Source organism: Paenibacillus sp. FSL R10-2796 (genome assembly GCF_037965315.1).
GTDB classification, from domain to species: Bacteria; Bacillota; Bacilli; order Paenibacillales; family Paenibacillaceae; genus Paenibacillus_AQ; species Paenibacillus_AQ odorifer.
Genome location: NZ_CP150178.1, coordinates 749,729 through 807,399, shown reverse-complemented (window position 1 = coordinate 807,399; position 57,671 = coordinate 749,729). Strand labels below are relative to the sequence as shown.

General features: G+C 46.8%; 41 protein-coding genes, 3 rRNA genes and 3 riboswitches (2 of these 47 running past the window's edge). Of the genes, 9 read left to right on the top strand and 35 right to left on the bottom strand.

From position 1 onward, the window contains the following. Together NST58_RS03720 and NST58_RS03715 are read right to left on the bottom strand one after the other, a co-directional pair. A protein-coding gene (locus NST58_RS03720) for an MFS transporter (RefSeq protein ID WP_081393633.1) crosses the window boundary here: on the bottom strand, window positions 1-502 show its start. It extends 722 nt beyond the left edge of the window; 502 of the gene's 1,224 nt are visible here — the first part of the coding sequence; it begins with the start codon at window positions 500-502; its stop codon lies off the left edge, out of view. Between the two features lie 161 nt (window positions 503-663). After that, on the bottom strand, window positions 664-2,799 hold the full coding sequence (locus tag NST58_RS03715) for a DNA topoisomerase 3 (protein ID WP_339246282.1): 2,136 nt from the start codon (window positions 2,797-2,799) through the stop codon (window positions 664-666). A 127-nt stretch (window positions 2,800-2,926) separates the two neighbouring features. Here NST58_RS03715 and tsaA point away from each other — a divergent pair, with 127 nt between their 5' ends. Then, entirely contained in the window at window positions 2,927-3,373 is a 447-nt protein-coding gene (gene tsaA / locus NST58_RS03710) for a tRNA (N6-threonylcarbamoyladenosine(37)-N6)-methyltransferase TrmO (protein WP_076148050.1), read from the top strand. Between the two features lie 50 nt (window positions 3,374-3,423). Beyond that, window positions 3,424-4,341, top strand: coding sequence for an AraC family transcriptional regulator (locus NST58_RS03705; protein WP_339246281.1), 918 nt, complete (start codon window positions 3,424-3,426; stop codon window positions 4,339-4,341). A 106-nt stretch (window positions 4,342-4,447) separates the two neighbouring features. On the opposite strand, the gene NST58_RS03700 is transcribed toward NST58_RS03705, so the two are convergent. The 18 genes from NST58_RS03700 to NST58_RS03615 form a co-directional block, all read right to left on the bottom strand. Further along, window positions 4,448-5,635 (bottom strand): DUF4179 domain-containing protein, encoded by a 1,188-nt coding sequence (locus NST58_RS03700; protein ID WP_339246279.1) that lies wholly within the window; start codon window positions 5,633-5,635, stop codon window positions 4,448-4,450. After that, a complete protein-coding gene (locus tag NST58_RS03695) occupies window positions 5,610-6,197 on the bottom strand; it encodes an RNA polymerase sigma factor (protein ID WP_076128449.1) in 588 nt (195 codons plus the stop codon). The genes NST58_RS03700 and NST58_RS03695 overlap by 26 nt, the downstream gene beginning before the upstream one ends. Before the next feature lie 196 nt (window positions 6,198-6,393). Then, on the bottom strand, window positions 6,394-7,146 hold the full coding sequence (locus NST58_RS03690; protein WP_339246276.1) for an acyl-ACP thioesterase domain-containing protein: 753 nt from the start codon (window positions 7,144-7,146) through the stop codon (window positions 6,394-6,396). Between the two features lie 238 nt (window positions 7,147-7,384). Continuing rightward, window positions 7,385-7,501, bottom strand: a 5S ribosomal RNA gene (gene rrf / locus NST58_RS03685). A 127-nt stretch (window positions 7,502-7,628) separates the two neighbouring features. Continuing rightward, window positions 7,629-10,555 (bottom strand): 23S ribosomal RNA (locus NST58_RS03680). Between the two features lie 262 nt (window positions 10,556-10,817). After that, window positions 10,818-12,375 (bottom strand): 16S ribosomal RNA (locus tag NST58_RS03675). The 16S, 23S and 5S rRNA genes sit together here, the layout of an rRNA operon. A 367-nt stretch (window positions 12,376-12,742) precedes the next feature. Then, a complete protein-coding gene (locus NST58_RS03670) occupies window positions 12,743-13,552 on the bottom strand; it encodes a transglutaminase-like domain-containing protein (protein ID WP_038568647.1) in 810 nt (269 codons plus the stop codon). Window positions 13,553-13,565: 13 nt separating this feature from the next. Further along, window positions 13,566-13,646: riboswitch (cyclic di-GMP riboswitch) on the bottom strand. Between the two features lie 74 nt (window positions 13,647-13,720). Next, window positions 13,721-13,803, bottom strand: a riboswitch (cyclic di-GMP riboswitch). 113 nt (window positions 13,804-13,916) lie between these two features. Continuing rightward, entirely contained in the window at window positions 13,917-14,582 is a 666-nt protein-coding gene (locus NST58_RS03665; RefSeq protein WP_254848855.1) for a class D sortase, read from the bottom strand. 102 nt (window positions 14,583-14,684) lie between these two features. Then, a complete protein-coding gene (locus tag NST58_RS03660; RefSeq protein WP_076130538.1) occupies window positions 14,685-15,092 on the bottom strand; it encodes a GtrA family protein in 408 nt (135 codons plus the stop codon). After that, entirely contained in the window at window positions 15,079-16,059 is a 981-nt protein-coding gene (locus tag NST58_RS03655) for a glycosyltransferase family 2 protein (protein ID WP_038568643.1), read from the bottom strand. Before NST58_RS03655 ends, NST58_RS03660 begins: the two co-directional genes overlap by 14 nt. A 97-nt stretch (window positions 16,060-16,156) precedes the next feature. Continuing rightward, window positions 16,157-17,935: a phospholipid carrier-dependent glycosyltransferase gene (locus tag NST58_RS03650; RefSeq protein WP_076195064.1), complete on the bottom strand. Its 1,779-nt coding sequence runs from the start codon at window positions 17,933-17,935 to the stop codon at window positions 16,157-16,159. Continuing rightward, the gene (locus tag NST58_RS03645) at window positions 17,925-20,180 is read right to left on the bottom strand and encodes a glycosyltransferase 87 family protein (RefSeq protein WP_339246273.1); all 2,256 of its coding nucleotides are present in this window, start codon (window positions 20,178-20,180) and stop codon (window positions 17,925-17,927) included. Before NST58_RS03645 ends, NST58_RS03650 begins: the two co-directional genes overlap by 11 nt. Before the next feature lie 399 nt (window positions 20,181-20,579). Continuing rightward, window positions 20,580-21,980 carry an NCS2 family permease gene (locus tag NST58_RS03640; protein ID WP_036679893.1) on the bottom strand — a complete coding sequence of 467 codons (1,401 nt, stop codon included), beginning with the start codon at window positions 21,978-21,980 and terminating at the stop codon, window positions 20,580-20,582. Window positions 21,981-22,102: 122 nt separating this feature from the next. Continuing rightward, window positions 22,103-22,202, bottom strand: a riboswitch (purine riboswitch). A gap of 201 nt (window positions 22,203-22,403) precedes the next feature. Beyond that, window positions 22,404-22,868 (bottom strand): hypothetical protein, encoded by a 465-nt coding sequence (locus NST58_RS03635; RefSeq protein ID WP_076106071.1) that lies wholly within the window; start codon window positions 22,866-22,868, stop codon window positions 22,404-22,406. A 144-nt stretch (window positions 22,869-23,012) separates the two neighbouring features. Continuing rightward, window positions 23,013-24,551, bottom strand: a complete 1,539-nt coding sequence (gene guaA, locus NST58_RS03630; protein ID WP_036679874.1) for a glutamine-hydrolyzing GMP synthase — start codon at window positions 24,549-24,551, stop codon at window positions 23,013-23,015. Between the two features lie 162 nt (window positions 24,552-24,713). Beyond that, the gene (locus NST58_RS03625) at window positions 24,714-27,053 is read right to left on the bottom strand and encodes a transglutaminase domain-containing protein (protein WP_339246271.1); all 2,340 of its coding nucleotides are present in this window, start codon (window positions 27,051-27,053) and stop codon (window positions 24,714-24,716) included. Continuing rightward, the gene (locus NST58_RS03620) at window positions 27,022-28,380 is read right to left on the bottom strand and encodes a DUF58 domain-containing protein (protein WP_312151174.1); all 1,359 of its coding nucleotides are present in this window, start codon (window positions 28,378-28,380) and stop codon (window positions 27,022-27,024) included. Before NST58_RS03620 ends, NST58_RS03625 begins: the two co-directional genes overlap by 32 nt. A gap of 132 nt (window positions 28,381-28,512) precedes the next feature. Then, complete coding sequence (locus NST58_RS03615) at window positions 28,513-29,886, bottom strand: polysaccharide deacetylase family protein (protein WP_339246268.1); 1,374 nt, start codon at window positions 29,884-29,886, stop codon at window positions 28,513-28,515. 107 nt (window positions 29,887-29,993) lie between these two features. Here NST58_RS03615 and NST58_RS03610 point away from each other — a divergent pair, with 107 nt between their 5' ends. Next, complete coding sequence (locus NST58_RS03610) at window positions 29,994-30,662, top strand: DedA family protein (RefSeq protein WP_076106058.1); 669 nt, start codon at window positions 29,994-29,996, stop codon at window positions 30,660-30,662. Between the two features lie 14 nt (window positions 30,663-30,676). Here NST58_RS03610 and NST58_RS03605 read toward each other — a convergent pair whose 3' ends face one another. After that, window positions 30,677-31,939, bottom strand: a complete 1,263-nt coding sequence (locus NST58_RS03605) for an MFS transporter (protein ID WP_339246265.1) — start codon at window positions 31,937-31,939, stop codon at window positions 30,677-30,679. A gap of 150 nt (window positions 31,940-32,089) precedes the next feature. On the opposite strand from NST58_RS03605, the gene NST58_RS03600 reads away from it, so the two are divergent. Together NST58_RS03600 and NST58_RS03595 are read left to right on the top strand one after the other, a co-directional pair. Then, window positions 32,090-33,031 carry a YafY family protein gene (locus NST58_RS03600; RefSeq protein WP_076130530.1) on the top strand — a complete coding sequence of 314 codons (942 nt, stop codon included), beginning with the start codon at window positions 32,090-32,092 and terminating at the stop codon, window positions 33,029-33,031. A 95-nt stretch (window positions 33,032-33,126) separates the two neighbouring features. Beyond that, window positions 33,127-33,432, top strand: coding sequence for a zinc ribbon domain-containing protein (locus NST58_RS03595; RefSeq protein ID WP_052096752.1), 306 nt, complete (start codon window positions 33,127-33,129; stop codon window positions 33,430-33,432). 84 nt (window positions 33,433-33,516) lie between these two features. Here the strand turns inward: NST58_RS03595 and NST58_RS03590 are convergent, their stop codons facing one another. From NST58_RS03590 to bcp, 4 genes are all read right to left on the bottom strand, one after another. Further along, on the bottom strand, window positions 33,517-35,028 hold the full coding sequence (locus tag NST58_RS03590) for a DHA2 family efflux MFS transporter permease subunit (protein ID WP_076106051.1): 1,512 nt from the start codon (window positions 35,026-35,028) through the stop codon (window positions 33,517-33,519). Continuing rightward, window positions 35,025-35,477: a MarR family transcriptional regulator gene (locus tag NST58_RS03585; protein WP_076130529.1), complete on the bottom strand. Its 453-nt coding sequence runs from the start codon at window positions 35,475-35,477 to the stop codon at window positions 35,025-35,027. The genes NST58_RS03590 and NST58_RS03585 overlap by 4 nt, the downstream gene beginning before the upstream one ends. Before the next feature lie 216 nt (window positions 35,478-35,693). Next, the gene (locus NST58_RS03580) at window positions 35,694-39,977 is read right to left on the bottom strand and encodes a 2-hydroxyacyl-CoA dehydratase (RefSeq protein WP_081387328.1); all 4,284 of its coding nucleotides are present in this window, start codon (window positions 39,975-39,977) and stop codon (window positions 35,694-35,696) included. 123 nt (window positions 39,978-40,100) lie between these two features. Then, window positions 40,101-40,568 (bottom strand): thioredoxin-dependent thiol peroxidase, encoded by a 468-nt coding sequence (bcp, locus tag NST58_RS03575; protein ID WP_076130528.1) that lies wholly within the window; start codon window positions 40,566-40,568, stop codon window positions 40,101-40,103. Between the two features lie 105 nt (window positions 40,569-40,673). Here bcp and NST58_RS03570 point away from each other — a divergent pair, with 105 nt between their 5' ends. Both NST58_RS03570 and NST58_RS03565 read left to right on the top strand, forming a co-directional pair. Continuing rightward, entirely contained in the window at window positions 40,674-41,720 is a 1,047-nt protein-coding gene (locus NST58_RS03570; protein ID WP_076307387.1) for an LCP family protein, read from the top strand. A gap of 124 nt (window positions 41,721-41,844) precedes the next feature. Further along, entirely contained in the window at window positions 41,845-43,161 is a 1,317-nt protein-coding gene (locus NST58_RS03565; RefSeq protein WP_076277875.1) for a glutamate-1-semialdehyde 2,1-aminomutase, read from the top strand. A 570-nt stretch (window positions 43,162-43,731) separates the two neighbouring features. On the opposite strand, the gene NST58_RS03560 is transcribed toward NST58_RS03565, so the two are convergent. The 9 genes from NST58_RS03560 to NST58_RS03520 form a co-directional block, all read right to left on the bottom strand. Continuing rightward, a complete protein-coding gene (locus NST58_RS03560; RefSeq protein WP_076220196.1) occupies window positions 43,732-44,352 on the bottom strand; it encodes a hypothetical protein in 621 nt (206 codons plus the stop codon). Window positions 44,353-44,519: 167 nt separating this feature from the next. Further along, on the bottom strand, window positions 44,520-45,071 hold the full coding sequence (gene def / locus NST58_RS03555; RefSeq protein WP_076282520.1) for a peptide deformylase: 552 nt from the start codon (window positions 45,069-45,071) through the stop codon (window positions 44,520-44,522). 101 nt (window positions 45,072-45,172) lie between these two features. Beyond that, the gene (locus NST58_RS03550; RefSeq protein ID WP_280753250.1) at window positions 45,173-46,465 is read right to left on the bottom strand and encodes a stalk domain-containing protein; all 1,293 of its coding nucleotides are present in this window, start codon (window positions 46,463-46,465) and stop codon (window positions 45,173-45,175) included. Window positions 46,466-46,570: 105 nt separating this feature from the next. Beyond that, on the bottom strand, window positions 46,571-46,828 hold the full coding sequence (locus NST58_RS03545) for a hypothetical protein (protein WP_076303431.1): 258 nt from the start codon (window positions 46,826-46,828) through the stop codon (window positions 46,571-46,573). A gap of 15 nt (window positions 46,829-46,843) precedes the next feature. Next, a complete protein-coding gene (locus tag NST58_RS03540) occupies window positions 46,844-47,728 on the bottom strand; it encodes an inositol monophosphatase family protein (RefSeq protein WP_036679857.1) in 885 nt (294 codons plus the stop codon). Window positions 47,729-47,996: 268 nt separating this feature from the next. After that, on the bottom strand, window positions 47,997-49,004 hold the full coding sequence (uvsE, locus tag NST58_RS03535) for a UV DNA damage repair endonuclease UvsE (protein ID WP_339246253.1): 1,008 nt from the start codon (window positions 49,002-49,004) through the stop codon (window positions 47,997-47,999). Continuing rightward, window positions 49,001-49,318: a hypothetical protein gene (locus NST58_RS03530; RefSeq protein ID WP_036679853.1), complete on the bottom strand. Its 318-nt coding sequence runs from the start codon at window positions 49,316-49,318 to the stop codon at window positions 49,001-49,003. Before NST58_RS03530 ends, uvsE begins: the two co-directional genes overlap by 4 nt. 45 nt (window positions 49,319-49,363) lie before the next feature. Then, the gene (locus tag NST58_RS03525; RefSeq protein WP_076130522.1) at window positions 49,364-50,455 is read right to left on the bottom strand and encodes a D-alanine--D-alanine ligase; all 1,092 of its coding nucleotides are present in this window, start codon (window positions 50,453-50,455) and stop codon (window positions 49,364-49,366) included. 20 nt (window positions 50,456-50,475) lie between these two features. Beyond that, on the bottom strand, window positions 50,476-51,510 hold the full coding sequence (locus NST58_RS03520; RefSeq protein ID WP_036679850.1) for an amidase domain-containing protein: 1,035 nt from the start codon (window positions 51,508-51,510) through the stop codon (window positions 50,476-50,478). A gap of 449 nt (window positions 51,511-51,959) precedes the next feature. On the opposite strand from NST58_RS03520, the gene acnA reads away from it, so the two are divergent. After that, entirely contained in the window at window positions 51,960-54,701 is a 2,742-nt protein-coding gene (gene acnA, locus NST58_RS03515) for an aconitate hydratase AcnA (RefSeq protein WP_038568617.1), read from the top strand. Window positions 54,702-56,193: 1,492 nt separating this feature from the next. Here the strand turns inward: acnA and NST58_RS03510 are convergent. Next, window positions 56,194-56,937 (bottom strand): IclR family transcriptional regulator, encoded by a 744-nt coding sequence (locus NST58_RS03510; RefSeq protein ID WP_339246251.1) that lies wholly within the window; start codon window positions 56,935-56,937, stop codon window positions 56,194-56,196. 296 nt (window positions 56,938-57,233) lie between these two features. On the opposite strand from NST58_RS03510, the gene NST58_RS03505 reads away from it, so the two are divergent. Further along, on the top strand, window positions 57,234-57,671 hold the 5' end (the start) of the coding sequence (locus tag NST58_RS03505; RefSeq protein WP_139329954.1) for an alpha/beta hydrolase. The gene runs 603 nt beyond the window's last position; only the first 438 of its 1,041 coding nucleotides appear in the window; the start codon lies at window positions 57,234-57,236; its stop codon lies beyond the right edge, outside the window.

Below are 57,671 nucleotides of genomic sequence, written 5' to 3'. Positions count from 1 at the left end.
TATAGCCGCTGATCATCATGCTGGTCAATTGGGCGATTACTGTAGTGAATTGCAGCATGCCCATCGCTTTTCCAGCTTCCTCTTTTGGAAAATATCCTGCGAACATTACAGAGTACACAACCCATGCCGATGCTGCTATCCCGGATACCGCACGTGCTGCCAACGCCCAACCCGGCTGTGCTCCCCACATAAAAAGAAAACAGCTGACTCCACTCGCAATTAATCCCAGATAGATAAACGGCCGCCGCCTATTTAAATAATCTGAACCGATGCCAATGGGTATACGGAATAGAATCTGCATTAACCCATATATCCCAAGCACCATGCCCACCATAAAATACGATGCTCCCAAATGCTCAACATATGGTGAAAGCACCGGCACATAAATATAAGAAGAGAACCAAAACATAAATACAATAACCAAAAAGAAAAACCTGCTGCTTCCTTGCCCCTGTGGGCGATCTGCCGCTTTCAACGGATTCGCCTGCTGCTCAGCTGCCACCTAATCACCTGCTCCACTCATTTGCTTTCCATTCTAATTCAAAGCCTATCCGTAGACCACATAAACTTACTAGGATAGAAAAAAGACTACTGAGCACACTCAGCAGCCTTCATTATTCTAATCATTCGTTTTAATTGAAGCTAACCATCCGATGATTCCTACTACTTATCCTTCTTTTGTCCTTCAAGCGCTGCTTTCAGCAGTTCCCCAAGGTTAGAACCAATGCTTTCCTGCTTGCTGTATTGCTGCACCAGCTTTTGCTGTTCACGTTTATTAACATGCTTGTGATCCTTATCTAAGGTCTCTGTGATTCCACAGCCTAGACATTGTACGAACATGCCTGCTTTACCCTCTTTAAGCTCCATTTTCTTATGGCACTGTGGGCAGCGGCGATTCGATAGTCTTTTCTCACCTGCACGGGTGTAGCCACAGTTATCTGCAGGACACACCAGCAGCTTCCCTCGTTTGCTCTTCTTCTCGAGTAGTCTTGTACCGCATTCCGGACAATGACTGTTAGAGACATTATGCGGCTTATATTCTGCTCCGCTAGTTTTCACACCTGTTACCAATTCCTGTGCCATACCGCGGATACCTTGTAAAAAGAGCTCCGGTTTGCCTTGACCACGCGCTATTTTCTCCAGCTCAGCTTCCCAACGTGCGGTTAGATCCGGGGTTCGTAGCTGAGTGGATACCAGCTCGATTAACTGCTTGCCTTTTCCTGTCGGATGCAGGAGATTACCTTGCCGCTCAATCGTATCGGAGCTTACCAGCTTCTCAATAATATCCGCGCGTGTAGCCGGGGTTCCGAGGCCGTGCTTCTCCATTTGCGTCAACAGCGAAGCTTCATTATAACGCTTCGGTGGCTGCGTTCGGCCAGCACGCAACATACAGCGGCCAATCGTGACAGCAGCCCCTTCGCGCAGCTCAGGCAGCTTTACACTGCCCGCTGCCGGCTCGTCCGCAGATTCCTCCTCGTCATCACTACTCATATCTCCGCCGTATACTTCGCGCCAGCCGGCATCTTTTACTGTCGTCCCTTTGACATGGAAGCTTTCGCCTTCCACATTGACGGTTACAGCTACCGCATCATAACGAGCTGGCGGATAGAACAAGCTTATAAAACGCCGCACAATCAGATCATACAACTTACGTTCTTCAGTACTCAGACCATTTAACAATACGGTCTGTTCTGTAGGAATAATAGCGTGGTGATCACTGACTTTACTGTCATCCACGATTCGCTTCGTAATCGGCAGCTGCTTGCGCAGCAATGGACGTGCTAACGCTGCATATGGACCGACCGCAACACTATCCAGTCTTTCCTTGAGTGTGCCCGTCATATCTGAAGTTAAGTAACGACTGTCCGTACGCGGGTATGTGACAAGTTTATGCTGCTCATATAACCGCTGCAGCACACTGGAGGTCTGCTTCGCGGAGAAGCCGAACTTCCGGTTCGCATCACGCTGCAGTTCAGTCAGATCATAAGCCAGTGGATGAGGTTCACTTTTCTCACTCTTCTGTACCTTAATAATACGGCCGCTGCGTCCTGTAAGCTTATCCTTTAAGCTGGCTGTCTTATCTTTTTCGAATATTCGACCATCACCGTTACTGGCCCGCCATGCCGCTTGGAAATCCCCAAAATCAGCAGTCAGCGTCTCAAAATCGACGGAACGGAAACCCGTAATCTCCTGTTCACGATCCATGATCATCCCTAATGTCGGCGTTTGTACCCGTCCTGCTGAGAGCGGCGAACCGAACTTACAGGTCAAAGCTCTTGTGACATTCAGTCCAATCATCCAATCCGCCTCTGCGCGGCACCGTGCAGATTCATACAACCGATCAAATTCCCGGCCCGGACGGAGTTTTGCAAATCCCTCTTTAATTGCCTTATCAGTCTGCGAGGATATCCATAACCGCCGGAATGGCTTTTTCCACCCTGCCATATTCATAATCCAACGAGCCAGCAGCTCCCCTTCACGGGCAGCATCTGTAGCAACAATAAGCTCCTCAATGTCCTGACGCTTCATTAGATGCTGGACAGCTTTGTATTGCTGATTGGTCTCCCGCAGCACCTTCAGCTTAGTCTTCTCCGGCAAAATCGGCAGATCCTCCAAGGCCCAAGTTGCAAACTTTTTATTATAATCCTCTGGCTCTGCCAGGCCGACCAAATGACCCAGCGCCCAGGTAACCACATATTTTGGACCTTCAATATAACTCTTCTGTTTATTATTACATCCCATGACCCGTGCAATCTCGCGTGCAACAGACGGCTTCTCCGCCAATACTAATGTCTTCATAATGCTCCCCTTTCCACATCAAATTTCATTATAGCATTAAATGAATGTTAGCAAATATCGTCAGGCTTTACCGTATGCCTCTGTTATACACTAGATCATATCTGATACCCGAAAGGAGTCATAGTCAATGAATGAACAAGAAAGCTATAATATATTATCTATAGGATCGGTTAGAGGTACAGCACATAATTTGCGGCTTGAAATCAACCCGGAATTCAGACCAGCGCTTAAAGGTTTATCTCAGTTTAGTCATTGCCAAGTGCTTTGGTGGCTGCATGAGTTTGCAGAGGATCATTTCCGGCAGACTACACAGATTCAGCCTCCTTATGATGCGACCTTAACTGGAGTATTCGCTTCCCGTTCCCCTATTCGCCCTAATCCGATTGGGCTAAGTGTAGCAGCAATCCTGTCTGTCGATGTAGACTCTGGAATAGTAGAGGTGGCCGGGCTTGATGCCTATCCGGGCACACCGGTTCTCGACATCAAAGCCTATTTTCCTAGTGCAGATCGCGTAATGGAAGTGACAGTTCCCGATTGGGCTGCTGTTTGGGGCGACTGGACAGCAAATCATTGAAGTAATCGTGCTAGACACCATTTCTATTAACTGTTATGGGAGGACATCTCTTGAACAATCGCCAACTAATCATTCAAGCCTTAGATCTCATTGAGGATCGCTTAACCACGTTTCTTCCTGTAGCTGTCCTCTCCAAAGAAATGGGATACTCCCTTTATCATTTCACCCGTCTATTTCAAGCAGTCACTGGGATAGCACCCGGCGACTATATAGCCAGACGCAAAATCACTGAAGCAGCCTTAGACATTCATCGAATGCCAGAACGTTCACTCCAGGACATCTCATTAGACTATAACTTTAGTAACTATGAGACCTTTACCCGTGCCTTCAAAAGAATGCTGCACACGACTCCCTCTCTTGTTCGAAAAAGACTTACTGAAACGAAACTCCCTTTGCTCCCTAGACTATATGAACAGGATCTACTTCAAGTCCTTTCTGATAGTGATCTCTCCCCCCAGCTCGTTGATTTCGGAGAAATTATACTTCAAGGACCCGTAGTTAAAGTAGACCTAGATTTCTCCGTCATTTCTGATACTTGGCCTTTGCTTTTCAATAAGGTAGCCACTATATCGGATAGAATACAGCCTGAAAAATATTATCAGCTTGGCTTCTGGCCAGATGACTATGAGAGTAATGGGTTTTCGATCATGTGTGCCTGCGAGCTTAGTCCTATAAAAGCAGACCACAATCAGACTTTCCCCCTTCAGATCTTACCACCCATACGTTATCTGAAATTCATCCATAAAGGCCGCTCTTGTGATATCCCTTCTACCTATAAATATATCTACGGAATCTGGCTGCCGAAAACAGAATACAGGATGTCCATTCCATTTGAATTAGAATATTATGGTGAATTGTACCATGGACCAGATAACGAAAACTCGGTGAGTGAAATCTACATTCCGTTAGAATTTTTACAAATAGAGACTACATTGTCGTCTTTTATAGATGACAACCGTTACTCTTAGAAATATAAAGATATTATAGTTGTGTAGCTTATAAATTCTTATCTTTTAATAAAAAGCCCGTATCTGCTATGCAGACACGGGCTTTTTTTGCTTATGGGATTAATAGTTACTTTTGCTCCACCTGAATCGTTTGTTCAAGCTCCGGATAATAATGTTTTACTTGTTTTCCTTCTTCATCCCTTAATGCTTTATGATTTTCATCAATGGAGTAAGTAAACGGCTTAACTGTAATTGTCTTTGGTGTTTGCGCGAACGGTATGAAATCTTTATCTACCAAAGGATAGACTATAGCTGGCAAGTTAAATGACCCACCCGATGAGAACGCATTACCTAGTTCATCAACAATTTCATAGAACATTTCAGAGGTTGTGTATCCATCCTTTTCTTTCACAGTTGGCGCTTTACCTTCTTCGCTGAGCTGTAATCTGCTTGTGGCTGGAGTTAATTCCAGCTTGGTAATCGTATAACTGAATTCTTCTGCCTCTTTTGTTTGGTTCAGATCAAGCTTGATAATTCCTTCCGTTACTTTTTTCACCGGCACCTTGATTACAAAAGGCTCTGCAATTTGTGTAACCGGCACACTGATGCTTAATTCAAATTCATCCCCCAAAGCCTCTATATTATTTAGATTTCTGTAATCGTATAAAATAGCATTCTTTTTTCCCTCAACATCACCAAAAGATGACATTTGGCTCTCCAGTTTTTTCCCATTCGGCAATTTCACTTCTGCTGAACCCAACAACCCTTTTTCGGACTGGTTCATTGTCACTTTCGCATGTTGTTCTGTTAGCGATGGATCGAACTCAATCGGTTCAATAATCATCTCAGCCATCATCTTATCATTATCAATGCCTTCCCGTTCAATCGCAAAAGCCAACCGCGAGCCGTCATAATAGGCATCGGTAACCTTTAAGGTCACTCCATCATGGGTAACGCTTTGGTTAGGGGTAGTAGATAATCCTTTTTCCTCAGCAGCATTTAGACCTTTATCGTCAATCCCCTTAAAAATACTTCCTACAACAGGAATCTGCTTCAATGTTTCAGCCATGACCGGGGATACAAATCCGCTACCGATTATCCCCGCACCCAAAACTGCTGCTGCCGAGGCAGCCACCAATGATTTTTTCAGAAACTTATTTCCATTCTTTCTTGATGCTCGTTTTTCCATTCCCTCGTCTCCTATTCGCTTCATAATTGAATCGCTGAAACTGTCTACCGGCATTTCATGATTTTGGAATGTTTGACGAATGTGCTCCATCTTCTGACTTTCAGTTGGATCTTGCCATTTCTCCATGAGGGCTGCCTCCTTCATTCATTCTTTGCCGGACTAATTTTTTGCGTAGACGTTCAAATTTCTTGCGTAAAGTAGCTGAATTACAATCCATAATCTGACCCATTTCTTCAAAGCTGTACTGCTCAACCACCTTAAGAATCAGGAGATTGCTCTCTTCGGCTGTCAGGTCATCCATAAATAACTTCTGCAATGGCTCCTCATCGTTAGGATTATAATAGGCTTTGGGCTGCTGCTCTTTATATAGCGACAACAGACGGTTTCTTCGCTTGCGTTTGCGAACCTGATCCAGACAATGATGATAGGCCACTTTATACAGCCATGCACTAAAAGAGACTCGTTTCTCATAACGTCTGAGTTCCTGATACACTTTTACAAATATATCTTGCACAGCATCCTCTGCTTCTTCATGACTTCTCAAAATATAATAGCAATACGTATAAATCTTTCTTTCATAGGCTTGTATTATAGTTCTATAGGCTTCGCGGTTACCCGCAAGTACCTGATCGATAGCCTCTTCAATTATTGTTTGATTCACTTGGACCCCGGGGCTGCGACGTTCCAAAGAATCACCTCCTTGTTATTGACTACAACTATATAACGAATGTGATCCCTTTAATTGTGACAGGCTCAAAAAAATTTTCCAAATATGTTAGAAACATCATCCGTTTTCAATAAAAAAAGCGATTGCCCCGATTGATGTTCGGAGAAATCGCTTTTATAATAATATTCCATATTTATAAATTACTTACTTTTTCGTACTATTGGACACTTTTTAACGCTATACATGCTTCATAATATACAGTATCACTATTCTGACCGCGTACATATATACCATCATCCGTTACAGCTGAACGTAAAATAGTCAGTTCATCCCCAAACTTAGCTTCTTGTAGATAAGTAATCCGGAAGCGTGTGAACTCTGCATTATCCCATTCCGCTAAAGTGAGCGCATCACAACATAAATCCCCGTATCGGGCATTATTCAAATGTCCGTTGCTGTCAAGCCCACTATATCTTACCTGATACCGATAAGCTTCTTCCATAGTAATATCAGAAGGGATCGTTACCTTAACAGGCATATCGCCTACTAAATCGCCATTATAGTGCTTAACCTGAACTGGAAGGGCATTCGGTCTGAGTATCCTTCTCTTCTCAATATCTACTAAAGCCCATATGGATCGTGCTGTGGCGATTTCTATATGATCTGCATCGAAAATACGATAATCCCGTTGCCACAGTGCCCCTTTAGTGCCTTTACTCCAGGTATGTACGCTAAGCACATCATTAGGGCGGGGAATACGCTTAAAATCAAGATCTAACGTAATCATCATCCAGCCCATTCCTGCATTCAGAATCTCTTCCACACTTATCCCCAAATTACCCACTGCGAAGTCTGCCGCACATTGCATGATATCCAGAATAAAGGATAACTTACCCTGCGAACGATAATCCGTGTCGCTCGCATGTACAGAAAAATCTTCTATCCACACAAGATTGCTACTGTTGTCCATTGTTTATCCTCCTGCCATGCAAAATATCCTTGCATTTACTTGAAGTATCCACATATACCACTGCTCTATCCACATAAATTGGGGACTACTTTCATTTTTGAATATATTTTATTATTTCATCCACATGTTAGTAACTTTTATAATTTCGTTAATTCCCCATAACTTATCCACATTATTTAAATTAAGCGATAAAGGGAACAAAAAAGCCATTGTTGATAAATCAACAATGGCTTCGTGTGCTTGGCAACGTCCTACTCTCCCAGGACCCTTCGGTCCAAGTACCATCGGCGCTGGAGGGCTTAACGGTCGTGTTCGGGATGGGTACGCGTGGAACCCCTCCGCTATCGCCACCAAACATGCATCTGTGAAACAGACGCTGCCGCGTGAAATTCAGTTCATCACAGAAGTGACAATGAATTTCTAAGCGTATTTCAGGCTTGATGCCTGAAAACTGAATCCGAAACGAATCTGCATTCTACGTATAGGATAAGCCCTCGACCGATTAGTATTGGTCAGCTCCATGCATTACTGCACTTCCACCTCCAACCTATCTACCTCGTCGTCTTCAAGGGGTCTTACTAATTGGGAAATCTCATCTTGAGGGGGGCTTCACGCTTAGATGCTTTCAGCGCTTATCCCGTCCGTACGTAGCTACCCAGCCATGCTCCTGGCGGAACAACTGGTGCACCAGCGGTACGTCCATCCCGGTCCTCTCGTACTAAGGACAGCTCCTCTCAAATTTCCTGCGCCCACGACAGATAGGGACCGAACTGTCTCACGACGTTCTGAACCCAGCTCGCGTACCGCTTTAATGGGCGAACAGCCCAACCCTTGGGACCTACTTCAGCCCCAGGATGCGATGAGCCGACATCGAGGTGCCAAACCTCCCCGTCGATGTGGACTCTTGGGGGAGATAAGCCTGTTATCCCCAGGGTAGCTTTTATCCGTTGAGCGATGGCCCTTCCATGCGGTACCACCGGATCACTAAGTCCGACTTTCGTCCCTGCTCGACTTGTAGGTCTCGCAGTCAAGCTCCCTTATGCCTTTGCACTCTGCGAATGATTTCCAACCATTCTGAGGGAACCTTGGAACGCCTCCGTTACTCTTTAGGAGGCGACCGCCCCAGTCAAACTGCCCGCCTGACACGGTCCCCGTACCCGATAAGGGTACTAGGTTAGAACCTAGATACGATCAGGGTGGTATCCCAACGGCGCCTCCACCGAAGCTTGCGCTCCGATTTCTACGGCTCCCACCTATCCTGTACAGATCGTACCCAAATTCAATATCAAGCTGCAGTAAAGCTCCATGGGGTCTTTCCGTCTTGTCGCGGGTAACCTGCATCTTCACAGGTATTAAAATTTCACCGGATCTCTCGTTGAGACAGCGCCCAAGTCGTTACGCCATTCGTGCGGGTCAGAATTTACCTGACAAGGAATTTCGCTACCTTAGGACCGTTATAGTTACGGCCGCCGTTTACTGGGGCTTCGGTTCATAGCTTCGGGTTACCCCTAACCACTCCCCTTAACCTTCCAGCACCGGGCAGGCGTCAGCCCGTATACTTCGCCTTGCGGCTTCGCACAGACCTGTGTTTTTGCTAAACAGTCGCTTGGGCCTTTTCACTGCGGCCCCCTCGTGCTATTCACACTACCGGGGCACCCCTTCTCCCGAAGTTACGGGGTCATTTTGCCGAGTTCCTTAACGAGAGTTCTTCCGCGCGCCTTAGAATTCTCTTCTCGCCTACCTGTGTCGGTTTGCGGTACGGGCACCTTCTCCTGGCTAGAGGCTTTTCTTGGCAGTGTGAGATCATGACCTTCGCTACTATAATTTTCGCTCCCCATCACAGCCCAGCCTTAATGATGTGCGGATTTGCCTACACATCAGCCTCACTGCTTAGACGGACATCCATCAGTCCGCGTCACTACCCTCCTGCGTCACCCCATCGCTCATAGCGGATTACGGTGGTACAGTAATTTCAAACTGTTGTCCTTCGACTACGCCTTTCGGCCTCGCCTTAGGTCCCGACTTACCCTGAGCGGACGAGCCTTCCTCAGGAAACCTTGGGCTTTCGGCGGATCAGATTCTCACTGATCTTTTCGTTACTCATACCGGCATTCTCACTTGTGTAGTGTCCAGCGCTCTTTTCAGTACACCTTCAACCCCTACACAACGCTCCCCTACCCCAGATACATACGTATCTAGCCATAGCTTCGGTGGTGTGTTTAGCCCCGTTACATTTTCGGCGCAGAGTCACTCGACCAGTGAGCTATTACGCACTCTTTCAATGGTGGCTGCTTCTAAGCCAACATCCTGGTTGTCTGTGCAACTCCACATCCTTTCCCACTTAACACACACTTGGGGACCTTAGCTGATGGTCTGGGCTGTTTCCCTTTTGACAATGGATCTTAGCACTCACTGTCTGACTCCCGGCAATAAGTATATGGCATTCGGAGTTTGACTGAGCTTGGTAATCCTTGCGGACCCCGCACCCAATCAGTGCTCTACCTCCACTACTCTTATACCGAGGCTAGCCCTAAAGCTATTTCGGGGAGAACCAGCTATCTCCGAGTTCGATTGGAATTTCTCCGCTACCCCCACCTCATCCCCGCACTTTTCAACGTACGTGGGTTCGGGCCTCCAGTGCGTGTTACCGCACCTTCACCCTGGACAGGGGTAGATCACACGGTTTCGGGTCTACGTCCACATACTAATTCGCCCTATTCAGACTCGCTTTCGCTGCGGCTCCACCTTCTCGGCTTAACCTTGCATGTTAAACGTAACTCGCCGGTTCATTCTACAAAAGGCACGCCATCACCCATTAATAGGGCTCTGACTTTTTGTAAGCACACGGTTTCAGGTTCTATTTCACTCCCCTTCCGGGGTGCTTTTCACCTTTCCCTCACGGTACTGTTTCACTATCGGTCGCCAGGTAGTATTTAGCCTTAGCAGATGGTCCTGCTGGATTCATACGGGGTTTCACGTGCCCCGCACTACTCGGGATCCGTCTCGGAGAGAATACAGTTTAGGCTACAGGGCTTTTACCTCTATCGCGGGCCTTTCCAGACCTCTTCACCTACCATATTCCTTTGTAACTCCATGTGAGACGTCCCACAACCCCTAAGAGCAAGCTCTTAGGTTTAGGCTGTTCCGCGTTCGCTCGCCGCTACTGACGGAATCACTATTGTTTTCTCTTCCTCAGGGTACTTAGATGTTTCAGTTCCCCTGGTCTGCCTCTACACACCCTATGTATTCAGGTATGAGTAACTGCGAATTACCACAGCTGGGTTTCCCCATTCGGACACCCCCGGATCAAAGCTTGCTTACAGCTCCCCGAGGCAGTTTCGTTGTTCGCCACGTCCTTCGTCGGCTCCTGGCGCCTAGGCATCCTCCGTGTGCTCTTATTAGCTTAACCTTGATTCTTCCGCAGGAAAATATCATACGATGACATTCTCTTTGGAATCATCTCACTAATAACATTTACTTGTTTGCACAAGTTGCTAAAAGATGTTCTAAAACGCAAATTCGTTTCGGTATCCAGTTTTCAAGGATCAAGTCTTACTTGAGAGCTTAAACTCTCAAAACTGAGCAACGAGTGAGTAACAGGCCTAAACCTGAGTTTTGGAAGCTGAGCTTCCGATTTGAATGTCCTCATTGCAGAGAACGATTCTCCATAGAAAGGAGGTGATCCAGCCGCACCTTCCGATACGGCTACCTTGTTACGACTTCACCCCAATCATCTACCCCACCTTCGGCGGCTGGCTCCCTTGCGGGTTACCCCACCGACTTCGGGTGTTGTAAACTCTCGTGGTGTGACGGGCGGTGTGTACAAGACCCGGGAACGTATTCACCGCGGCATGCTGATCCGCGATTACTAGCAATTCCGACTTCATGCAGGCGAGTTGCAGCCTGCAATCCGAACTGAGACCGGCTTTGATGGGATTGGCTCCACCTCGCGGCTTCGCTTCCCGTTGTACCGGCCATTGTAGTACGTGTGTAGCCCAGGTCATAAGGGGCATGATGATTTGACGTCATCCCCACCTTCCTCCGGTTTGTCACCGGCAGTCACTCTAGAGTGCCCAACATTACTTGCTGGCAACTAAAGTTAAGGGTTGCGCTCGTTGCGGGACTTAACCCAACATCTCACGACACGAGCTGACGACAACCATGCACCACCTGTCTCCTCTGTCCCGAAGGCCGCCACTATCTCTAGTGGATTCAGAGGGATGTCAAGACCTGGTAAGGTTCTTCGCGTTGCTTCGAATTAAACCACATACTCCACTGCTTGTGCGGGTCCCCGTCAATTCCTTTGAGTTTCAGTCTTGCGACCGTACTCCCCAGGCGGAGTGCTTACTGTGTTAACTTCGGCACCAAGGGTATCGAAACCCCTAACACCTAGCACTCATCGTTTACGGCGTGGACTACCAGGGTATCTAATCCTGTTTGCTCCCCACGCTTTCGCGCCTCAGCGTCAGTTACAGCCCAGAAAGTCGCCTTCGCCACTGGTGTTCCTCCACATATCTACGCATTTCACCGCTACACGTGGAATTCCACTTTCCTCTTCTGTACTCAAGCCACCCAGTTTCCAGTGCGACCTCAGGTTGAGCCCAAGGTTTAAACACCAGACTTAAATAGCCGCCTGCGCGCGCTTTACGCCCAATAATTCCGGACAACGCTTGCCCCCTACGTATTACCGCGGCTGCTGGCACGTAGTTAGCCGGGGCTTTCTTCTCAGGTACCGTCACTCCGGTAGCAGTTACTCTACCGGACGTTCTTCCCTGGCAACAGAGCTTTACGATCCGAAAACCTTCATCACTCACGCGGCGTTGCTCCGTCAGGCTTTCGCCCATTGCGGAAGATTCCCTACTGCTGCCTCCCGTAGGAGTCTGGGCCGTGTCTCAGTCCCAGTGTGGCCGTTCACCCTCTCAGGTCGGCTACGCATCGTCGCCTTGGTGGGCCGTTACCCCACCAACTAGCTAATGCGCCGCAGGCCCATCCCTCAGTGACAGATTGCTCCGTCTTTCATTCTTCTCTCAGGAGAAAAAAGAAATTATCCGGTATTAGCTACCGTTTCCGGTAGTTATCCCAGTCTGAAGGGCAGGTTGCCTACGTGTTACTCACCCGTCCGCCGCTAAGTTACTTTGAAAGCAAGCTTTCAAAGTAACTCCGCTCGACTTGCATGTATTAGGCACGCCGCCAGCGTTCGTCCTGAGCCAGGATCAAACTCTCCAATTAGTATTGAAAAGAGCGATATGCTCATTTTGAAACATCTGACGAGAAAATTAATTCTCTAATTTTGGATTTCACTTACGTGATTTCCTACTCACTCGTTGTTCAGTTTTCAAAGATCAAGTTCTTGTTGGCGCCGTTTAATGTCTCAGCAGCAACTCTTATAATATATCATGTTGTCTTCAGAAATGCAAGCTTTATTTTTCGAAGCTTTTTATCAGCCTCGTCTGTATCGCCTGTACGCTGTCTAACAACGCTTACCTATAATACCCCAACTATTAATAGAAAAGCAACCCCTAATATAAAAATAAACAACTAGCTTAATAATTAAGCTAGTTGTTTATTTAATAGAGTTATGTTTCTAGCGACGAACTTAATAGTATTTTGCCGCAGTATATTTGCTTGAGGCTTTAATTAAATCGGTTTTCTTATCACTCTTTGCAAGTCCTGCATCCACTGTAGTATCAATGGTAACCCACTTCCCATTAAGCAACACTTCGTTCCAGGCATGATATTGCGTAACGTAGCTTGTATTCCCCATTACCAACTTAGCAGGAACATCTACACTCCGCAGCATTGCGGCAAAAAGAGAAGCGTAATCATAGCAAATCCCTTTTTTAGTAGTCAATGTCTTATCGATGCTTGGAATATAATCAGTAGTTACACTATTAGCAAGAGAGTAATCATATTGTACATTCGCAACTACATAGTTATAGATCGCTTTAACTTTCTCTTCGTCTGTTGTTTTGCCTTGTACTAATTGTTTAGCTTTGACAATCGCTTTATCAGAAGAACTCCATTTCACATTCTGTACGGAGCCCAAATATACGGAATTCGAGTCACTCATGGTTACGTCTACTACTTCGGAATATAACGCTTTGTATTTATTGCCGGTTGTATTCTCCAGAACAGAAACCTTATAAGTCCCATTTCCTTGTTGCAAAGGGAAGTCCTCAGCTTGTCCAGAAGCATACAAGTTATATGTATAGCTGCTGTTATCTTTGGTGATCATGAGTTTGATTCTTTTATCTTTCGGAATATCATAGTTAATACCAATAACACCTTGAGCCACTTTGGATGTAATCAACCAACTGGCATCTGCACTTGCAGCTTGAGCTGTACTTACCGGAACTGAAGTCATTAGGACGAACAACGCCACCAGCATAAAATAAACCTTTTTCACGGATAAAACTCCTTTCGGTAGCTGGCTGCCATCCTTTCGGGAAGGCCCTTTAGCTTTGCGTCCCTACCTTTCGATAGGTTTGCCGTTATCGTATAAGCTCTATCTGTTCTAGCTTTACTAGATATAATTGATAGAATCCATTTGAAACAAACAAAAAAAGCCTCTTCATTCGGTAGCTGGCTGCCATCCTTTTGGGAAAAGGCCCTTTAGCTTTGCGTCCCTACCTTTCGGAAGGTTTGCCGTTATCGTGTTTAGCTTTCATAGTATAATACTATCATATTTATAGTTGTGAACAAGACCTAATTTACTAGATTACCCATTATTTTATAAATATCTCCCGGTATTTGTGTTTTCTTGTCATTCACTATTCTCCTTTTGTTAATTTGGCATGAACAATCAGCCGATGCGTTGGATTCACTAGCGGATCACATGTAATCAGAGTAAGAATCTTATCCTTGTCATTCCCGTCAAGAACGGAGACATCACTCGGATCTACAACAGAAATATCGTATACCTCATAGTTAAACACCTGATCACTAGTCTTTACCGTGATAACATCCCCCACAACAACCTCATTCAATCTGTTAAACAAACGCCCCGTAGTTCTAGCCCGATGCGCCGCGATTGCAGCATTCCCGATCTCTCCAAGGGGTGCCGTTTCTTTCATATGGGCTGCAGCATGTTTCATATTAGCTTTTGTAGCCCCTTCTAATACAGGCAGCTTCAAATCAATCTTATCGATTTCAATTAGTGCGATTACTTTGCCACCGACTGCAATCTCCGGTTCAGGCTTTTCTGTCTCTTGGGGTTGGGGCTGTGCCTGGGCATCCAGAACCGATTCCTCTGCTAACAGCTGAGTAACTTCAGCATACCTGCTCTTCAGATCTGGCTGGGGAGTACTATCGGCAGTGCTTAGTTCAGCCGTTTCTAATAACTTCTCCTGCTGCCTGTCGTTGTACCACTCGTTAGCTGTCGGATATAACATGATAAGTATCCCAGCCAGTATGAGTAGATAGGAGAATTTACGCAATGTTATTCACCTCCGTATATTGTTTCTATGGTTATATACAAATCAAGCAGAAACAGCTACTTGCCTTTAAGCATAGCAACTCCTTCTGCCTGAAATTAATGTTTAAAATACCCATTTACGACTTCCAAAGAAATTGATGATCACCGTGATAAAGGTAACCAGCACCTTGGAGATCAAGACTTGAATACCTAGTTTGTCTGTCAACAGATGCATTAACAACAGTGATATTCCGAGCACTACCAGATTCAGCACGATAAACTTGACCAGCTGTACGCGGTCGAAGCCTTCTTTATTCCCCCGGTTGCGATCACGAAAGGTAACTTTTTTATTCAAAATAAAGCTATTCGCCGTGCCTGCACTATAGGAGATCACCTGCGCCAATGCGTATACCATCCCTAGTGAATTCAACAATGTGAAAATCACAAAATCAATAAGCGTATTGAGCAAACCTACGGCATTAAATTTGAGGAACTGTATGAATGCAGCGCGCAAGTTCTTATCTGACATCATTGTGGTCCTTCCGGCGGTCCAGTTGTTCTTCGTTCTGGTAGCCTTTAGTCTCACTAACAATATATAGCGGTCTATCTTTAGACTCGTCATAAATCCGTCCGATATACTCCCCAATCACACCCAACAGCATCAGAACGATACCGTTAAAGAGCAGATTAACGCCTACAATGGAAGCCCAGCCCGGAACCGTCCAGGAGGTAAAAAATATCTTTTGAAACAAGACGAAAAATAAATAGAGAAAGCTAGAGAATGAAAGGAAGAATCCAATATACGTAGCAATCTTAAGCGGCTTATGTGAAAAAGAGGTGATGCCATCTAACGCAAAACGAATCATTTTCTTCAGCGGATATTTGGTTTCTCCGGCAAAACGTTCTTCCCGTTCATATTCCACCATAGTCTGCTTGAAGCCAACCCAGCTCACCAAACCTCTGACATAGCGGTTCTTTTCTTTAAGTCCCCGCAGGACATCACATACCTTACGGTCAATAAGACGGAAATCGCCTGTATCCGTAGGAATATCCACACTTGTCATACTGCTGAGCAGGCGGTAAAAAAGCTTCGCGGTGACCTTTTTGAACATCGTTTCTCCGTGGCGCTTCAGGCGTTTCGCATATACAACGTCGTAGCCCTCTTTCCACTTCTCGATCATTTGCAAAATGACCTCCGGAGGATCCTGAAGATCAGCGTCAATAACAACAACCGCTTGACCTTCGGCATAGTCCATGCCAGCTGTAATCGCTACCTGATGTCCGAAATTACGCGAGAAGTCAATCAGCTTGACATGCTCGTCTCGTTCACAGATCTCCCGAATCATCTGGGCGGAACGATCACGACTGCCGTCATTGACGAAGACCAGCTCATAAGTATCGCCGCACTCGTCCATTACTTTTTTCAAACGTTCATAAGTATGGCTAATTACTTGCTCCTCATTGAACATGGGTACAATCACACTATATCTGGCTTTCACCTTTATTCCTCCTACAAGCTTTTTGGAGCGTTACATCCATCTACACTTCATAATAACGCTGCATTCATAAACTTATTTTATAGATTTTTATTAAATCCTAGAAAACCCAAGTTGGGAACCAACGCAGCATATCTTTCACGTAATCTCCACTGACCTGCATCCCTGACAGTACCGGGTAGAAAGCGATAAAGAGCAGCAAAGCAACGGCTACATAGACATACTGTACGTAACGGGCCTCAGGGAATTTACTATCCAGCAACTTCATTATATATACAATACCAAGAATCATAAATGGTACCATAGCAAAATAATGGTAAATAAATGTTTCTCTTGGGACAAGCATCCACGGAACATATTGCGAGAAGAAGGCGATCCAGATCATGTAGAGGTTCTTATCTTTACGTTTCAGCGTAATCCACAGCGTTGCCAGCATCGCAAAAATACCCGTCCACCAGATAAGAGGATTCCCCATAGTCACTATACTGCTGACCTGACCTTCCGGCAAACCTTCACCGCCGCTAAAGAACCAGACCGGTCTCTTCATAAACGGCCATTGCCACCATGAGGAAGCAAAAGGATGTGTAGCTACAAGCTGGCTGTGGTAGTTGTACATATTCTTTTGGGAATCAATCAAACCTTTTATAGTGAAGCCCTCTGCTGATGCAGATAACCCCGGCACAAAAGATAAGCTATAAATAATTACTGGAATAATTACAAAGAACCCGATACAACTAGCCAACGTAATAATAGTCTTTTTCCAAAAAGAATCTACTGCTTCACGACAGGTGCCCAGCAATTCCTTATCTTTAATCTTCCCCTCTGCCAGCAGGCGTCCGGAGGCTTGGTATTCTCTGTAGCGTTCAAAAAGGGAGATAGCCAGCATAATGGCCAGCCCTGCTCCTCCATAGAGCACAATCCATTTCGAAGCTACGCCGATTCCGAAGAATAAGCCAGACCAGAATAACGGAATTAATGTTTTTCTTAAAGGCTGCTTGTAGAAATTCATTGTGTAATACCGCTGCATAAAATAGAACATCAACATAATGAAGAATACTCCGTATACGTCAATCGTGGAGATTCTTGTCTGTGTGAAATGCATGAAATCCAGCGCAAACAATCCTGCCGCGAGGGCGGCGTATTTGCTTTTCTTAAACAAACGCAGCGCCATTACATATATAAGAGGTAACATGGCAACTCCGAACAAGGTTCCGATAATACGCCAGCCGAATGGATTGACTCCGAACAGCTCCATACCTATGGCAATCAACAGCTTGCCAAGCGGTGGATGCGTATTCTCGTAAGGCACTATCCCGTGTGTATATTCATAAGCTGTTCGCGCATGATAGATCTCGTCAAAATAAGTGCTATTCATAAAGTTAGAATATTCCGGAATGAGCGCCTGCTCGTCAAAAAGATTGGCCGCTGCTCCTCTTTTAGGTACTGCGTTAGCATCTGGTGTCACACCGGCAATAGGAAGGGGGATTCTTTCTCCCCCCTGCTCATAAAAGGCCATTTCGTTCAAAGTGAACCCTGGAGAGGTAACTGTTAACTTCACATATCTCGCTGTAACGTTCAGGGGTTGGCTTTTCCAGATGAAGACATTCCCGACATCCTCACTGACATCCATCGGACTGCTCCAGACCTCAGGATTGTCGCTGAATTCCAGCTTGAACTTACCCGTTCCCACGCCACCAAAGATATTGACCCGTTCCAATGGTTTACTCTGCCCCAAATCTACATAGAAGCTTTCACCACTGGCAGCAGGCTCCCATAAGGTCTCTGGAGATTTAGTAGAGCCAAGATTATATAAAGCAAGCGCTGCGTAAACGGCCGTGATAGCTATTATGCATATCCAATCTATACGCTTAAACTTCATCGTTAAATCGCCCTCCCTTCTGATGCGGTTTAATTTGCCCGACAACTCTCAAATCTTCTTCATACTGTTCTTCCGGTGTAATTGGCGCTGGAAGAGGTTTTATTCCCTTGCGGACATACACATCGTATCCGATATTCAGCATATAAAGCAGCAATGCTAGATTAGCTATAGCAGTCACTAATACGATTCCGTCTGCACCCGGGCTAACATCTGCATTCAGGTGGGATAAGGTGTACGCCACATTGATGTATTGCGTTAAGCTGAATCCGAGAAATAGCGATAAAAAGCGGCGGTCCCGACTTTCTATATAAGTAAACAAACAAAGAATAAGAGCAGGGAACATATAACGTTCATGCATTTTGGTGCCAAGCACAAAGACCACTACTATAAGCACCATCCCGATAAAATAGGATTTGGTCAGATCCAAGCGATCCTTTTTAAAGGAATAAAATGCCGCAACAGCTATAGCCACTAAAATAAATATGAAGCCCCATACACGGTATGGAATGCCAAGCCAGGTTAGATCAAGGGATGACCACATCGGATCAGTCAGTGCATACAGATTAAATGCATTCACTGAAGAATACGGATAGGAAGATAACGTACTCTTGTAAAGATCAATAATCCCTACCAGACCTCCGTTATTCCAGAAAAACGGTGCCGCAAGCAATCCGAAGATCCCTAATCCATACAAAGCTCCGAATCCAAGCTGCTTCCAAGCGCGGTGATGATAAAAAGCAAACAACAATACCGGCGTGAATATCAACGCTTGCGGTTTAATTAGCGTCGCTAAAGCAAACAAAATTGCGGAGCGAACAAACTTTTTGTTCGCAGCGCCATGGATACTGAGCAGCAGGAAGATCAAAAAGAATGAATCTGCTTGTCCCCAAGCCGCTGAATTAATAAGTACCGCTGGATTAAACAGAAACAACAACATTAAGCCGAAAGCTATTCCTGTGCCGAGTTTTTTGCGTGACATTTGATAAATGAAGTAGCCGAGCACCAAATCAGAAAGGATCGCAGGGAGCTTGAAGAGCAAATTCTCTCCACCTGAGCCCTGAGTGAATCCTAAAACGCCACGAATGGCGCTAAGCACGTACAATATGTACAAATAGCCAGGAGGATAATCGGCAAAATAACCTTCTTCATAAAATTTGCCTGGACCTAAATCCACCATACGCTGTCCCCAAGAAATAAAGGTATTCATATCATTCTGATATCCTTGCGCGGTAAGACCAATCCACACTCTCAGAATAAAAGCAATTCCGATGGCAATGCTCAGCCATTTGGAATAAATATTCTCAGGCTGCTTCATAAGCTTCTCACTACGGAATGCCTTAGTATAAAGCACTGCAAAAAACACGCTAAACAGCGCTGAGATCAGCAACATCTTAGTTGGAGATACTTTATGTGGAGTGTCTGCCTTTTTGTCGCCGGCATCTGGACTAACCGCTGAACTATCCAGCGAAATGACGTTAGCCCCTTCAGGAGCCGCGTCTAATTTTTCTACAGCAAAATCATCAAAATAAGCCTTACCTTGAATCAAGCTAGAGTAGCCGCCCAGACTTGCGCCTATGCCAAATGACTTCTGCTCCGGTCCTGTCTGGCCGATATATTCAAGATACTGCCATTCACCTGCCGTATCAGTTACGCTGGGATACCCCCCGCCTACTCCAACGGCAAGAATGTTGGCGCCCATTCCCTCTCCTGCTGTACTTCCTACTTTGATCCATCCAGAGATTTTATAATAACTATTCGGCGTAGCCTCAATCGTCTGCACCCATTTCGAATGATTGGGCTCGATATTCTCAATGACTGCCGCCTTGCTGCCGGAATGAACTTCCTCCGATTGGATTGAAAGTAGGCCTGAATTATCTCCTGAAATCCACATATCCTTAGTCCAGTTAGAAGGCGCATCATCTCCCCCCTCCTCAAAGCTAGGGTTCTGCAATAGATTCCCCTCTGCATAAATGCTTGTTACAGGAAGCACAAACAATAACAGCATCAATACAGTCATTACGGCCGCACGTGTACTCTTGATCATCGTCCCAACCTCACCTCGTCCTATATTCATCTTAGTCCAGCCAAAAGCATATCCCTTCTGAAAAACAGCTCCCGAATTAGTGTATTTCACCGTTGCTAAGAAATCATTTGGATTGATTTTCTCATAAAAGAGCATATAAATATAGGGTATGTTAACCTTATCTGGATCGCAGACCCTTCCATCCACAATATTCCATTCCATAGGATCGCCCTAAGCTTCAAGGCTCTTATATAGACTCTTATATAGAATAGAAGAATCGCAGTGGCTAAAGCAAATACCGGAGCAAAAAAACAGGCCATTCTATCAGCATAAAGCGAGAGAACTAACAAAATGGTAAGACCATAGGACCACCTAGGGTTTGAAGTATTTTCAGTACAAAATAAACAGAGATCACGATCAAGGAGGGAACAAATTGGACTCTAATGCCAAGGCTGCCTCGTCCTGAACATCACCTCTTCAACAATATAATCTAAATCATAGATGATGAAAAGCTAGAAACATAGACTAGGCTGAATGGTTGAGTGCCAACAAAAATATAAAAAAAGGGCCCCCTCAGTTATGAAGGAGCCGTTGAATGCACATCTGTATGCTATATATGAGTTAGCCCGCACTACCAAGAAATACATAACGGAGAATAATCAGAATAGCAAGTACCCACATCATCCAGTGAATATCGTATTTTTTCTTGCCAGCAAGGTTAGCTACACAAGCAAGGATTACATAAGTTACGATACCAAAGGAAATACCATTAGCAATATTATAAGTGAAAGGCATGATTACTAGAGTAAGGAACGCTGGAATCGCAACAACCATATCTTGAAAATCAATTTCGCGAATCGATTGTGCCATGAGCACGCCTACGACAATCAATGCTGCGGCTGTAGCAGATCCAGGGATCAGAGCAACTATTGGTGCAAGGAACAACGCAAGCAAGAAGCACACACCCGTTGTTACAGCTGTAAGACCTGTACGTCCACCTTCAGCAACACCTGCCGCGCTTTCTACAAAAGCAGTAGTAGTGGAAGTACCCAATGCCGCACCACCAGCAACAGCAATGGCATCGACAAACATTGCATTACCTACACGTTTGTTACCTTCTTCAGGGTTGTCCATAATACCAGCGCGTTGAGCAGTACCTACAAGTGTACCAAATGTATCGAACAATTCTACAAAAGTGAATGTTGCGATTGCTGAAACAATACCGGTGTGCAGGATACCATCCCAGTCAAATTCGAAAAAGTTCAATTGCGTCAGGTCAGGCACCCAAGGGGTTGTCGGACTGGACAAAGAGCCAAAATCAACTACACCCATCAGTATACCCGCGAGGGTTGTACCCAAGATACCGAATAAAATCGCACCTTTAACTTGCAGTACCATCAGGATGGAAATAAGAAGCAATCCAATAATTACCAATTGTACATCAGTGTTCTCTAGGCTACCCATATGAATAATTGTTTCAAAGGATAGGACATCTGTGAATGTATTGGCGGAAATATCTTTACCAGCTTCGACACCAATCGTCATCAAACCACTGTTCTTAAGCCCAAGGATTGTAATGAACATCCCGATACCTACGGTAATGGCATGCTTCAAGCTGTCAGGAATGGCTGTCAGTAAGATCTGCCGCACTCGGGTAACCGTGAGCAGGATGAAGATCAAACCGGAAATAAATACTGCGGTCAGACCCATTTGCCAAGTGAATGGATGTTCTGAGGTTGCAGAAGACAAAATTACGGAAGCAAAGTATGCATTAAGTCCCATACCTGGTGCCAATGCTACTGGAAAGTTTATAAACACGCCCATTGCAATGGTGAAAATACCTGCTGCCAGCGCAGTCGCTAGAAATACAGAGTACCAGCCCATATCGATGCGGCCAAATGCTGTTAATGTGCTCGGATTAACCGACAGGATGTAAGCCATAGCCATGAACGTAGTCAAGCCGGCCATTATCTCTGTACGTACTGTAGTGCCGTTCTCTTTCAACTTGAAAAACCGATTCAAATTGTTCTCCCCCTAAGGTATGTTGTGGCTGACAGCAACAAAAAGCCGGTATCTGATCGACACCGGCTCGAAAAAAAGAGTAGCACCCATGACTATAGCCCTAGATTCAGGACAATACGGGTTGCTCAGCTCTTCTTAATCGTAGCCAGGTCATTACGGTGACCTCGTAGAAACTTCCAGGCCTATTCCCGGAAATATACGAAAGAATTATGTTGTTGTGCTTTATCATTTTAGGTGGATATCACATAAGTTGTCAATGAAAAAAGCGAACATTTTCGACTTTATTTTTTCTATTGTTCGTAATTCATACATTTTTATCTTTAACTTCAACCCCAAAATCCTTTAAATCATGCAGCTTATTAACTATCAAAGGCCTTTTCAAATGGGTATTTTTCCCTATAAACAATTTCGATGTTCCCTAGCTTATTGGCCTTTGGAATACTGATAGCTATGCCAAGAATTAGCAAAATGCCCTATAGCTAAACAAATCACTGCAATACCCAACCAGAAAGATCTACCCCATATAGCCGCAAATCCAAATGCACAAACAGGGAGAACTGCCATGGGAATCGGAAGAAACAATAATGGAGCCCATAATAATCTGAATTGCTGTCCCTTAACCATATAACGAATCCATAAACCGTAATAAATCGTGATAAACACAAAGATAAGTGCAGCCCAGATCCCGAATTCTACATTTTCAAAGTTATCCTTTGAAATCGCAAGAATGGCTATACACCCCAACTGCCCTACTCTCTCCAAAAGAGTGTAGACGATGCCGGCATCTTTTAAACCGCTGGGAACATGATCGGGCGGAAACTTAATCATCAGTAAACTTGGGGCAAGAATAACCATAGCTATCAGTGTTCCAATAAGTGAGAATCCCATTCTAATGGCTCCTATAAGTATATTTTTCCCAGTTTATCACATTCTCTAAAGTTGCTATATAGGGTCCGTCACAAGCTTCACGGTTAATAAAAAACCTGCAGTCCCTTAATAAATAAGGAGCTGCAGGTTTCTTATTGCTATATGCTATTCCCACTCAATCGTTGCAGGTGGTTTCGAAGTAATGTCATACACTACGCGGTTTACATTCTCAACTTCGTTGACAATACGTACAGAGATTTTTTCAAGAACATCCCATGGGATACGTGCCCAGTCAGCGGTCATGCCATCGATGGAAGTTACTGCACGAACACCTACTGTGTAGGAATACGTACGAGCATCACCCATAACTCCGACACTCTTCATGTTAGGCAGGGCAGTGAAGTATTGCCAAATTTCACGGTCTAATCCCGCTTTAGCAATTTCTTCTTGCAGAATGTAGTCAGAATCACGAACGATGGTAAGCTTGTCCTCTGTTACTTCACCCAAGACACGAATAGCAAGACCTGGACCTGGGAAAGGCTGACGCCATACGATCGCACGTGGCATGCCAAGCTCTTCACCGAGTTTACGAACTTCGTCCTTAAACAAGGTGTTTAGCGGCTCGATCAAGCTGAATTTCATATCTTCTGGCAGGCCGCCCACATTGTGGTGGGATTTAATGGTTTGCGCTGTAGCTGTTCCACTCTCAACGATATCCGTATAAAGCGTACCTTGTGCAAGGAATGAAAAATCTCCGAGCTTAGCTGACTCTTCGTCGAAGCAGTAGATAAACTCGTTACCAATGATTTTACGTTTTTGCTCAGGGTCTTCAACACCTGCAAGTTTGCTCATGAAGCGATCGCGTGCATCGATTTTCACTACATGAATATCGAATTTGCCTACGAAAGTCTCCATAACGCTTTCTGCTTCACCTTTACGCAGAAGGCCGTGGTCAATAAACATACAGGTCAATTGATCTCCGATTGCACGGTGGATAAGCATAGCCACAACGGAAGAATCCACTCCGCCACTAAGAGCGCAGAGTACTTTTTTATCTCCGACTTGATTGCGAATATCTTGAACGGCTTCATCGATAAACGATTCCATTGTCCATTTGCCGTCGCAACCACAAACTTGGTATAAGAAGTTCGAGATCATCTCGTTACCTTGAACGGAGTGACGTACTTCTGGGTGGAATTGCACAGCGAACAGTTTGCGCTCCGCGTTGCTCATTGCTGCAATTGGAGCACTTTCTGTACCTGCATCCAGCTTGAAGCCTGTTGGAAGCTCAACTACATGGTCACCGTGGCTCATCCATACAGTCTGGCGGTTCTCCAATCCTGCAACTAAAGCAGTTCCTTCTGCAAAGTCAACATCAGCTTTACCATATTCCCGTTTAGCCGAACGTTCTACTTTACCATCAAGCTGATGAGCCATCAGCTGCATACCATAACAAATACCGAAGATCGGCACTCCTAGATCATAAATAGCCGGATCTACGTGTGGTGCATCTTCAGCGTATACACTGCTAGGTCCGCCGGAGAAGACAATTCCTTTAGGCGAAAGTGCTTTAATCTTGTCAACTGGCGTATTGTACGGCAAAAGTTCGCTGTATACTCCCAGGTCCCGAATTCTGCGCGCGATAAGTTGGTTGTATTGTCCCCCAAAATCGAGAACGACGATAATTTCATTTGGCTTGTTCATTACGTGCCTCCCTTGATTATTGGATTCATTATACTCATGGTTAATTCTCATCGTCAAGGAAAGGAGGACACGCCTCTCATAATCAGAGAGTGATAAAACTTCATGCAGAACCTTCCTTGCTATGGCATAAATTAGATAGCGGATCTAAGCGTTATTAGCCGTTTATGTTAAACGGAAGGTAATGAGCAGACATTCGCGAATAAACGCGGCCGCATCAGAAGCCGCAGGTTCGCCGCCAAGGGCGGGAGCGGAGTCTACGGGATTGTCGCGGGCAGAGATCACGGCTGTGGAGGCCGAAGCTGGCGCGTACGCCAGAGTCTCCCACTGGCGGACAAACTGCCGGACGGCTACATCTAGTCCGGCATCGTAAATCCGCAGGGAGTCCACATACTCCCTGCCAGTAACGCCGGGCGGCGGCGGTCCAAACCGCTCCGCCAGCCCGTGCCAAGCCAGAGAGGCCGCGCGCAGCTGCCTCTCCCGGCTCAAGCTGCTGCCGCGACGCGCGGCCAGCAGCAGAGCCAGGCTGCGCCGCCAGCGCCAAGCGGCGGCGGGAAGCAGCGCCGCGGCAGCGAGCGGCGCTGAAAAGGGCCCGCCCGCCAGCGGCAGGGCGGGCAGTTCCGCGCTGCGCGTTGTTTGCGGCGCGACTGCTGCGGCCGCAGGCCGTGCCGGCGCAGGGAAGCCAGCCGCAAGCGCAGGACCCGGCGTCGGATCGAAAGGAACCCAACCTGCGCCGGCAAAATAAACCTCTACCCAAGCATGCGCATCCCCTTGGGTGACTAAATACTTCGCCGGCATGGCTTCCTCCTGCTGGGTTCCAGGTCCGTAGCCTTGAACATACCGCGCTGGAATACCTGTGCTTCGCAGCAATACGGTCATCGCTGTGGCAAAATGCACACAGTAACCCTGTTTGGTCTCAAACAGGAAATGATCCACAAAATCAGCCCCAGCTGGCGGAACCATGGTATCCAGCGTGTAAGAATACCCGTTTTGCAAATAATCCCGAATGGCGGTTGCGGAATCATATCGGTTACCCGAGGAAGCTGTGAGCTTCTCTGCCAGAGCTTTCACTCGCTCAGGTAATAAATCAGGCAGCTGCAAGTATTTATTCTTTATTTCTTGTGGATCAGCGTCACCCAAACCGCGCAGTAGTACTGGATTACTCTCGGGAAGTATAGAATCAACTATATACTCAGTGATCCGAGTTGACCCCACCGAATCTGGCAGACGAAAGGTATCCCTGTCCTTATTCGCCAGAACATAACCAAGCTGGCTGCCATTGGATAGTTGAACTGTCTCAACATCTGTTAGGGTGCCCGCATTGAATACAGGAATTCCGCCGGAAGAGGGGCTGGCAAATTGTATCCGCTGTTGCAAAGTCCGCCCCCCATTAGTGGTGGTTACCGTCGCCGGAATCTGAGGCAGGCTGGACAAGTTAAGCGGAGTAAACTCCTCACCCCCTCTGATCCAACGGCGACCGTCATAATAGGCAATGCTCTCCCCGCGCCAATAGGTACGCTGGCTGGTCAATGCTGTGAAGACTGGCTCGGTATTGCGTGATAATGGAGCACCCAGTTCTCCATCATTTGTACTATACCCTGTTGTTCCTGCAGGTATAGCCTCATTATCTTCCGGCATATGGCCCGAAGCCCATTCCTGCAGCTTTTCAAAGGTTGACTGGAGTGTAGTTTGGTTAGGCGGTCGTACTTCATATACCTGCCCACCAAACCATGCTGTCATCATGACGAATATAGCAGTTGCTAATGCCAAAACTCCCCATCGGGCATACGGCAGGTGAATGCTGCCCACCCGTTCCCGCAGACGGAGCAAACCACTCATTGCTTGCATCCATACAATAAGCCCGACTGATATTACAACATCCGTTGTCGTATTAACGCCAAAGCCAATATCCAGAACTAATAGATAAATGAGGGTCACCGCTGTAAACAGCAGCGTACTACCTCTGAAAAGTGCAAGCTGCTGCACCGAAGATACCAGCAGCCCCCAGCCAACAATCAAAATCAAAAGTCTGCTGATCTCGCTTAGCTGAGAAACATGCCCGGAAAAGAGCAAAATCAGATCATTTGGAATTTCTACTGCATAAATGCCCAGCCATCCTGTCCCTACGCTCTCGCTGCATAGATATAGCCAAGCTGTGCCGATCATCAAACATTGGATACTTAGCAATAGCCACCCGGGAATCTGAAGGATTCCCCACATCAACAGCACGGCAGCAGAAATCATCAGAATCTGCAGCAATCTAGCAGTATCTTCCAATGAAGTCGTTCTATATAAAGGGAGCAGCCATTCTAAAAACAGCCCCAAAATAGCCAAAGAGAACAGCATGCGATAATACAGAGGTATCTTTCTCTGTTTACCGGCATGACTGTTCTCCAGTTTTTCCAAATGGAGCTGCTTTGGTTCCTTCCCACTGTGCTCATTCATAGAGAAGCTTGTGTCACCCGGTATCCGCTTACCGTAGCGTTGGTTTTCCGGATGATTCATGGTACTCTACCTCCCTGAGCCTGTAAGCTGGCAATGCATCATCCAGACAAAACATCCGTGCTCCCAGACGACCCAGACTATCCCCGACCGTTCCCCGCACAGGCTGGCGGATCTCCTGCAGCATTACCTCAGCAGGCAGCGGAGCTGGCTGATCCCAAGCATAATAGAGCTCAACTTTTACACCTTGCACTAAGAATTTAGCGATAACCTTAGCGGATTGTTCCTCTAATCTTCCGGTCACTATAGCAACGGTCATTCCCGGAATCCAGCCTCTAGAAGCATCCTCCAACAGCTCGGACAGGGTTCTTGTTCCATTCGGAGAAATATCAGTTAGAATATCCAGCACTCTCCCTGGGATTTTACCCAGTCCTTCATGCCTAGCCATTCCTTCCGGCCAGCCTCCGCTAAATAACTGGACATAAGCACCTGACTGCTCAGCAAAGAGCATCAGCCCCATCGCCGTTGACACCGCCTTCTCAAATACCGGAGGCTGCTCCTCCCGACTGCCACGAGGTGTAAGTGCATTGGCTGGAATCTCATAGCTTTTGGGATCATTAGCCAACACGATACAGCTCATTCTTGCCTTTTCACGCTCTGGAACTTTGCTCTGCAGATTTCCTAGCCGGGCGCTGTTCTTCCAATGAATTCGGCTAAGCGGATCACCGGGCTCATATTCCCGCGATTCCATGGTCTCATCATTGCTGCTTCTTCCCCTTCTGGAATAGAGCGAATTACCGCTAATAAAGCCGCTATCCGGGACTGCTCCGCCATAATATAGGGGGGCTGGCAGCACTTTAACGCTATGCTCTTCAGCAGGCTCAGATCGGCCTGTGAACCAGCCGGGCAAATCTCCCCAAGTTACTCTACAGCCCTGCAAATGATGATGTCCCCGCGGCATATTCTCAAGAAGGTAGGTGTATTCAAAAGAGCGTCTGAATCCCGGAAACAGTAGCTTGTGATGTCCTCTATCCCTCCAAAAATCAGCGATAGTCAGCCATGGCAGTGGAAGCCGGGCAGAGAAATTCACCCGTACCTTCACAAGCAGTGTACTTCCAGCTATCGGTTTTACTGGAGTGATTGTCCGTTCAATCTTTATCGCCCGTGGACCTGAAAGTTGAACAATCAGTCCGCCAACCATGATAACGCCTACAGCGATCAGCAGAAATAAGAGTGATGCGCCTCCGCGCCATGCATATAAAACACCTATAATTCCAGCCACAGTCAGCATCCGCAGCCATTCAGCCAACGCACTACGGCTACGCGGATAGCTTCTAACTCTTTCAGTCTTGTTATTTAATTTGTGTTCTACTTTTTTTGAAGAGGACAATGGAACGAACACCCTTCCTTTGGGTCTAGACTTGTTCCCAGCTGAGGAACTTATTACTATCTATTCTTCCCATGAAAAAGGGTGCCCAGACATTGTTTTTTTCTTTTAAAAAAACTGCCTGAGCGCTAAATCTCAGAAGGCTATTACCCGGCGCTCACCTTCCGTCACGCTTATATTTAAAGGAGGATGATCGGCTGTCTCCAGCAGCTCACGCAGCGATACCCAGATAGAACCGCCAATCATCTCCACACTGGCACCGTTTATCTTTTGAACATGATCAGGAAGATTTAACAGGAGTTCCTTGTTCGCCACATCCGCGATGATATCTTTGCCGTTCCAGGCCATCTTCCCACTGCGACTGCCCGCATCCCAATTAATCTGCCCTCCCAGCCGTTCGATCACAGCGCGAAGTGGCACCATATATTTCCCTTTTTGCAGAGCATATTCACCTGGCGCCAGCTTCGTCTCCAGCTTTCCAACCTCCAGCACCAAAGGTTTGCCGGGCGCAAACAGCTCTGCATTCGGTATGATATTTGAGGTGATCCAAGCTTCCGAAGGTTTCACTCTGCCCAAGCTATTTGCTTTTGAGGAGACTCTGAATTGTACAGGCTCCACCGTCTCATCTAAAAGGCCAAAGCTGTACCCAGCAGCCTTATAACGCGCAATAATATCAGGCAGTGCTTTAACACTCTCCTGATGGCCGCCGCCATCATGCAGCAGCAGAATAACCCGAGAGGACTTCAGATCTGCAGTTGACTCTTTTAAGATTTCTGACGCCGGTACCCCTTTGCGTTTGGAATCCCCGCTGTCCACCGTCCAATCCGTAACGATATAACCGGCTTGCTTCAACAAATTGAAGTAGGTATTATCAAAGTGATCAAAGGTTCCGCCCGGGGCGCGGATAAGTTGTGGGCGAACCCCTGTAATGCCCCGAACAATTTCTTCGGTCTTTTTAATCTGGCTCCAAAATTCAGTGAATCCACTATATAAATCATGGTAATTATGATTATAGGTATGATTGCCAATAGCATGTCCTTGTTCCCATATGGCATTAATTAGCTCTGGATGGCTTTTCGCTTGATTACCAAGGACAAAAAAGGTCGCCTTCACACCTTGCTGCTGTAAAATTTTTAGAACGTTGAAGGTATTGTCACTCGGTCCGTCGTCAAATGTAATATAGACCGTTTTTGAAGCTTTCTTTGCGGCCGCAATTGCTGAATATGTTGTCGACACCTTGGATACTTGTGCCGTACTGGAATTCAATTTAACTTCTGGAGAAGCAGTCACAATGGACTCTGCTTTAGGAGGCAATTCTTGCATCGCCACTAACGGGAGATTATTCTTAACAGAGACAGACTCCGCACTTGCGGACTGTAATGAACGATTCATCCAAGAATCTACACTCTCCCCTGCGTTCCATCCCAGCATTACGATGACGATTACAACCATAACAAGCAATCCGCTTATCAAGTTTCGGCGGCCGTGAGTGTTTTTGTTACCTTTCATCTTCTCTACCTCCAGCATTCTATTGGCTCAAAAGCCATTTGGTAGATTGTATGAAGACAAGCTTCAAAATAGAATAAGGCAACTGCCCCTTGGAGAGTGAGAATCTTATGGAAATGCTGAACTTTATACAAGAATTATTCAGCAAATATGGATATAGCGTATTGTTTTTTGGATTGCTGCTCGAATTCGTTGCCTTGCCGTTTCCCGGAGAAACTACCATGGCTTTTGCAGGTTTTCTTTCCTATACGGGAAGACTTGATTTCATAACGTTGATTCTAGTGGCGTTTGCTGGGACCACAGCCGGGATGACCCTCACCTATTTTGTCGGCTTAAAAGCCGGAATGCCCTTCATCCAGCGATACGGAAAGTGGTTGCTGTTCTCCCCTGCCAAGCTGGATAAAACGCAAAAATGGTTCGAGAAATACGGCAGTATCCTTATTTCCATCGGATATTTTATTCCAGGCGTTCGTCACTTTACCGGCTATTTTGCTGGTATAGTTGCGCTGCCCTTCCGTAAATTCGCCCTCTACGCTTATAGTGGAGCGTTATTCTGGGTAGTGCTGTTTCTTGGCATAGGACGGGTATTTGGTCCGCAGTGGATGGGTATTTTCCATTTATTCGAGTTATATGCACTATGGATTATCTCTGGCGGTGTAGCTATAGCTGCCCTTGTAATCCTGTATCGCTACCGCAAAAAGATAAGCATCCGCCTGTTCCCGCGCAAAGCTGCCATTAAGCTACAGACTCAGGTTAAAAAAACTTCCAAGGGACGGTGAAGCCACCGCCCTTTTTAAGTACGTTTTTTCTTGCTGCGTACCCCCGCGTATCCTGCGAGTAAAAGCGCAACTATGGCAAATCCCGCTCCCCCAGCAAACCCTACCATTCTTGGTTCTACCCCTTCTAATAGCCACCCGGCGAACAGCATAGATAATCCCAGCAGCGTATTTCCTACTGCAGACAGGAGTCCAAACACAAAGGGCTGCATAGCAGATGGGGTTTCCTGCATAACGAGCGTATCCAGACAGGCATTCCCCGTCCCCCCGGCAAATGACAGCAGGATGTATAACATAAATGCTGCCGCAAAATGATTGCTGACACTGATGCCCATCAATAATACTCCTTCTAGTAAAAGCCCTCCGATGGCTACAATCAGCAGCCCCTTTTTTAAATAACGTGAGGTAAAAAAACTAAGGCTAAGACCGATGCCAAGCGCCGCATAAAATGCCCCCACTCCAATATCCCCCGCGTGAAATACCTGTATCGCATAGACACTGATCAGTACATTATCCAGACCATTTAGCAACGGCACCAACAGCTCATAACCGAAAATGACCTGCAACGTTAAGCTTCCGCCAATTACCATTCCCAGAGCACGCAGCCGACCGTATTGTGCTTCTTTATCGGATTTTTCTAAGTCCCCCTCAGGAGAATATGTAGCCTTCTTAGCCACCGTCACCATTTCCGTATGTTGTGGAAAATCGATACCGTAAATTAACATCGCTGCGATTAAAAAAGACACTGCATTCATAATGAACGCTGCCTCCGGACCAAACCACATCGACACCACCCCTCCACTGAACGCTCCAAGGATCAGCACGCAGCCGCTCATTAACTGCTCTAGTCCGTTGACGGTCAGCAGAGAATCTTTGGTGACGAGCAAGGGGATAGTGGACCTACGAACAGGGCTGTAAATGGCTTCACCCGCTGCCAGCAAAAAACTTGCCATATATAACAACCACAGCTTCTCCTCCCCATCCACCCATAAAAAGGCTAAGGCTACTGGGACCCTCAGCATATCTGTAGCTATCATGATATATTTGCGTGGAATTTTGCTGCTAAGTATGCCTCCAAGCGGGGCCAGAAATAAATAAGGAAACAGTCTCACACCTAACGAAATCCCTACCGCCATACCTGATCCCGTCAACTGCAGAACCAGCGCCAGTACTGCAACGCTAGTAAAACGATCACCAATTCCATTGATCAAGCCGGCTGTGAACAATCGTGAATATCCCTTATGACTCCTAAACATCGCAACAGCTGAGTAATTATTCATAAAATAAACCTCATTTCATCTATTTATACACATATCTAATTAGATATTAATCGAATCATTAATTTATGACAATGCTTTATTTTCAAGGATTTGCTAAGATGAAATACAGCATTACTTCACGGAAATCTCCGGGAAAGAAGGAATTGTCTTTTGAAAATAGATCGATTGCTCTCTATCGTTATCCTGCTAATGAACCGCCGCCTAATTCAGGCGAAGGAGCTAGCCGATATGTTCGAGGTATCTGTGCGCACGATTTATCGTGATATTGAAAGCATTAATGGAGCCGGAATTCCTATCGTCACCTATCAGGGAGCGAACGGTGGGATCGGGCTTATGGAAGGATACCGGCTGGACCGCAATGTTTTGACGGATCGTGAGCTGGCGGATATTTTCACGGCTCTGCAGAGCGTCTCGTCTTATGGAGGAAATGAACATACTCTGCTCATGGAAAAAATCAGCAGCGTAATCCCGCCCTCCCAATCCGCCGCCTTCCGCAGCAAAACGACTCAGCTCATCATCGACTTCTCCCCATGGGGTCTTCAACGTATTCTGGAAGAAAAGCTTGCCACTCTAAAAGAAGCACTTGAGGAAAGCGTGACCGTAAACTTTGATTATGTGGATGCTGCGGGTCAGACAAGCCAGCGTTCGGTAGAGCCCTATACTTTAGTGCTAAAGGGGCAAGCATGGTACTTATATGGATTTTGTCTCAATCGTCAGGATTTCCGTCTATTTAAGCTGTTGCGCATGAAAGAGCTCGTTAAGAATACCCAAGTTTTTATTGCAAAAGATGTGGATGCAAGCGAGCTGCCTTGGAGCAACGAGTATCAGAGATCAACCGTAACAACAGCAACACCCATCGTTTTGCAGTTTAAAGCTGAAAGCAAACATCTAGCGGAAGAGCGGTTTGATTCTACCGAGCTACTGCCCGACGGTAATGGAGGTTACAAGGTTACCATCAACTATCCTGAGGATGGATGGCTGTATGGTTTCCTGCTAAGCTTCGGGATGCATGTAGAAATCTTAGAGCCACCGCATATTCGGCAAAAGCTGGGGCAGCTTGCAGCAGGCATAGCAGCAAAATATACAACCTAACAATAAACCTGACGGAATGTCGTCAGGTTTATTGTTCTATACTGAACTTAAAGCGGGCGCTCGAGAGCTTGCATACCTTTAAAGGAGTGTTAAATATGGGACATGAACATGTAGAGCAAGGAGATCTTAAAATTTGTCAAAGCTGTGGGATGCCAATGCCTACGGCGGAATTGCTTGGAACGGACCAGAATGGCAACAAGATCGAAGATTACTGCGTGTACTGCTATGAGAATGGCGCATTCAAACAGCCTAACATCACGTTGCAAGAAATGGCTGACATTTGTACAGGCTATATGGTCGAAGAAGGAATGGATGAGAATGTTGCCCGTAAACTTCTCGCGGAGCAGCTGCCACATCTGAAACGTTGGAGCGATCCTGCAGCTGTGTCTCCAGCTAACTAATAGCATCACAACAAAAGAAGCGCCCTACGGAACCATAACAGTTCGTAGGACGCTCCTTTTTCCATTCTTTGTTAACCCAGTTTTTTATTGATTGTCCTGCTGTGGCTGCACTTCTTCCGTCTTCAGGAAGTCTGGCTGCGGTGAAGTCTTTTTAATAAAGAAAGCCAATACCAAAGCAACTACAGTGATCCAGGTAGCAATGTTAAAGGCATGCGTAACCCCGCTAATTGTAGCCTCTTGCGTAAGCTTAAGCATCGCTGCTTTATCGTTTAACGAAACCGTTCCGCTCATAAGCGTATCAGTGATTGTGCTCTTCGTCTTATTGGTCATTAGACTGACGAACAACGCCATTCCCAGCGCGCCTCCGACCGTCCGCAACGTATTCGACATTGCTGTACCATGCGAGCTTAAACGCTGTGGAAGCTGGTTAAGTCCAGCCGTTACAATCGGCATCGATAACATCGACATGCCTAACATCCGAACCGTGTAAGTAATAATCATATGCGTATACGTCGTACTGTCTGTAAGCTGGCTGAATTGCCAGGTCGTAATTACTGTAATAATCAGGCCTACCACAGACAGCCATCTTGCCCCGATTTTATCAAATATAATCCCCGTGATTGGAGACATAATTCCCATTAGAATGGCTCCCGGCAACAGCATAAGACCAGACTCCATTGGCGTAAAGCCACGGATCGTCTGCAAATAAATCGGCAGCAAAATCATACCCGAATATAAAGCCATCGTAATGATGATATTGATTAATGTCGTGAGTGAATACATATTGTATCTGAAAATCCGGAACTCAAGCAGTGGTGTCTCAGCCTTAAGCTCTCTCCATACGAATAAAGCCAGTGCAATCACACCCACAATGAGGCAGGTAATGACTGTTGCACTTCCCCAACCATCGGTTCCAGCATCACTGAAGCCGTACAACAATCCCCCAAAACCAATGGTAGACAGGATAACACCCGTTTTATCCAGCTTCGGAGAGGTTGTTTGCCCTACATTTTGCATTGTTTTCATACCTAGCAAGGTAGAAAGAATAGCCAGCGGAAGAACGATAAAGAACAATACACGCCAAGAATAGTTCTGAACTACCCACCCTGACAACGTTGGACCTACAGCTGGAGCAAAAATCATGGCTACCGCCATTAGCCCCATCGCTTTCCCCCGCTCTTCAATTGGGAAGATGCGAAGAAACACAATATTCATTAACGGCATCAAAATCCCTGCGCCAACCGCCTGAATGACTCTGCCGACCATGATCATTTCAAAGCCTGTTCCGATTCCACAGACAAGTGTACCTAACGAAAAAAGTGACATCGCGGTGATGAATAGCTGGCGGGTCGTAAACTTTTCCACCAGAAACGCACTAATCGGTATCAGCACACCGTTCACGAGCATAAATCCCGTTGTTAGCCACTGTGCCGTATTCGTTGCGATTTTTAGATCGTCCATTATGCTCGGCAATGCCACATTAAGAAGTGTTTGGTTCAAAAGTGCGACAAATGCACCTATTAAGAGCGCTGCAATAATCGGTCCTCTACGTATTCCCTTAGTTGCCGCTGCAGCGTTACCTGTAATTGTACTCATAAATTCTGTTTGTCTCTCCCCTGCTCTAAGATCTGAATGATTTCGGTATGAATCCTAAGTAATTCGCCTGCATCCTCGGCAGGTATATTGGATAGTGGAAGTAAGTGTCTTCTGAGCGATTGCTTACTTCTTTCCCTGATCTCTCTGCCCTTTTCAGTAATCGCCAAGTTGTATATACGCCGATCTACCTCAGAGCGCTGTCTTGTGATCAAATCGGCTTTCACCATCCGGTCCACTACGCCGCTCGCTGCACTGTTCCCCAAATGTAATAGCTCGGCAAGATCTGTAATGCCAATATCGGGATTTGCAGATATTTTGCGGAGAACCATCAACTGTGTTGGTGTGATGTCCAGCTCTTCGGCATCCTTCCACAGCAGCTGCTGGAATGCATGGCTAATCCGGCGAAAAGAGGAGAAAATATCATCTAATTGCTGCTCCTTATCTTCCAAATCTTCACCTCCAAAGAATTAATTAGTTAGACCATCTAATAGTTCGTATGCGTACTATTTTACACCTTAACTAAATTTCGGTCAATATTTTGCTGTAACTTTCTGAAAGGTAATTTTATATTGCAGGAAAAACATGAAAATCATACATAAGTGCACAAAGCATAAAAAAAGCGAACCAAGGTAGATCCTTGGCCCGCTTTTTCGTCTGAACAATGCTCAGGTTAAGCTGTATGAACTTTCAGGTAAAGTCTGCTGCTGAGGCTTATCCGGCAGTTTTAAATTAGATGGCTTAGTCTCTTCCTGGCTGCTGGCAATTGACATCATAAGCTTGATCCGATTCGCTTGGTTGACTACGCTAACTCCAGCATCATAGTCAATCGCCACGATATTTGCTCCCGGATATAATTCCTTAAGACCTTTAATCATCCCACGCCCGGTGATATGGTTGGGCAGGCACGCGAACGGTTGAATACAGGCGATATTGTTCACACCATTATCCAACAAATCCATCATTTCTGCGGTTAAAAACCAGCCCTCACCCATCTGATTCCCTACGGACACCAGTCGGCTGGCCTTCTCGGCAAGACCATAAATATTCTCCCGTCCTTTAGCCAGCCCCGCATCCTCAAGGGCAACCTTAATCGGCTTACGGTAAATTTCCAGATAAGAGATCAGCATGGGATTGATATAGCCGAGCCGTTTGCTTTTACCGAATTGCTCAGCTTTGTAGATCGGATTATATACACAATAGAAAATGAAATCCAGGAAATCCGGCATTACCGCTTCCCCGCCCTCTGCCTCGATCATCTCTATAATGCGGTTATTAGCATCCGGATGAAATTTGATCAGGATCTCACCGACAATGCCTACTCTTGGTTTAGTAACACCTGTAACGGGCAGCTTGCAGAACTCTGCAACAATCTCACGAATCAGGCGTTTGTATTCTCGGAATGAAAAGTTGGATAAGCTTGCCTTGCAACGCTCCATCCCTTTGCGGAATAGAATTTCAGCACTTCCTGGAACAACCTCATGCGGCCTAAAGTGATTTAACATCCGCATCATAAGATCACCGTAACAAGCGGCAGCTATCAACCGATTCGCCAGCTTAAGACTGATACGGAAACCCGGCTGATTTTCCATCCCTGAAGCATTGAGTGAAATCACCGGAATTTGTTCAAGGTCTGAATCCTTTAAGGCTTTGCGCAGCAAAGAAATATAATTCGTAGCCCGGCAGCCGCCACCCGTCTGTGACATAATCACAGCAGTACGATCCGGATCGTATTCCCCACTTTTCAGCGCCGACAGAATCTGGCCAATCGTCACAATTGCCGGATAACACGCATCATTATTAACGTATCTCAGACCTTCTTCTGTCTCTTCGGGTCCGGTCGTCTCAAGTATCTTCAGGCGGTATCCGGCATCGCGAAACACCTGCTCAAACAATTCAAAATGAATAGGCGACATCTGTGGCGCAAGAATGGTATAGGTCTCTTTCATTTCCTTTGTAAATAACACATTAGCCTGCACTTTTGGCGGCTTTTGCGGCACTACCTTACCTTTTTCACGCTCACGCATTGCCGCCAGCAATGAACGAAGCCGAATGCGCGCTGCACCAAGATTGCTGATCTCATCGATTTTGATCAATGTATATACCTTGTTATGTCTTTCCATAATATCCTGTACGGCATCACAAGTGATCGCATCGATCCCACAGCCGAAGGAAGTCAATTGAACAAGCTCCAGATCCGAGCGGACTGCAGCAAGGCGGGCTGCACGGTACATCCGGGCATGGTAGGTCCACTGATTAACAACAGCCACATCCCCTTCGCTGTGGTCCAGATGGCAGACAGAATCTTCTGTCAGCACGGCGAGTCCCATCCCGGTTATCATATCCGCTATCCCGTGATTAATCTCAGGATCGGCATGATAAGGGTGCCCGCAGAGCAGGATTCCTTTGGTTCCAGTATCAGCTAGGTACACAAGTGTCTCTTCCCCTTTGGTACGCACATCACCTTTGGCGTTATCAGCCTCTGTAAGTCCCGCTTGCACCGCGGACGCAATCTCTTCTCGCGGAATGCTGGTAAATGTCTTCACCAGCCCTTTGGTCAGCGCAGAAATATCATCGAAGGTCAGGAATGGACTGACAAGCTTGATTCCATTGTCCTTTAACCCATCCATATTGTTGCGAATGACTTCGGGATAAGAGGCGACCACTGGACAATTGAAGTGATTATCCGCAGCTTCATCTTCTTTTTTCTCATACACCACCGCTGGATAAAAAATAAAATCGACACCTTTACTGATCAGGCTTTGCACATGTCCATGCGCCATCTTCGCAGGATAACATATCGATTCTGAAGGAATCGTATCCATTCCGCTTTCGAAAAGCTTCTTGCTTGATTTAGGGGAGAGAATCACCCGATAGCCCAGTTTGGTGAAAAAAGTGTGCCAGAACGGGTAATTCTCAAACATATTCATGGTACGCGGAATCCCGACGGTCCCCCGCCATGCCCCTGTTTCCGGTAAACTCTCGTACTCAAAAAACCGTTCATATTTATACTGCATCAGATTCGGCAGGACATTTTTCTCTTTTTTGACTCCTGCGCCGCGTTCGCAGCGATTGCCGGTCACATAAAAGCTCTTATCCGGAAAACGACTGATCGTCAGCGCACAGTTATTCCCACAGCGGCCACAGCGGCCTGAGGAGACCTCATATTTAAAGCTGGCAAGCTCCTCTGGTCCAAGCAGCGTACTGGATCCGTTAACCCCTGCTTGCTCACGCGCAATCAGTGCACAGCCGTAAGCTCCCATTACGCCAGCTATATCCGGTCTAACCACCGTCCGCCCCGTCAAGGACTCAAAGGCGCGCAATACAGCTTCATTATAGAAGGTACCGCCCTGAACGATGATATTTCGCCCTAAGTCCTCCGGATTGCGGATTTTAATTACCTTTTGCAGAGCATTCTTGATCACAGAGTAGGCAAGACCCGCCGATAAATCCGCTAATGATGCGCCCTCCTTCTGAACCTGCTTGACCTTAGAGTTCATGAACACCGTGCAGCGCGAGCCCAAATTAACAGGCTGAGTCGCTTCGAGTGCAGTTTTGGCAAATTCCTCGATCCCAAGTCCGAGGGCAGAGGCAAAGCTCTCCAGAAAAGAGCCACAACCGGCTGAACAAGCTTCATTGAGCATAAGGCTGTCGATAGCACCGCCACGGATTTTGATGCACTTCATATCCTGACCACCGATATCCAGTATGAAATCTACTTCTGGCATGAACTTGGAAGCTGCCTTGTAGTGTGCAACAGTCTCTACTTCTCCGCCATCTGTCCGCAGAGCGGCCTTGATTAACCCCTCACCGTACCCTGTCACATATGATCCTGCGATATGGCAGCCTTGAGGCAGAACCCGGTAGATCTCCTTCAGTGCATCGCTGACCGAATGCAGCGGGTTGCCTTTGTTGCTGCCATAAAAGGTATAGAGAATTTCGTCAGCCGAACCGGTTAACACGAGTTTAGTTGTGGTTGAGCCGGCATCAATTCCTAGATAACAAGGTCCACGATATAAGGCTAAATCTGATCTCGCTGCAGAGGCTTTGCCGTGACGAAGCCGAAATTCTGCAAGCTCAGCGGCATTCTCAAAAAGCGGAGGCAATTCAGCATCCGCAGCTCGATCCGCAGTAAAATCAACCGCCGCAATTCGCGTGATCCAGCTTGAAAGTGGCAATACGACTGGATCAGCTTCGGAGAGCGCAGCTCCAATCGCCACGAAATACTGTGAGCGTTCCGGGAACAGGATATCCTCCTCCGCCAGCTCCAGCGTTTCCGCAAAACGCTGCCGCAAGGCAGGCAGGAAGGTCAGCGGGCCGCCAAGAAAAGCCACCCGTCCTCGAATCGGACGTCCACAAGCAAGACCGCTAATCGTCTGATTAACGATACTCTGAAAGATCGAAGCCGCCACATCCTCCCGGCGTGCTCCTTCATTAAGCAGCGGCTGTACATCGCTTTTGGCAAATACACCACAGCGTGAAGCTATGGGATAGATTCGCTCATGCTTCTCCGCCAAAACATTTAAGCCTGCCGGATCGGTCTGCAGCAGCGCTGCCATCTGATCGATGAACGCTCCCGTTCCGCCCGCGCAGGCTGTATTCATACGCTGCTCAATGCCGCCCCGAAGATATATTATCTTAGCGTCCTCTCCACCCAGTTCAATCGCCGTGTCACATTCCGGAATCAGCGCACTGATCGCCTTCGTGCAGGCTATCACCTCCTGAATAAAGGGAACTCCACCTAATTTGGATAAAGACAACCCCGAGGAACCGCTTACAGTAAGCCTAGCTCCCCTCTCTGGGAATCTGTCGCGTACATCAGACAGAAGAGAGAGGGCCGCTTTTTTAATATCGCTATAATGTCTTACATAGTCTTGATAAACAATGATGTCCCGCTCTATGACAACTAATTTAGCAGTAGTTGATCCGATATCAAGCCCAATATGCAGCATTATCACTCCACCACCTCTTCTTGCTCCAAATTTGAAGCAATTATGAGGAAACTATATCATGACAACACCTTATATAAGCTGTTAAAAATGTAATAGACATCTATAAAAAGTAATTAGTAAAATTTATGATTCGCTTATCCCTGCTATCGTGTTTGCGACATGCCCTTTTACCCGCACCTTCCGCCATTCTTCCACTAATATCCCCTGCTCATCAATCAGAAAAGTAGATCGCACAATTCCCATAAATTCTTTGCCGTAAAGTTTCTTGAGCTGCCATACGCCGAACATTTCACTTACCCTATGATCCTCATCAGACAGCAGTGGAAAGGGCAAACTATGCTTCTCTGTAAATTTAGCGTGTGATGCCAAAGAGTCCGGACTAATGCCCAGAACAACCGCACCCACCGCCGTGATTTGATCAAAAGCATCACGAAATTCGCAGGCCTCCTGCGTGCAGGCTGGTGTCATATTTTTAGGGTAAAAATATAAGATGACCTTTCGGCCCAAGAAATCACTCAAACTAACCTCATGCCCATTGGAAGAGGGAAGGGTGAAATTGGGTACTTTTTGTCCAATAGCTACTTCGATCAAGATATATCCACTCCTTCTTAAGATTGGGGAATTATTCCTAAATTGCACGTATCCCCAAAAGAAATTATAATGTAGTCAACGTGAATGCGAAAGGAAGAACGAGAAATGCCACCTAGAAAGAAAAGGCACGCAAAGACTGGTAAGTCAAAAAAGAAACCGCTGCTTTGGACGCTGGCCATTATACTCCTCCTTATTATCGGTGGGGCCATTTTCTACATTACAACCATTTACAATGAGCTTGGTAGCATGTCGAATACTGAAGATTCACCTTTTCAAAATGCAGAGACCGTTGATGTCGATACCCCTGAGCCTCCTAAGTGGGAGGGTACAGAGCCTGTTAATATCCTATTAATGGGTGTAGATGCCCGAGGTGTGAAGAAAGGGGAAATCCCCCGTTCAGATACAATGCTCGTCGCTTCTCTTGACCCTGTGAAGAAGAAAATCAGTGTATTTTCAATACTGAGAGATACGTACGTTCCGATTCCAGATCATGGCGAGAAACGTATTAATACAGCGATTATTTATGGACCTAATACTGCGATGCAGACCGTCAGCGATCTGCTCGGTATCCCAATTCAATATTATGTCTACACGGACTTCCAAGGATTCATCAAGCTGGTTGATGCCGTTGGGGGTGTGGATTATGAAGTCGAAAAAGATATGGTCTACAAAACCGTTGCAGACGGTCCGGAATATGATATTGATCTAAAAAAAGGATATCAGCATCTTGACGGCAACATGGCGCTACAATATGTTCGCTTTCGGCATGACGCTACCTCCGATTTCACTCGAACCGAGCGCCAACGCGGTTTTCTCAAGGCTGTGGCTGATAAGCTGATCAGCACCACCTCCATTGTCAAGCTGCCAAATATCCTGTCGCAGGTTACGCCTTATATTGAAACCAATATGTCAGTTAATGATATGTGGAAGCTGGCAAGCGTAGGGTATAATAGCAGTATGGGTGGCAGTGAGCAAATTCCCCCAATGGATCTGCTCACTGAGGAGACTACAAGTGACGGATCACAGGTTATCGGAATTCGTAGCGAAAAGAAGCTAAAAGAATTTATACAGGATACCATAAATGGTCCTGAGCCAACACCAACCCCTACATCGGAGAACACCTCCAATAGCAGTTCTGGCGGGACCCATTAAGGGCCTGACAAGCAAAGTTCACATGTACACAAAGCAGTGACTTGGTATAATACGGGCGGACAACGGAAAACACCGTTGTTCGCCCGTTCCCTTGAGCACCAACAATCGAAAGGATGATCACATTATGAATCGCTCCACATCTGAACAACTTTATCACGAAGCCCTCCAGCATATCGTTGGAGGTGTAAATAGCCCTTCCCGCTCCTTCAAAGCCGTTGGCGGCGGAGCACCTGTATTTATGAAACGCGCCAGTGGATCTCACTTCTGGGATGAAGACGGCAATGAATATATCGATTATCTCCAAGCCTATGGACCGATCATTACCGGCCATGCCCACCCTCATATTACCAAAGCAATTACGACAGCAGCAGAAAATGGTGTTCTTTACGGAACCCCAACCCAGCTCGAAATTAAACTTGCTAAAATGCTAAAAGAAGCCATTCCTTCTATGGATAAAGTACGTTTCGTCAATTCTGGAACCGAAGCGGTTATGACAACGATCCGTGTAGCCCGTGCCTATACAAAACGCAGCAAAATCGTAAAATTCGCTGGCTGTTACCACGGCCACTCTGATCTGGTGCTTGTAGCAGCAGGATCCGGACCTTCTACACTTGGCATTCCAGATAGTGCCGGTGTTCCAAGCAGTATCGCCCAGGAGGTAATCACCGTTCCCTTTAATGATCTGGACAGCCTGAAAGAGGCGCTGGAGAAATGGGGCGAAGATGTCGCAGCTGTTATGGTTGAACCGATTGTGGGGAATTTCGGCATGGTGATGCCTAAGCCTGGTTTCCTCGAAGGACTTTGCAAGCTGGCTCACGATAATGGCTCCCTTGTTATTTATGACGAAGTCATTACTGCCTTCCGCTTCCATTATGGTTCTACACAAACCTATGCGGGGCTGGATAATCATGAGGACATTACTCCTGACCTTACTGCACTTGGCAAAATCATCGGTGGCGGCCTGCCTATCGGCGCTTACGGCGGCCGCAAGCATGTTATGGAACAGGTAGCTCCACTTGGACCGGCATATCAAGCCGGCACAATGGCGGGCAATCCTGCGTCTATCTCTGCAGGGATTGCTTGTTTAGAGGTTCTGAGTGCAGAGGGTGTATACGAAGAAATGGATCGGCTTGCAATCCGCCTCGCCGATGGACTTAAAGCATCTGCAGACCGTCATGGCATTCCACTGACAATTAACCGCATCCGTGGTTCGTTCTCCACTCATTTCTGTAATCATCCGGTTACGAATTATGACGAGGCTCAGGATACAGACGGCGAATTGTTCGCCAGCTTCTTCCGGCATATGCTGAACCGTGGCATTAACCTTGCCCCTTCGAAATACGAAGCTTGGTTCCTGACCACAGCACATACTGATGCAGATATTGATGCTACACTTATCGCAGCTGAAGAATCCTTCCGCGCTATGGCGACTGAGAAATAAGAATGGATTATGAAACGCAGTGCTCTATAAGCTGAATAACAGCTGCATAGATTAAGGAGCTGTCTCAGTCCCATAAACCGCAAATGTTAAAAGAGCAGCGATTCTCCTATATTGGAGGATCGCTGCTCTACATTTTTACTCATCCACGGTCTGCCTCTGTAGCTTGTGGCAAGCTTAAGCCAGCCGATCTCAAGCGTCAATTTCTCTAGGCTACGTAACAGGTATCGCCAGACCTTCCCGGAGTTTAGTACAAGGGTTAGGGAGCTTGAATAGATAATTAGAGAAACCCTCCCTATAATTTAGCTGATTTAGCGGAAAACAAAGAACTTACATCATTTTTTAGGGAGGAAATCCCTAATTCTGTTCATTTACAGAGAATATAGGTTATTTTCAGGGAGTTTTTCCCTAATGGCTCTGTAGCTCACACCGCAAAAAGCTCAAATACACACCGTATATAGTTCTAGGGGTTAAAGAAAGAATCGTTTTGTAAGAGTGTGAGCGATAGTGACCACCTTTATCTATGGATTTCATCCGCTAACAGCGTTTGGAAGTCCAAATATTCTACTGCTCTCATGTAAAATCCACCTGCTTGTCCAACGTAATCTCAGTCATTAACGGTCTTAACATTTGCTCGCTCCCAGGTACCAGTGAAAACTCTACACCCTCCAGATGCTCCGGCAGCGTGGGGGCGACCAAGAATTGCATTTGTGTATGCGCTCCACCTCCATGACCACCATGCGGCTGCACTTCATATTCATTCTCACCCGCCACTTCAAGCGTTAAAGCCGTTCGAAGATGAATATGTCCTACAGCTTCTTTTAAATATTTGATTTCCACAGTAACTATGCTGAAGGCTTCATACTGCATAGCATGCGTAAGTATATACTCGCATTCTTCAACGACCGTCCGCTTCACAATCGGAAGCACTCCCAGCAATAAACCAGGCTCTTCCCAATATTGTCTTCTGGGTACAGTTTCATTCATAAGGTGCAAATGCTGCACAATCTGAGTAGTATTCATCTCGAATCTAGTTGCCCATTCCTCAAGTAGCTTACTATCAGGGGATAATCGTTTCTTGCCTGTTATAGCTTTACGTTCCTGAATCAGACTCAAAATCTGCTCATCAATCTTTTTAACCTCATCATTGTATTCGTTGGCGAATCCTCTAATTGGCATTCTGCTCCAGTTCATTTAACGCCTCCTCTTATTACTAATTTAAATCCATTAATTGTAAGGGTACATCCTTTCGATTGATTTGTAAAATATTTGAAATATCATAATCTTGCCGATAGGTAAAAAAAAGCGACCATTAGCTTTACGCTGTAAGGTCGCCCGCTTTTTAATTCAGAGTTACTCTCCTACTCATATAAGTTCCGGATCTCCACGCCCTGAGGCAGCTTAAACGGGTTCTCCTTGTTAATTCGGTCATAGAACATAATCCCATCGAGATGGTCTATTTCATGCTGGATGATGATAGCTTGGTAGCCCTTAAATTTAAGGATAACCTCCTTGCCCTCCAGATCATAACCCTTCACCTTCACGGTTTCATACCGAGGTACAAAGCCATGCACGGGACGATCAACGGACAGACAGCCCTCGCTTTCTGGTAAGTACACCATAGACAAGGAGTGGCTTATGATCTTAGGGTTAACCCAAGCATGCTCTACAGCCCGCCCTCTCTCGTCTGTAAGATACATCGCGAACATACGCTTCTCCAGTCCGATTTGATTCGCCGACAGACCTACGCCAGAGCGCAGCTTATATTCTTCGGAAATCTCCGGGTCCTGACTGTTCTTCAGAAATTGAAGCATACATTGCAAAGCCTCACGATCTTCCGCCTGTAATGGAAGCTCCACTGGTTGTGCTACGGTACGAAGTACGGGATGACCCTCCCGCACTATATCATCCATGGTGATGATATATTCAGCATTATATTTTGAACTAGACAATATTCCATCCACCTTTTCCTTACGGGCTTAATTTAATTTCTTATGATGTATAGTATGCAGCTTTATGGATTTATGAAAGCAGTTCGCAGTTTGCTGCTGTAATTAACATCGAATCCAAGTCCTGTCGCCAAAGCGGCAAGGGGTAAGTAGGTTTTGTCCTCCTTGCCTACCTTTTGCAGAAAAGCTGGAGTATCAATAGCCACGTTCTCTCCATTCACCTTAATAAATTTCGAGCCAATGGTGATCACAACGGTTCTTCCACCATACACGATGGTAGCGCTGGAGGTTTTGTTATCCCACTTCCCGCTTGCGCCCACGGCATTTAGAATATCTTTTAGCGCCAAAAAGTTCTGGCCATTTTTAAGGATAGGCTTATTGGGTGTATTCAACTCCACGCCCTTCACTACAATCGACATCGGTACCGATGCAGTAGCCATTGTAGCTACAGTAGGAACGCGATACTCTCCCCATTGTAACTCCGCAAAGACCTTAGCAATAGTCTCGTATCCAAGCTGCGTCGGGTGAAAATCAGTTTGCCCTGCTCCAATAATATGTGTCAGCGAGCCTTCTACCCCGGCAAACTTTGCCGCAACATGAGCTACAAGCACCTTCGCTCCCTCTTGGTTCACGCTTGCAGCTACACTATCCGCTGCTTCCGTAAATTTGCCCGCTGCCGTCATTAATCTGTTGTACATTTGACCAAGCGCAACCTTAGGGGCAGGCTGATATTGATCGGCCAGTATAATCGTCGTTTGCGGACTTACCGCACGAATATTCTCCAGCACTGCCTTCACATTTGTTTGATAATCCGCTAGCCGCTGGTCCAGCTGTGTTTGGAAATCCGCATCCGTCAGCTCCTTGAACTGCAAGAACAGACTGCTTACATCATTCCCACCAATCGTAATGGTAATCAGATCAGCTTCCTTAAGCTCTGCTGCGATCTGCGGAGTTAGCTTCACGAACTGCTCTATTCGTGGATCTGGGAGACCTGCCTGAACTCCTTCAGCAGTAATCACTGAACCATCCTTGATCGCTCCTGTGTAATTACGTAATCCGGCCGTAGTCAGCCCTAGAATACCATAATTAGTAAGTTCACTTCTGCCATGATACCAGCCCTGCTCAAGCAATCTCTCCGCATAGCCGTATGGCTTAGTATTCACGTCCGTCATTCCTGGCTCGTAGCCAGCAGTAATGGAATCACCTAGAGCTACGATGCGAAAGACATCTTGCCCAGAGTCTTGTATTGCAGTCGTGTCAGCCGCATTTGCCGTGCCTGCTCCTACGCTAATCAGCGCAGATAACAAAAGCAGGCTGCTTATGCCAGCTGCCCAAATTTTTTTCCAATTGCCTAGCATCGTATCCCTCCCAAATTGTTCTAATTCCATTCTACCATCCCAGGATAGCAACGCAAAAGAGCGGCCTCCTATATTCAGGAAACCGCCCTCGCAAATCACTGGCTATTATTGGTCTGAATCTTCATCTGACTCTAACTTCTGCCCTGCACGCTCCAGATATTTATCATAACGGTCATCCAGCTCATATCCAATCTTACGATAACGTAATGTTTCTTCCACAATAGGATCGAGCGTAGTCTGAATACGAATTTCATATTTAGGTGAGATTTCCCGGATTTCCTTAGCCGTACGATCGCCTTGTTCCATCTCACCATCTACCAACATTTCGCTCAGCTTGCGTTCCAAATCATCCTTCTCACTCATGCTGTATCGTCCTCCCTAAAGCTTATATCCTGTTGCTTCAGCATTCTTCAGTGACGAAACCAAATATTCGTGAATGTGGCCATTACTTGCTACTACATGGCGTGTACCAATATCATATGAACGTCCTAGGGTATCCGTAATCTTGCCTCCTGATTCAAGTACAAGCAGTACTCCTGCTGCACAGTCCCAAGGGCTTAAGCCCACTTCCCAATAGCCATCTACACGGCCTGCCGCCACATAAGCTAAATGTAGAGCAGCCGCGCCTCCGGCACGAATACCACGAATCTGCGGAAGAATACTTTGCAGTCCTGCCATATTCACAGGTTGTGCAAACTCACGATCCGGCGGAAAGCCCATAGCAATCAGGCTGTCCCCAAAATCAGTCTCCGTAGAGACCGAGGTAGGAACACCGTGCATGTAAGCTCCCTTTCCTTTTTCAGCGACGAACATTTCATCACGAGTCGGATCATAAATAACGCCTACTGTTAGTTCACCGCGAATCACCAATGCTATGGAGACACAGTAAAAAGGAAATCCGTGTACGAAATTAGTCGTACCATCTACAGGATCTACAATCCACAAATATTCATGCTCACGAGCTTCTTCCAATGCAGCGGTAGCCGCTGCTGCTCCCGGGGAAACCCCTTCTTCCCCGAGAATGGCATGGTCGGGAAAATGTGTCAGGATCAGCCTGCGAATCATTTGCTCAACGCCTTTATCAACTTCCGTAACCAGATCTTGTGCTGAAGTTTTTGTATTCAGCTCCTTCACGAGACCCTGTCTGCTCTTTATCCATTCTCCTGCTTTGGCAGCCGCATTAATGGCCACCGCCGTATGTCCCTTGCTTGTTACTACATAGGGTTCACGTTCATTCTTACCCTCTGGATTTAAAGGACTCATATCTTCACTCCACTTTCTTGAACATAATCGCCAATGGCTTTAATTCTAAAGCAATCCTATTCACAATACCGTGCAATACGTCAAAACGTTCCCCAAGTTCCCAAAGTTCCGCCAAAAGAGGACCCAATTCTCACCTGCGAGCATAAATGCCCCAGGTCCATATAAAGACGATAAGCGATTAAAGTTTCATTCAACGTACCCTATTTCAAGTTACATATCAAGTCATGATAGGACCCGTATTCGGGACCTATCTCCTTATTTTCATTGTTTAAGGTTCAATATTCACGCTTGCCCCATTTAATAAGGAAATTCCGTTACCGGCCTCAGCCAGCTCCTTCATAGCCTCCATCAATCCAAATAACGCGCCATCTTTTAGTTTCGCCTCAATCATAACATCGACAGCAGGCGTATCTGCGGCAATACGTTTCAGAAAAGCCAGCAAAGGCGCAGGTTCCACGCCATCCGCATGGCTGCGCGGATCAGACGGGCTGCGCGGACTGGATACATGAATCTTAGGCGGCAAAAGCTCTCCCGAAGGAACGTCCTTCTGTGCTAGCTCACTTTGCCATGTCTGCAAAATGTCAGGCCACAGCTCCCAAGGGAGCTCTCCTTCATTATTCACCCATTGGTGGTGAATATCCAGCACCATCGGTAACCCTACGCTCTGACTGACTGCCAGTGTCTCCGGAGCTGTAAATGTCTTATCGTCATTCTCTAGCGTTATACGCTCCTGCAGCGCTGCCGGCAGCGCGCGGAAATGCTCCTCGAATCGCTTCGCCGCTACAGGCTTGTCCCCATAAGCTCCGCCAATATGGATATTGTTCTTCGCCATGGCAGGAAGCCCCATAGCAACCAGCATGTCCACATGGTACTGCAAATCCCGTACGGAGTTTATCAGCACCTCCGGACGGGGTGTACTAAGTACTGTAAAGTGATCTGGATGAAAAGAAACACGCAGCCCGTGCTTTTTCACATATTGGCCCACTTCCGCAAATTCCTCGGCGAGCGCCGCAAACGGATTCCAGTCCTGCAAATCCGGATGCGTCGCCAAAGGAATGATTTTGGAAGTGAGGCGGTACACCATGATGTCCGAAGCCACATTATGCTTCATCAACCGCAGCGTATTATGCAGATTCATTCTAGCGATGTTCTCCAAACGCCGAAGTGCCGCTTCACGGTCATCCAGCTTCTTAAAAGAGGCCATCGTCATTGTCTTAGATGGGGAGCAGTCTTTGATAACGGTGGACATCGCTACATATCCGAAGCGGACAATCATCCCTGTGCTCCAAAAAACATTTCCTCAGCCAAAGCCGTCTGCACTCTGGACTCTTCTTCATTCAGCTTTCGCACAAGCTCCATCTCGACCGCGGTAACCTCATGCCCTTGAAAATTAATCTCTGCAATCGAGGCTGAAATTTTGACAATGGCTACAGCTACGTTCTCAGGGGTGTAAGCAATAACCTTTTGGCCCGTCGGATACACACGAAAGCCTTGTTTCACCATTTTGGTGCGCCCATATTCCAGCAGCTCGTACAGCTCTTGTTCACTCTTGAATTTGCAGACGGAGTTGAATTCTGTTTGAAAACCCATGTTTCTTCTCTCCTTCCAGTCGGGATATTCCCGCTATAGCTTCTATTACTCGTTGTCGTACTTAAGGCCTTGTTTAAAATTATAGCGCTCCAAGGCTAACTCAATCATTCGGTCTAACAGAGCTCTATAAGATACACCCGTCTCACGCCACAATAGCGGATACATGCTGTAAGGAGTGAAACCAGGCATCGTGTTCACTTCGTTAATTAGAATTTTACCATCTGATTTTCGCAAGAAGAAGTCTGCCCGGGTAATTCCACTGCCCTCAATCGCTCGAAAAGCAACTATCGCGGACTCCCGCAAACGATCGGCCACTTCAGAATCCACTGGTGCAGGAATCATCATTTGCGATTTGCCGTCCGTATATTTGGCTGCGTAATCATAATATTCACCAGAAGAAACGATTTCACCCGGAACAGAGGCTTCTGGTTCATCATTTCCAAGCACGCCAACCTCTACCTCACGCGCATCCACAAACTCCTCAATAATAACTTTGGTATCATAGCGGAAAGCAAAATCAATGGCTTTTACAAGACTATCCTTATCGGCAGCCTTAGAAATACCTACACTTGAGCCTAGATTGGCAGGCTTCACGAATACCGGATACCCCAGTTTATCCTCTACACCAACAATCAACTCATGACGTTTTCTTTTCCAAGCGCTGATGTTGAAATAACAAAACTCGCATTGATCCAGACCGGCATCAGCGAACAGCTTCTTCATGACCACCTTATCCATACCTGCCGAAGAGGCAAGAACACCAGCACCGATGTAAGGAATATTCGCCATTTCGAACAACCCTTGAATCGTTCCGTCCTCACCATACGTGCCGTGCAGCAGCGGGAACATTACGTCCACTGTTTGGTCAGCACCCGATAATCCACTAAATACCACGTTCAGGGCTGTGCCCATATCTTCGGTCGCTTCTGCAAGCTTGAGCTGCTCCACTTGGCTGTAAGGCGCTGATAACTTCTCTCCAACCTTCCACAATCCCTGTTTTGAAATGTAAAAAGGTATAATCTCATATTTATCATAATCAAATGAGTTCATCACGGCAAAAGCCGTCTGTAGCGATACCTCATGTTCTCCTGATTTGCCCCCGTACACCAGCCCTACGGTTAGTTTTGCGTTCCCCATTCCCTTAACCTCTTTCTGTACTATAAGTAGTCGTTAATATGAAAAAAACGGTATTTTGTTTGATCAGTCCATGCGTAGGAATCACGATAATCCCAATAGCGATGACGGCTGCTAACGGTACGTGCATTCACAAGCGGCATGCCTCCTGCATCAAAAGCTGTGACGATTGTGCTGTGCTGATACTGCCCGTTGCCATCCCAGTCATATTGAATGATATCGCCCAGCATCAATTGCTCCGGCCGCTCCATGACTTCCGCACGCAAGCCACTGCTCCGACTTCCGCTCAAATAGCGTTGCAGACTGTCTGATACAGCCCAGCTATAGCTCCACCATTCTTGTTTGCCTTGGTAACCTTTGTACCACCAGCCCGTTTCTCTTTTACCAGTATAGTTGATAGGTGCTCCCCCTGCAAAGAGACATTGGGAGACATAATTTGTGCAATCCACCTCGAAGGTTTCGAACTCCGGATTGCCGTCTTTCCACCAGCGGTCGGCATACGCCACAGCTTCTTCACGGTTATAACGAACCTCTCTTGAACCTGCAATTTCTCCGAGGACATTCCGGTTTAGCAGGGGCTGTGATGGCAGCGGTGCCGGCAAAGCCTCTCCCCATTTGGATAGTCTGCCCGATAGCTCTACCTCTGCCCGATGAACCGTATTTCTTTCAGGGACACTTCGTTCCACACCAGCAATCTCCCAGCCCCCACCGTCCCGTACAAAGGTCAGCCGCTCCAGCTCGATAATATCCTCGCGGTGGTTAACACCGCCTTTTTCATAATAAAGCGCACTATGCAGTGTAACCTCTGCTACTACCTCGGTCGGAGTCTGCCGGACGGTCCGCAAAGTCTTAACCCCTGTCTCTCCGCGCAAAGGAGTTATCCCACGTTCTTTATACCACTCCGCAAGACGTCTTGAACGCTCCCCTTGTTCTACCAGAAAACGCGGATCTTTAACGGATACGGAAACGGTATGCGATGATGACTTAGGCTCCACCCTGGCCTTATTCACTTGATCAACATATACATAAAGACTTTGCTTCCACTGTTGTTCCATTATACTCGCGCCCCTTCTTTCCCTTTTAACTGCTGTTCTATGTATATGAAAGGAAACAGGCCGCTATACAGATCGGTTGAATAGTTAAGGATGTTTCAGGCAAAAACTCTAACCCCAAGTCCGACATCTCAATCCAACATCGACAACGAGGACCCTATCACCTAATAACTGAGGAAGAGAAATTCAGTGTGTATTTCGCCTAATATTAAGTAAAACCAAGGATTCCGGTGAATTCTTTCGTATTATCTCCTTTAAATGGCTCTTTTTGAGGTAAAAAGAATATCCCGAAACGATACAATATAACAATGGAAGGGTAGCTTGGCATTTTCTCAGGCATAATTCGGGCTTTAGATGTAGGAAAAAAAACTTTACTCCCCACTTTGTAACCGTTATAATTAAGCTAGAAGCAATTTGAAATTGGGTTTCATTAGACGAAACAAGGAGGCGCATATATGCCAAGCAAGGATCATTTTTCATTGGCTCGGACCCTGGAATCAGGCGGCAAATCTTATCGCTATTATGATCTGAAGTCCCTCGAGGAACAAGGATTGGGCTCTATTTCTTCCCTGCCTTTTTCGATCAAAGTCCTACTAGAGGCTGCTGTACGTCAGTTTGACGGACGGGCAATTACTGAAGAACATGTGAAACAACTGGCCGATTGGTCAGGTGACATTGACCGTAATAAAGAAATTCCATTTATCCCTGCTCGTATCGTGCTTCAGGATTTCACCGGAGTTCCGGTAGTCGTGGATCTCGCAGCTATGCGTGATACTGTAAAAAAAGCCGGAGGAGATCCTAAACAGATCAATCCGCTTGTCCCGGTTGACCTTGTAATTGACCACTCTGTCATGGTTGATGCTTTCGGTACAGCAGACGCCTTGGAATACAATATGAACGTTGAGTTCGAACGCAACGAGGAGCGTTACCGTTTCCTTCGTTGGGCACAGACAGCTTTTAACAACTTCCGTGCAGTTCCACCAGCAACAGGTATCGTGCACCAGGTAAATCTAGAGTATTTAGCTTCCGTTGCCACTACTAAAACTATCGATGGTGAAACTGTCGTTTATCCAGATTCCCTTGTAGGAACGGATTCCCATACCACGATGATCAATGGTCTGGGTGTTGTGGGCTGGGGTGTAGGCGGTATTGAGGCTGAAGCAGGAATGCTTGGACAACCGCTCTATTTTGTTACACCTGATGTAGTGGGCTTCAAGCTTACAGGCAGCCTTATCGAAGGAGCTACAGCAACGGATTTGGCACTGACAGTAACTGAAATGTTGCGTAAAAAGGGTGTAGTCGGCAAATTCGTCGAATTCTACGGACCTGGCCTTGCTAACATCAGTCTGGCTGACCGGGCAACTGTTGCCAACATGGCGCCAGAATACGGAGCAACTATCGGTTTCTTCCCTGTAGATGACGAGACACTCGCTTATCTTCGCAGCACGGGCCGTCCGGATGATCTGGTGGCGTTGGTTGAATCTTATTACAAAGCACAAGGGATGTTCCGTACCTCGGATACGCCAGACCCTGAGTTCAGCGATGTGATTGAGCTTGACTTAGCTTCTGTCGTTCCTAGCTTGGCTGGACCAAAACGTCCACAAGACCGGATCGAACTTACGCATATGAAGGAAAATTTCGAAGGTATTATCCGTACACCTGTAGACAAAGGCGGTTATGGTCTCAGCGATGAGAAAATCGCTCAAGTCGTAGAAGTACAGCACAAAAACGATACTACCAGCAAGCTCAGCACAGGCGCAGTCGTAATCGCAGCTATTACTAGCTGTACGAATACTTCCAACCCTAGCGTTATGCTTGGAGCAGGTCTTTTGGCGAAAAAAGCTGTGGAACGTGGTCTGACCAAACCAGCTTACGTTAAGAGCAGCTTGACACCAGGATCCTTGGTGGTTACTGAATACCTGCAAAAAGCAGACTTGCTGAAACCACTCGAAGCATTGGGCTTCTACTTGGCTGGTTATGGCTGTGCCACTTGTATCGGTAACTCCGGTCCATTGCCTGAAGAAGTTAGTCAAGCCATTACTGACAATGACATGACCGTAGCCGCAGTCATCTCCGGTAACCGGAACTTTGAAGGCCGCGTACATGCTCAGGTAAAAGCAAACTACTTGGCTTCACCACCGCTCGTAGTTGCTTACGCACTGGCTGGTACAGTAAATATCGATTTGCAAACTGAGCCACTTGGATTTGATCCGCAAGGTGAGCCAGTATTCCTGAAAGATATCTGGCCAACCACTGCTGAAATTCGTGAAGCCATTGGTCTCTCCCTTAGTCCGGAGATGTTCCGTAGCAAATACGAAAATGTATTCACCGCTAACGAACGTTGGAATTCGATTCCTGTTCCGCAAGGCGAGCTGTATGAGTGGGATGATAATTCCACGTACATCCAGAATCCGCCATTCTTCGAACATCTGGCAGACGGTCTGGGAGACATTAAGGATATCAAAGATGCACGCGTTCTAGCGCTGCTTGCTGATTCCGTGACAACCGACCATATCTCACCAGCGGGTAATATCTCTACCTCTGGTCCTGCTGGCGAATATTTGCGCGATCATGGTGTAGAACGTGCAGACTTCAACTCCTACGGCTCACGCCGCGGAAACCACGAAGTCATGATGCGCGGTACGTTCGCTAACATTCGGATTCGTAACGCAGTAGCTCCTGGTACAGAAGGCGGCGTTACTACCTTCTTGCCAAGCGACGAGGTTATGTCCATCTATGATGCTTCCATGCTCTATCAGGATGCTGGACAAAATCTGATCGTCATCGCTGGTAAGGAGTATGGAACAGGAAGCTCACGTGACTGGGCGGCTAAGGGTACGCTTCTGCTTGGCGTTAAAGCAGTTATCGCTGAGAGCTTTGAGCGGATTCACCGCAGCAATCTGGTCGGTATGGGTGTACTCCCACTTCAATTCCAAGAAGGCCACGGCTGGAGCAGCTTGGGACTGACCGGACGCGAGACCTTCAACATTACTGGTCTCGATAACAACGTGGCACCAAGTCAAGAGCTAACTGTCACGGCTACCCGTGAAGACGGCACACAATTCGATTTCCCTGTCATTGCAAGACTCGACAGCACAGTCGATATTGATTACTATCGCAATGGCGGTATCCTGCAGACTGTTCTTCGCCAGATGCTGGCAGATGCTACAGACTCTTCCGCGGTGTCGGTAGAATAGATTTAAAGTAACTTAAAAAGGGACTGTTTCACGGCCATGAGTGGCTGTGAGCAGTCCCTTTTTCATGGGGTGGTTCCAGCAGCCAATTTGTGGCGGGTGGGGTGCCACTGTCTGTTGTCTTTGGGATCTTCACCATTGCTGCGTGAGGCTCAGGGGACATTTAGGATTCCGCGCGCCTCAGGGGACGCCTAGGATTCCATGCTATCGGACTCAGATGACTCTATTCGCTCGATTATCCGACTTTTGGCGCGCGATCGGACTCCATAGTCGCTATTGGCATAAAAAACACGCTGAATGAGCCCATTTCTGCCGAATAGCTGCACTGGGGTCCGAAACTCTGCCAAAAAGGCTTTAAATGGGCAAATAGCGTCCCCTGAGTCCGAAAGCCTCAGGGGACGCCTAGGATTCCGCACGATCGGACACAGATGACTCTATTCGCTCGATTATCCGACTTTTGGCGTGCGATCGGACTCCATAGACCCTATTGGCATGAAAAACACGCTACAGGAGCCCATTTTTGCCGAATAGCTGCACTGGAGTCCGAAACTATGCCAAACTGGCTGTCAATTCGCAAATAGCGTCCCCTGAGTCCGCACGTCTCAGGGGACGCTTAGGATTCCGCGCGATCGGACTCAGATGACTCTATACGCTCGATTATCCGACTTTTGGCGTGCGATCGGACTCCATAGTCGCTATTGGCATAAAAAACACGCTACAGGAGCCCATTTTTGCCGAATAGCTGCACTGGGGTCCGAAACTATGCCCAAAAGGCTTTAAATGGGCAAATAGCGTCTTCTAAGTCCGGAAGCCTCAGGGAATATCTAAATAACAACCCGGGATTACTTGTGTGCGAGTTATGAGATACGTGGGTTCGTGGGTTCGTGGGTTCGTGGGTTCGTGGGTTCGTGGGTTCGTGGGTTCGTGGGTTCGTGGGTTCGTGGGCTCGTAGGTTCGTTGGCTCGTAGGTTCGTGGGTTCGTTGGTTCGTGGGTTCGTGGGTTCGTGGGTTCGTGGGCTCGTAGGTTCGTTGGCTCGTAGGTTCGTTGGTTCGTTGGTTCGTGGGTTCGTGGGCTCGTAGGTTCGTTGGCTCGTAGGTTCATAGCGGGTTCTCTACCTTCCCGTCCTTCCATCCTCCCGCCCCTCCGTCCCTCTGCCTATCTAGACCCGGGGTTCAAACGCTCGAGCCTCAGATTACGAGTTACTGAGGCTTCCAAAGGAACGTATATTCACTGAAGCTCACCAAACCAACGCAAGGTAGGGGAGCCGTTAGCCATTAGCTAGCCGTCAGTTAGCTGTTGATTACCCATCAGTTAGCCGTTAATTACCCATCAGTCGTCAGCCGTCAGTTACCCATCAGGCTGTCAGTTACCCATCGTTTCCTGCCACTTACCCACAATCGGCTAAGTCCCTCCCCAAAACAGCAAAGCAGCGATCCTCCAGTAACGGAGAGATCGCTGCTTTGCTGTTTAACAAGGTATGTCTCAGCCAGCGAATTAAGGAATCATCATGCCCATTTCACTAGCCGCTTCCTTCAGTACCCCGGCATATTCCACTAGCGTATCTCGGGATAGGCGACTAACTGGGCCGGACAGTGATAACGCCGCGATCACATTTCCACTGCGGCCCGTAACAGGCACCGCCACCGCGGCCGCGCCGGGCTCGCGTTCCTCGAAACTGGTGGCATATCCGAGCCGGATAATATCATTAAGCTGCTCTTGATAGACATCCTTCTCAACGTAGTCCGGCCATCCCGAACTCTCCAGCAATTCTTTCAGCACCTCTTGAGGAGCATAGGCTGCCAGCACTTTACTTGATGCGCCCACAGATAAAGGCAATCTCGCACCGATCTGCGCCACTCGCCGGATGGCCTGCTGACTCTGAACCGCCTGAATCCGCACACGTTCTATGCCGTCGCGTAAGTATAAACTAACAGTCTCCCCTAGCCGATCCCGCAGCCGTTCCATTGACGGCAATAATACCGCGGCTGACTCATCAAAAGCAGGCAAATGCGTAGACAATTCCCAAATTCGTATACCCAAACTGTATTTCTCAGTGGCCTGATTACGAATGAGGAAGCCCTTTTCCTCCAAGGTTGCCAGCAGCCGATGGACGGTACTTTTATGTAAATCAATCTTTGAAGCGATCTCCGTCAACCCTAAATCTCTGTCCTGCGTAAAACAAAGCAATATATCAAGCGCACGTTCTACCGCACGCACTGTAAGCTTTCGGTCCTCCATGACAATCTCCCCCTCGTGTTTCATCAAATGAAACTCGGTTACATTATAACTAACTCTATCTTAGTGCAAAACTCTATGGAAAGTCCAGTATATTCACTCCGCCGGAGTTGTGCCAAAAATGTGCCGGAAAAGGTTGGGCCGCACTTTACAGTTACATTACAAAAGCATCTAATTCATTGACTTTGTAAGGGCTTTTTCATACGATTAACATATTAAATTATCTACTGATGCTTTAGAATCATTTTTACAAATTCTTCTAGGCACTAGTACTCACATCATTCTTAGGAGGGGACCATATGGATCTGGCAACTCGCCAAACCGGCACAACCGTCTCCCGTCGACCTAAACTACCTAAACAAGGCAGTTCATCCCGGCTATCGCTGCGGATGATTCGTGTGAAGCATATTATCGTTGCACTGCTATTATCTATTTTTTTCTTTTTAGCCTTCTGCTTTGTCTCACTTCATGGCTATATCGCCTGGGTATTATCTAATCCAACGGTCGCACCTCTGTATTCCAATCCCATGCAGGCCAAAGGTCTCGCATACGAGGATGTGACGTTTCCAGCTAAAGATGGAAGTCGGATGATGAGCGGCTGGTATATTCCCTCCGAAGGGGCTACCAAAACTATCGTGTTCAGCCATGGCTATGGCGCCAACCGGGAAGAATCTTGGGTACCTATGTACGATCTCGCTCACTATGCACACAGTCTGAATTTCAATGTCGTGATGTTT

What these genes read in the sequence shown, in the direction of transcription:
- NST58_RS03700 (WP_339246279.1), bottom strand. Translation starts at nt 5,635, where the DNA reads ATGGAGAAATGGCAAGATCCAACTGAAAGTCAGAAGATGGAGCACATT.
- uvsE (WP_339246253.1), bottom strand. Translation starts at nt 49,004, where the DNA reads ATGATTGTCCGCTTCGGATATGTAGCGATGTCCACCGTTATCAAAGAC.
- NST58_RS03715 (WP_339246282.1), bottom strand. Translation starts at nt 2,799, where the DNA reads ATGAAGACATTAGTATTGGCGGAGAAGCCGTCTGTTGCACGCGAGATT.
- NST58_RS03510 (WP_339246251.1), bottom strand. Translation starts at nt 56,937, where the DNA reads ATGGAGGACCGAAAGCTTACAGTGCGTGCGGTAGAACGTGCGCTTGAT.
- NST58_RS03645 (WP_339246273.1), bottom strand. Translation starts at nt 20,180, where the DNA reads ATGGAATGGAATATTGTGGATGGAAGGGTCTGCGATCCAGATAAGGTT.
- NST58_RS03660 (WP_076130538.1), bottom strand. Translation starts at nt 15,092, where the DNA reads ATGATGTCAGATAAGAACTTGCGCGCTGCATTCATACAGTTCCTCAAA.
- NST58_RS03615 (WP_339246268.1), bottom strand. Translation starts at nt 29,886, where the DNA reads ATGAAAGGTAACAAAAACACTCACGGCCGCCGAAACTTGATAAGCGGA.
- NST58_RS03525 (WP_076130522.1), bottom strand. Translation starts at nt 50,455, where the DNA reads ATGGGGAACGCAAAACTAACCGTAGGGCTGGTGTACGGGGGCAAATCA.
- NST58_RS03595 (WP_052096752.1), top strand. Translation starts at nt 33,127, where the DNA reads ATGGGACATGAACATGTAGAGCAAGGAGATCTTAAAATTTGTCAAAGC.
- NST58_RS03610 (WP_076106058.1), top strand. Translation starts at nt 29,994, where the DNA reads ATGGAAATGCTGAACTTTATACAAGAATTATTCAGCAAATATGGATAT.
- NST58_RS03605 (WP_339246265.1), bottom strand. Translation starts at nt 31,939, where the DNA reads ATGAATAATTACTCAGCTGTTGCGATGTTTAGGAGTCATAAGGGATAT.
- acnA (WP_038568617.1), top strand. Translation starts at nt 51,960, where the DNA reads ATGCCAAGCAAGGATCATTTTTCATTGGCTCGGACCCTGGAATCAGGC.
- NST58_RS03625 (WP_339246271.1), bottom strand. Translation starts at nt 27,053, where the DNA reads ATGAATCATCCGGAAAACCAACGCTACGGTAAGCGGATACCGGGTGAC.
- NST58_RS03635 (WP_076106071.1), bottom strand. Translation starts at nt 22,868, where the DNA reads ATGGGATTCTCACTTATTGGAACACTGATAGCTATGGTTATTCTTGCC.
- NST58_RS03580 (WP_081387328.1), bottom strand. Translation starts at nt 39,977, where the DNA reads ATGCTGCATATTGGGCTTGATATCGGATCAACTACTGCTAAATTAGTT.
- NST58_RS03590 (WP_076106051.1), bottom strand. Translation starts at nt 35,028, where the DNA reads ATGAGTACAATTACAGGTAACGCTGCAGCGGCAACTAAGGGAATACGT.
- NST58_RS03690 (WP_339246276.1), bottom strand. Translation starts at nt 7,146, where the DNA reads ATGGACAACAGTAGCAATCTTGTGTGGATAGAAGATTTTTCTGTACAT.
- NST58_RS03560 (WP_076220196.1), bottom strand. Translation starts at nt 44,352, where the DNA reads ATGAACTGGAGCAGAATGCCAATTAGAGGATTCGCCAACGAATACAAT.
- NST58_RS03570 (WP_076307387.1), top strand. Translation starts at nt 40,674, where the DNA reads ATGCCACCTAGAAAGAAAAGGCACGCAAAGACTGGTAAGTCAAAAAAG.
- NST58_RS03650 (WP_076195064.1), bottom strand. Translation starts at nt 17,935, where the DNA reads ATGAAGTTTAAGCGTATAGATTGGATATGCATAATAGCTATCACGGCC.
- NST58_RS03530 (WP_036679853.1), bottom strand. Translation starts at nt 49,318, where the DNA reads ATGGGTTTTCAAACAGAATTCAACTCCGTCTGCAAATTCAAGAGTGAA.
- NST58_RS03565 (WP_076277875.1), top strand. Translation starts at nt 41,845, where the DNA reads ATGAATCGCTCCACATCTGAACAACTTTATCACGAAGCCCTCCAGCAT.
- def (WP_076282520.1), bottom strand. Translation starts at nt 45,071, where the DNA reads ATGGATGATATAGTGCGGGAGGGTCATCCCGTACTTCGTACCGTAGCA.
- NST58_RS03550 (WP_280753250.1), bottom strand. Translation starts at nt 46,465, where the DNA reads ATGCTAGGCAATTGGAAAAAAATTTGGGCAGCTGGCATAAGCAGCCTG.
- tsaA (WP_076148050.1), top strand. Translation starts at nt 2,927, where the DNA reads ATGAATGAACAAGAAAGCTATAATATATTATCTATAGGATCGGTTAGA.
- NST58_RS03540 (WP_036679857.1), bottom strand. Translation starts at nt 47,728, where the DNA reads ATGAGTCCTTTAAATCCAGAGGGTAAGAATGAACGTGAACCCTATGTA.
- guaA (WP_036679874.1), bottom strand. Translation starts at nt 24,551, where the DNA reads ATGAACAAGCCAAATGAAATTATCGTCGTTCTCGATTTTGGGGGACAA.
- NST58_RS03545 (WP_076303431.1), bottom strand. Translation starts at nt 46,828, where the DNA reads ATGAGTGAGAAGGATGATTTGGAACGCAAGCTGAGCGAAATGTTGGTA.